This window comes from Nonomuraea fuscirosea, from assembly GCF_003001935.1.
Classification (GTDB): Bacteria; Actinomycetota; Actinomycetes; order Streptosporangiales; family Streptosporangiaceae; genus Nonomuraea; species Nonomuraea fuscirosea.
Genome location: NZ_PVNG01000006.1, coordinates 324,775 through 376,823, shown reverse-complemented (window position 1 = coordinate 376,823; position 52,049 = coordinate 324,775). Strand labels below are relative to the sequence as shown.

63 protein-coding genes (1 of these 63 running past the window's edge) are annotated in these 52,049 nt (G+C 73.0%); 33 read left to right on the top strand and 30 right to left on the bottom strand.

Annotation, left to right across the window (positions count from 1 at the left end; all coding sequences use genetic code 11):
- From B0I32_RS17050 to B0I32_RS17035, 4 genes are all read left to right on the top strand, one after another.
- Positions 1 to 409 carry the 3' portion of a TetR/AcrR family transcriptional regulator gene (locus B0I32_RS17050; protein ID WP_106240004.1) on the top strand. 230 nt of this gene lie to the left of the window's left edge, so only the last 409 of its 639 coding nucleotides appear in the window; its start codon lies off the left edge, out of view; the stop codon is at positions 407 to 409.
- A gap of 4 nt (positions 410 to 413) precedes the next feature.
- Entirely contained in the window at positions 414 to 707 is a 294-nt protein-coding gene (locus tag B0I32_RS17045) for a DUF6204 family protein (protein ID WP_106240002.1), read from the top strand.
- Positions 708 to 944: 237 nt separating this feature from the next.
- Positions 945 to 1,565 (top strand): RNA polymerase sigma factor, encoded by a 621-nt coding sequence (locus B0I32_RS17040; RefSeq protein ID WP_245955862.1) that lies wholly within the window; start codon positions 945 to 947, stop codon positions 1,563 to 1,565.
- A complete protein-coding gene (locus B0I32_RS17035) occupies positions 1,562 to 2,683 on the top strand; it encodes a CU044_5270 family protein (RefSeq protein WP_106240000.1) in 1,122 nt (373 codons plus the stop codon). Before B0I32_RS17040 ends, B0I32_RS17035 begins: the two co-directional genes overlap by 4 nt.
- Positions 2,684 to 2,752: 69 nt before the next feature.
- Here B0I32_RS17035 and B0I32_RS57720 read toward each other — a convergent pair whose 3' ends face one another.
- The gene (locus B0I32_RS57720; protein WP_181307472.1) at positions 2,753 to 3,700 is read right to left on the bottom strand and encodes a MurR/RpiR family transcriptional regulator; all 948 of its coding nucleotides are present in this window, start codon (positions 3,698 to 3,700) and stop codon (positions 2,753 to 2,755) included.
- Positions 3,701 to 3,765: 65 nt separating this feature from the next.
- Here B0I32_RS57720 and thrC point away from each other — a divergent pair, with 65 nt between their 5' ends.
- Positions 3,766 to 4,830, top strand: a complete 1,065-nt coding sequence (thrC, locus tag B0I32_RS17025; RefSeq protein WP_106239998.1) for a threonine synthase — start codon at positions 3,766 to 3,768, stop codon at positions 4,828 to 4,830.
- A 133-nt stretch (positions 4,831 to 4,963) separates the two neighbouring features.
- Entirely contained in the window at positions 4,964 to 5,179 is a 216-nt protein-coding gene (locus B0I32_RS17020) for an SRPBCC family protein (protein ID WP_181307469.1), read from the top strand.
- A gap of 76 nt (positions 5,180 to 5,255) precedes the next feature.
- Here the strand turns inward: B0I32_RS17020 and B0I32_RS17015 are convergent, their stop codons facing one another.
- On the bottom strand, positions 5,256 to 5,927 hold the full coding sequence (locus B0I32_RS17015; RefSeq protein ID WP_106239996.1) for a class I SAM-dependent methyltransferase: 672 nt from the start codon (positions 5,925 to 5,927) through the stop codon (positions 5,256 to 5,258).
- A gap of 155 nt (positions 5,928 to 6,082) precedes the next feature.
- Between B0I32_RS17015 and B0I32_RS17010 the strand changes: the two genes are divergently transcribed.
- The 7 genes from B0I32_RS17010 to B0I32_RS59870 are packed head-to-tail and all read left to right on the top strand — an operon-like array spanning position 6,083 to position 11,956.
- Complete coding sequence (locus B0I32_RS17010; protein WP_106239994.1) at positions 6,083 to 6,688, top strand: biotin transporter BioY; 606 nt, start codon at positions 6,083 to 6,085, stop codon at positions 6,686 to 6,688.
- Positions 6,689 to 6,695: 7 nt separating this feature from the next.
- Positions 6,696 to 8,081, top strand: a complete 1,386-nt coding sequence (locus B0I32_RS17005) for a class I adenylate-forming enzyme family protein (RefSeq protein ID WP_106239992.1) — start codon at positions 6,696 to 6,698, stop codon at positions 8,079 to 8,081.
- 1 nt (position 8,082) lies between these two features.
- A complete protein-coding gene (locus B0I32_RS17000) occupies positions 8,083 to 9,213 on the top strand; it encodes a thiolase family protein (RefSeq protein ID WP_106239990.1) in 1,131 nt (376 codons plus the stop codon).
- A gap of 48 nt (positions 9,214 to 9,261) precedes the next feature.
- On the top strand, positions 9,262 to 9,939 hold the full coding sequence (locus tag B0I32_RS16995) for an energy-coupling factor ABC transporter ATP-binding protein (RefSeq protein WP_106239988.1): 678 nt from the start codon (positions 9,262 to 9,264) through the stop codon (positions 9,937 to 9,939).
- Complete coding sequence (locus tag B0I32_RS16990) at positions 9,936 to 10,541, top strand: energy-coupling factor transporter transmembrane component T family protein (protein WP_106239986.1); 606 nt, start codon at positions 9,936 to 9,938, stop codon at positions 10,539 to 10,541. Before B0I32_RS16995 ends, B0I32_RS16990 begins: the two co-directional genes overlap by 4 nt.
- A gap of 39 nt (positions 10,542 to 10,580) precedes the next feature.
- Positions 10,581 to 10,931, top strand: coding sequence for an ArsR/SmtB family transcription factor (locus B0I32_RS16985; protein WP_106239984.1), 351 nt, complete (start codon positions 10,581 to 10,583; stop codon positions 10,929 to 10,931).
- The gene (locus B0I32_RS59870) at positions 10,928 to 11,956 is read left to right on the top strand and encodes a VOC family protein (RefSeq protein WP_146178200.1); all 1,029 of its coding nucleotides are present in this window, start codon (positions 10,928 to 10,930) and stop codon (positions 11,954 to 11,956) included. Before B0I32_RS16985 ends, B0I32_RS59870 begins: the two co-directional genes overlap by 4 nt.
- A gap of 35 nt (positions 11,957 to 11,991) precedes the next feature.
- On the opposite strand, the gene B0I32_RS16970 is transcribed toward B0I32_RS59870, so the two are convergent.
- Positions 11,992 to 12,774, bottom strand: a complete 783-nt coding sequence (locus B0I32_RS16970) for an SDR family oxidoreductase (RefSeq protein WP_106239982.1) — start codon at positions 12,772 to 12,774, stop codon at positions 11,992 to 11,994.
- 88 nt (positions 12,775 to 12,862) lie between these two features.
- Between B0I32_RS16970 and B0I32_RS16965 the strand changes: the two genes are divergently transcribed.
- Together B0I32_RS16965 and B0I32_RS16960 are read left to right on the top strand one after the other, a co-directional pair.
- A complete protein-coding gene (locus B0I32_RS16965) occupies positions 12,863 to 13,456 on the top strand; it encodes a TetR/AcrR family transcriptional regulator (RefSeq protein WP_106239979.1) in 594 nt (197 codons plus the stop codon).
- A gap of 52 nt (positions 13,457 to 13,508) precedes the next feature.
- Positions 13,509 to 13,646, top strand: coding sequence for a hypothetical protein (locus B0I32_RS16960; RefSeq protein WP_181307467.1), 138 nt, complete (start codon positions 13,509 to 13,511; stop codon positions 13,644 to 13,646).
- A 4-nt stretch (positions 13,647 to 13,650) separates the two neighbouring features.
- On the opposite strand, the gene B0I32_RS16955 is transcribed toward B0I32_RS16960, so the two are convergent.
- The 7 genes from B0I32_RS16955 to B0I32_RS16930 all read right to left on the bottom strand — a co-directional run bounded on the left by B0I32_RS16955 (position 13,651) and on the right by B0I32_RS16930 (position 18,466).
- Positions 13,651 to 14,232 (bottom strand): alpha/beta fold hydrolase, encoded by a 582-nt coding sequence (locus tag B0I32_RS16955; protein ID WP_106239977.1) that lies wholly within the window; start codon positions 14,230 to 14,232, stop codon positions 13,651 to 13,653.
- Between the two features lie 85 nt (positions 14,233 to 14,317).
- Positions 14,318 to 14,635: a hypothetical protein gene (locus tag B0I32_RS16950; RefSeq protein WP_106239975.1), complete on the bottom strand. Its 318-nt coding sequence runs from the start codon at positions 14,633 to 14,635 to the stop codon at positions 14,318 to 14,320.
- A 79-nt stretch (positions 14,636 to 14,714) separates the two neighbouring features.
- Positions 14,715 to 15,437, bottom strand: coding sequence for an aspartate/glutamate racemase family protein (locus B0I32_RS16945; protein ID WP_106239973.1), 723 nt, complete (start codon positions 15,435 to 15,437; stop codon positions 14,715 to 14,717).
- Positions 15,438 to 15,477: 40 nt separating this feature from the next.
- Positions 15,478 to 16,005: a glutamate ligase domain-containing protein gene (locus tag B0I32_RS59865; RefSeq protein WP_245955861.1), complete on the bottom strand. Its 528-nt coding sequence runs from the start codon at positions 16,003 to 16,005 to the stop codon at positions 15,478 to 15,480.
- Complete coding sequence (locus tag B0I32_RS59860; RefSeq protein ID WP_245955871.1) at positions 15,930 to 16,805, bottom strand: UDP-N-acetylmuramoyl-tripeptide--D-alanyl-D-alanine ligase; 876 nt, start codon at positions 16,803 to 16,805, stop codon at positions 15,930 to 15,932. Before B0I32_RS59860 ends, B0I32_RS59865 begins: the two co-directional genes overlap by 76 nt.
- Before the next feature lie 5 nt (positions 16,806 to 16,810).
- Positions 16,811 to 17,767 carry a D-alanine--D-alanine ligase family protein gene (locus B0I32_RS16935; protein ID WP_106239971.1) on the bottom strand — a complete coding sequence of 319 codons (957 nt, stop codon included), beginning with the start codon at positions 17,765 to 17,767 and terminating at the stop codon, positions 16,811 to 16,813.
- 114 nt (positions 17,768 to 17,881) lie between these two features.
- Positions 17,882 to 18,466 carry a TetR/AcrR family transcriptional regulator gene (locus tag B0I32_RS16930; protein ID WP_106239969.1) on the bottom strand — a complete coding sequence of 195 codons (585 nt, stop codon included), beginning with the start codon at positions 18,464 to 18,466 and terminating at the stop codon, positions 17,882 to 17,884.
- Positions 18,467 to 18,549: 83 nt separating this feature from the next.
- On the opposite strand from B0I32_RS16930, the gene B0I32_RS16925 reads away from it, so the two are divergent.
- On the top strand, positions 18,550 to 19,323 hold the full coding sequence (locus B0I32_RS16925) for an oxidoreductase (protein ID WP_106239966.1): 774 nt from the start codon (positions 18,550 to 18,552) through the stop codon (positions 19,321 to 19,323).
- A gap of 33 nt (positions 19,324 to 19,356) precedes the next feature.
- Positions 19,357 to 19,704, top strand: coding sequence for a VOC family protein (locus tag B0I32_RS16920; RefSeq protein ID WP_106239964.1), 348 nt, complete (start codon positions 19,357 to 19,359; stop codon positions 19,702 to 19,704).
- A 9-nt stretch (positions 19,705 to 19,713) separates the two neighbouring features.
- Here the strand turns inward: B0I32_RS16920 and B0I32_RS16915 are convergent, their stop codons facing one another.
- Positions 19,714 to 20,310, bottom strand: a complete 597-nt coding sequence (locus B0I32_RS16915; protein WP_106239962.1) for a TetR/AcrR family transcriptional regulator — start codon at positions 20,308 to 20,310, stop codon at positions 19,714 to 19,716.
- A gap of 109 nt (positions 20,311 to 20,419) precedes the next feature.
- Between B0I32_RS16915 and B0I32_RS16910 the strand changes: the two genes are divergently transcribed.
- Entirely contained in the window at positions 20,420 to 21,235 is an 816-nt protein-coding gene (locus B0I32_RS16910; protein WP_106239959.1) for an SDR family NAD(P)-dependent oxidoreductase, read from the top strand.
- Positions 21,236 to 21,258: 23 nt separating this feature from the next.
- Here the strand turns inward: B0I32_RS16910 and B0I32_RS16905 are convergent, their stop codons facing one another.
- The 3 genes from B0I32_RS16905 to B0I32_RS16895 form a co-directional block, all read right to left on the bottom strand.
- Entirely contained in the window at positions 21,259 to 21,993 is a 735-nt protein-coding gene (locus B0I32_RS16905; RefSeq protein ID WP_106239957.1) for a phosphotransferase enzyme family protein, read from the bottom strand.
- Between the two features lie 46 nt (positions 21,994 to 22,039).
- Positions 22,040 to 22,876: a M55 family metallopeptidase gene (locus B0I32_RS16900; RefSeq protein WP_106240203.1), complete on the bottom strand. Its 837-nt coding sequence runs from the start codon at positions 22,874 to 22,876 to the stop codon at positions 22,040 to 22,042.
- 111 nt (positions 22,877 to 22,987) lie between these two features.
- Positions 22,988 to 23,560: a TetR/AcrR family transcriptional regulator gene (locus B0I32_RS16895; RefSeq protein WP_106239955.1), complete on the bottom strand. Its 573-nt coding sequence runs from the start codon at positions 23,558 to 23,560 to the stop codon at positions 22,988 to 22,990.
- A 144-nt stretch (positions 23,561 to 23,704) separates the two neighbouring features.
- Between B0I32_RS16895 and B0I32_RS16890 the strand changes: the two genes are divergently transcribed.
- On the top strand, positions 23,705 to 24,442 hold the full coding sequence (locus tag B0I32_RS16890) for an SDR family oxidoreductase (RefSeq protein WP_106239953.1): 738 nt from the start codon (positions 23,705 to 23,707) through the stop codon (positions 24,440 to 24,442).
- 234 nt (positions 24,443 to 24,676) lie between these two features.
- Here B0I32_RS16890 and B0I32_RS16885 read toward each other — a convergent pair whose 3' ends face one another.
- Both B0I32_RS16885 and B0I32_RS16880 read right to left on the bottom strand, forming a co-directional pair.
- On the bottom strand, positions 24,677 to 25,567 hold the full coding sequence (locus B0I32_RS16885; protein WP_181307465.1) for a TauD/TfdA family dioxygenase: 891 nt from the start codon (positions 25,565 to 25,567) through the stop codon (positions 24,677 to 24,679).
- A gap of 193 nt (positions 25,568 to 25,760) precedes the next feature.
- Entirely contained in the window at positions 25,761 to 26,495 is a 735-nt protein-coding gene (locus B0I32_RS16880; RefSeq protein WP_106240201.1) for a Clp protease N-terminal domain-containing protein, read from the bottom strand.
- Positions 26,496 to 26,745: 250 nt separating this feature from the next.
- On the opposite strand from B0I32_RS16880, the gene B0I32_RS16875 reads away from it, so the two are divergent.
- Positions 26,746 to 27,057 (top strand): HflX-like GTP-binding protein, encoded by a 312-nt coding sequence (locus B0I32_RS16875; RefSeq protein ID WP_146178199.1) that lies wholly within the window; start codon positions 26,746 to 26,748, stop codon positions 27,055 to 27,057.
- A gap of 14 nt (positions 27,058 to 27,071) precedes the next feature.
- Here the strand turns inward: B0I32_RS16875 and B0I32_RS16870 are convergent, their stop codons facing one another.
- The gene (locus tag B0I32_RS16870) at positions 27,072 to 27,524 is read right to left on the bottom strand and encodes a hypothetical protein (protein ID WP_106239948.1); all 453 of its coding nucleotides are present in this window, start codon (positions 27,522 to 27,524) and stop codon (positions 27,072 to 27,074) included.
- 246 nt (positions 27,525 to 27,770) lie between these two features.
- Between B0I32_RS16870 and B0I32_RS16865 the strand changes: the two genes are divergently transcribed.
- Positions 27,771 to 29,054: an MFS transporter gene (locus tag B0I32_RS16865; protein WP_219911846.1), complete on the top strand. Its 1,284-nt coding sequence runs from the start codon at positions 27,771 to 27,773 to the stop codon at positions 29,052 to 29,054.
- A gap of 16 nt (positions 29,055 to 29,070) precedes the next feature.
- Here B0I32_RS16865 and B0I32_RS16860 read toward each other — a convergent pair whose 3' ends face one another.
- Both B0I32_RS16860 and B0I32_RS16855 read right to left on the bottom strand, forming a co-directional pair.
- Positions 29,071 to 29,460, bottom strand: coding sequence for a VOC family protein (locus B0I32_RS16860; RefSeq protein ID WP_106239942.1), 390 nt, complete (start codon positions 29,458 to 29,460; stop codon positions 29,071 to 29,073).
- A gap of 336 nt (positions 29,461 to 29,796) precedes the next feature.
- Positions 29,797 to 30,594, bottom strand: coding sequence for an arsenate reductase/protein-tyrosine-phosphatase family protein (locus B0I32_RS16855; protein WP_106239940.1), 798 nt, complete (start codon positions 30,592 to 30,594; stop codon positions 29,797 to 29,799).
- Positions 30,595 to 30,766: 172 nt separating this feature from the next.
- On the opposite strand from B0I32_RS16855, the gene B0I32_RS16850 reads away from it, so the two are divergent.
- A complete protein-coding gene (locus tag B0I32_RS16850) occupies positions 30,767 to 31,699 on the top strand; it encodes a M56 family metallopeptidase (RefSeq protein WP_106239938.1) in 933 nt (310 codons plus the stop codon).
- 12 nt (positions 31,700 to 31,711) lie between these two features.
- On the opposite strand, the gene efeB is transcribed toward B0I32_RS16850, so the two are convergent.
- The 3 genes from efeB to efeU are packed head-to-tail and all read right to left on the bottom strand — an operon-like array spanning position 31,712 to position 34,907.
- The gene (gene efeB / locus B0I32_RS16845) at positions 31,712 to 32,938 is read right to left on the bottom strand and encodes an iron uptake transporter deferrochelatase/peroxidase subunit (RefSeq protein ID WP_106239936.1); all 1,227 of its coding nucleotides are present in this window, start codon (positions 32,936 to 32,938) and stop codon (positions 31,712 to 31,714) included.
- Positions 32,935 to 34,071 (bottom strand): iron uptake system protein EfeO, encoded by a 1,137-nt coding sequence (gene efeO, locus B0I32_RS16840; RefSeq protein WP_106239933.1) that lies wholly within the window; start codon positions 34,069 to 34,071, stop codon positions 32,935 to 32,937. The genes efeB and efeO overlap by 4 nt, the downstream gene beginning before the upstream one ends.
- An 11-nt stretch (positions 34,072 to 34,082) precedes the next feature.
- The gene (gene efeU / locus B0I32_RS16835; protein ID WP_106239932.1) at positions 34,083 to 34,907 is read right to left on the bottom strand and encodes an iron uptake transporter permease EfeU; all 825 of its coding nucleotides are present in this window, start codon (positions 34,905 to 34,907) and stop codon (positions 34,083 to 34,085) included.
- A gap of 111 nt (positions 34,908 to 35,018) precedes the next feature.
- Between efeU and B0I32_RS16830 the strand changes: the two genes are divergently transcribed.
- A complete protein-coding gene (locus B0I32_RS16830) occupies positions 35,019 to 35,411 on the top strand; it encodes a BlaI/MecI/CopY family transcriptional regulator (RefSeq protein ID WP_106240197.1) in 393 nt (130 codons plus the stop codon).
- A gap of 10 nt (positions 35,412 to 35,421) precedes the next feature.
- Positions 35,422 to 36,849, top strand: a complete 1,428-nt coding sequence (pdxR, locus tag B0I32_RS16825) for a MocR-like pyridoxine biosynthesis transcription factor PdxR (RefSeq protein WP_106239930.1) — start codon at positions 35,422 to 35,424, stop codon at positions 36,847 to 36,849.
- Positions 36,850 to 36,883: 34 nt separating this feature from the next.
- Here pdxR and B0I32_RS16820 read toward each other — a convergent pair whose 3' ends face one another.
- Complete coding sequence (locus B0I32_RS16820) at positions 36,884 to 38,248, bottom strand: FAD-binding oxidoreductase (protein ID WP_106239928.1); 1,365 nt, start codon at positions 38,246 to 38,248, stop codon at positions 36,884 to 36,886.
- A 181-nt stretch (positions 38,249 to 38,429) separates the two neighbouring features.
- On the opposite strand from B0I32_RS16820, the gene B0I32_RS16815 reads away from it, so the two are divergent.
- Together B0I32_RS16815 and B0I32_RS16810 are read left to right on the top strand one after the other, a co-directional pair.
- Positions 38,430 to 39,242: a MarR family winged helix-turn-helix transcriptional regulator gene (locus tag B0I32_RS16815; RefSeq protein WP_219911845.1), complete on the top strand. Its 813-nt coding sequence runs from the start codon at positions 38,430 to 38,432 to the stop codon at positions 39,240 to 39,242.
- 76 nt (positions 39,243 to 39,318) lie between these two features.
- On the top strand, positions 39,319 to 39,957 hold the full coding sequence (locus tag B0I32_RS16810) for an NAD(P)-dependent oxidoreductase (RefSeq protein WP_106239925.1): 639 nt from the start codon (positions 39,319 to 39,321) through the stop codon (positions 39,955 to 39,957).
- 79 nt (positions 39,958 to 40,036) lie between these two features.
- Here the strand turns inward: B0I32_RS16810 and B0I32_RS16805 are convergent, their stop codons facing one another.
- Complete coding sequence (locus B0I32_RS16805) at positions 40,037 to 41,167, bottom strand: SWIM zinc finger family protein (protein ID WP_106239924.1); 1,131 nt, start codon at positions 41,165 to 41,167, stop codon at positions 40,037 to 40,039.
- 20 nt (positions 41,168 to 41,187) lie between these two features.
- Positions 41,188 to 43,920, bottom strand: coding sequence for a DEAD/DEAH box helicase (locus B0I32_RS16800; RefSeq protein ID WP_219911844.1), 2,733 nt, complete (start codon positions 43,918 to 43,920; stop codon positions 41,188 to 41,190).
- 102 nt (positions 43,921 to 44,022) lie between these two features.
- Here B0I32_RS16800 and B0I32_RS16795 point away from each other — a divergent pair, with 102 nt between their 5' ends.
- From B0I32_RS16795 to B0I32_RS16785, 3 genes are read left to right on the top strand one after another with little or no spacing between them, the layout of a single operon-like run.
- Positions 44,023 to 44,640 carry a DedA family protein gene (locus B0I32_RS16795; protein ID WP_106239921.1) on the top strand — a complete coding sequence of 206 codons (618 nt, stop codon included), beginning with the start codon at positions 44,023 to 44,025 and terminating at the stop codon, positions 44,638 to 44,640.
- The gene (locus tag B0I32_RS16790) at positions 44,624 to 45,751 is read left to right on the top strand and encodes a sensor histidine kinase (RefSeq protein ID WP_106239919.1); all 1,128 of its coding nucleotides are present in this window, start codon (positions 44,624 to 44,626) and stop codon (positions 45,749 to 45,751) included. Before B0I32_RS16795 ends, B0I32_RS16790 begins: the two co-directional genes overlap by 17 nt.
- Entirely contained in the window at positions 45,742 to 46,386 is a 645-nt protein-coding gene (locus tag B0I32_RS16785; RefSeq protein WP_106239917.1) for a response regulator, read from the top strand. The genes B0I32_RS16790 and B0I32_RS16785 overlap by 10 nt, the downstream gene beginning before the upstream one ends.
- 29 nt (positions 46,387 to 46,415) lie before the next feature.
- Here B0I32_RS16785 and B0I32_RS16780 read toward each other — a convergent pair whose 3' ends face one another.
- Positions 46,416 to 46,799: a PPOX class F420-dependent oxidoreductase gene (locus B0I32_RS16780; RefSeq protein ID WP_106239915.1), complete on the bottom strand. Its 384-nt coding sequence runs from the start codon at positions 46,797 to 46,799 to the stop codon at positions 46,416 to 46,418.
- 77 nt (positions 46,800 to 46,876) lie between these two features.
- Positions 46,877 to 47,773 carry a sigma-70 family RNA polymerase sigma factor gene (locus B0I32_RS16775; protein WP_106239913.1) on the bottom strand — a complete coding sequence of 299 codons (897 nt, stop codon included), beginning with the start codon at positions 47,771 to 47,773 and terminating at the stop codon, positions 46,877 to 46,879.
- A gap of 141 nt (positions 47,774 to 47,914) precedes the next feature.
- On the opposite strand from B0I32_RS16775, the gene B0I32_RS16770 reads away from it, so the two are divergent.
- Positions 47,915 to 48,376, top strand: coding sequence for a DoxX family protein (locus tag B0I32_RS16770; RefSeq protein ID WP_106239911.1), 462 nt, complete (start codon positions 47,915 to 47,917; stop codon positions 48,374 to 48,376).
- Here the strand turns inward: B0I32_RS16770 and B0I32_RS16765 are convergent.
- Positions 48,341 to 49,210, bottom strand: a complete 870-nt coding sequence (locus B0I32_RS16765; RefSeq protein WP_106239908.1) for a GNAT family N-acetyltransferase — start codon at positions 49,208 to 49,210, stop codon at positions 48,341 to 48,343. The two genes, B0I32_RS16770 and B0I32_RS16765, sit on opposite strands and share 36 nt — an antisense overlap.
- A gap of 66 nt (positions 49,211 to 49,276) precedes the next feature.
- A complete protein-coding gene (locus tag B0I32_RS16760; protein WP_106240189.1) occupies positions 49,277 to 49,990 on the bottom strand; it encodes an SDR family oxidoreductase in 714 nt (237 codons plus the stop codon).
- A gap of 156 nt (positions 49,991 to 50,146) precedes the next feature.
- On the opposite strand from B0I32_RS16760, the gene B0I32_RS16755 reads away from it, so the two are divergent.
- Genes B0I32_RS16755 through B0I32_RS16745 form a run of 3 tightly spaced genes read left to right on the top strand, consistent with a single transcriptional unit; the run spans position 50,147 to position 51,591 of the window.
- A complete protein-coding gene (locus B0I32_RS16755; RefSeq protein WP_106239907.1) occupies positions 50,147 to 50,746 on the top strand; it encodes a TetR/AcrR family transcriptional regulator in 600 nt (199 codons plus the stop codon).
- Positions 50,747 to 50,773: 27 nt separating this feature from the next.
- Positions 50,774 to 51,154 (top strand): hypothetical protein, encoded by a 381-nt coding sequence (locus B0I32_RS16750; protein WP_106239904.1) that lies wholly within the window; start codon positions 50,774 to 50,776, stop codon positions 51,152 to 51,154.
- The gene (locus B0I32_RS16745) at positions 51,151 to 51,591 is read left to right on the top strand and encodes a MarR family winged helix-turn-helix transcriptional regulator (RefSeq protein ID WP_106239903.1); all 441 of its coding nucleotides are present in this window, start codon (positions 51,151 to 51,153) and stop codon (positions 51,589 to 51,591) included. The genes B0I32_RS16750 and B0I32_RS16745 overlap by 4 nt, the downstream gene beginning before the upstream one ends.
- Before the next feature lie 18 nt (positions 51,592 to 51,609).
- Here the strand turns inward: B0I32_RS16745 and B0I32_RS16740 are convergent, their stop codons facing one another.
- Positions 51,610 to 51,981, bottom strand: coding sequence for a YybH family protein (locus B0I32_RS16740; RefSeq protein WP_106239900.1), 372 nt, complete (start codon positions 51,979 to 51,981; stop codon positions 51,610 to 51,612).
- Positions 51,982 to 52,049 lie beyond the last annotated feature (68 nt).

The window sequence follows — 52,049 nt, the reverse complement described above, 5'->3', positions numbered from 1 at the left end:
GCGCGCCCCCGGCGAGTCGGCGGCCGGGGCGGTGCTGGCGCGGTTGCGCCGGGAGGTTCGCGGGCGCGAGCGGCAGGTCGGTCTGAGCGCGGGCTTCGGCCGGTTCCTGGAGATGATGCGGGCGGCTCCGGCACTGAGCGCCCGGCTGGAGGACCTCGCCCACCGGATGACCGACGCGCTGGCCGACGTCCTGGCCGAGGAGACCGGCGCGGCGCCGGGCGATCCGGTGCCGCGCGTGGTGGCCTGCCAGATCGCCGCCCTGCACGCGATGGTCCTGACCGAGATCGGCCGGCGCACGGCGGCCGGCCAGGATCCCGACGCGATCGCCGCCGCCGTGCTGGAACTGCTGGACGCCGCCGAGAGCATGCTCGGCGAGAAGCTGCTCGACTACGCGGTACGGAAGGACTGAGGTCGTGTTCAGAGTGACGATCAGGGGCAAGTTCAAGGAGCTCGACGACGCGGGCCGGGCCGCCGTGCTGGCCGCCGGGGGCGCCGCCTTCACCGAGGCGGGGACGTTCACCCACGACCAGGGCGTGTCGGTGTTCACGTTCCGCTGCCAGGTGCCGGCCGGCCCCGACGACGGGGAGGACGAGGCGACCCTCGGGGCGATGGTGGCGCTGGAGGCGCACGGACATCCGCACGAGATCCTCCGGATCGGGGTCACGGATTTGCGCGACGTCAAGATCCGCAACAGGAGGAGGGCTTAGGCGCGGCCCCTCTTCGGCGGGCAGGGTGCTGTCGGCCTGTGACCACCCGCGATCGTGGGCGAGTGCCGCGTAGATCGAGGCGACGCCATCGCCGCATCGATCAGGGAGGACGGTGCTGATCGCTCCGGTCTCGCCGGCGCGGCGGGATTCAGGGGAAGGCGAAGGCGGTCTGCGGACAACAACGGGGTGACCGTTGTCCCGCCGACTTCGAGGCCCTTGAATGAATGAGTCGTTCGCATGAATGAGCCGTACATGGCCGATCATCGGCACGTCGCCGCGCCGTCGCAGGACGACGCCGTCGTGATCGAACGGTCCTGGGACGAGCCCGAGCGTTTCGGCGCGGTCTTCGACGCGCACTACGCGGAGATCCACCGGTACGTCTCCCGCAGGCTCGGCCCGCAGGCCGGCGACGACGTCTCCGCCGAGACGTTCGCCCTCGCCTTCCGGCGGCGTCGCCACTACGACGTGAGCCGCCGCAGCGCCCGGCCCTGGCTGTACGGCATCGCCACCAACCTCATCAACCGGCACCGCCGCGACGAGGTGCGCCTGCTTCGTGCCGTGGACCGGCTGCGCCCGGAGGCGAACCCGGCCCAGGGGCACGAGGACGAGGTGACCGCGAAGGTGAGCGCGCAAGCGGTCAAGGGCGTGCTGGCCAGGGCCGTCGCCGCCCTGCCTGCGGATCAGCGGGACGTGGTGCTGCTCGTGGCGCTCTCCGGGCTGAGTTACGAGGAGGTGGCGCAGGCCCTGGGCGTGCCGTTCGGCACGGTGTCCTCGCGGCTGAACCGGGCCCGCAAGAAGTTGCGCAAGGCGCTGGGCGGAACCAATCCGCTGTTCGACGAGGGGGAGACAGGCCGATGAACGAGCTGCAGCGCGTACGCGAGCTGTACGACGACCCGGCCCCGCCCTCCGCGGAGACAGCGGCGGCCGCCCGTACCCGGATGCTGAGCCAGGACGGCCACGCGGGCCCCCGTCCGCGCCGTACGTGGCGCGTGCCGCTCGGCCTGCTGGCCGCCGCCACGGCCGCGGCGGTGGTGGCGGGTGTGACGCTCGTCCAGCACGATTCCGTACGGTCGCGGACAGGTGTGCAGGCCGTGCCCCGTGCTCCGTCGCCGCGCGACATGATGCTGGCCGCCGCCGCTCAGGCGGAGCTGCAGCCGCAGGGCCGCTACTGGTACACCCACCAGCGCCACGCCTTCGCGACGCGCGCGCTCGGCAGGACCGGCGGCTACGTGGTGGAGGAGCGGCACGAGTACTTCACCTGGACGGGGCGCGCCCGCGGCGACGGCGGCTCCTTCTACGGGCGCTTCTTCGCGGGCAGGCCCCAGACCGGCGCCGACACCGACGCCTGGCGCGCGGCGGGTTCCCCTTCGAGCTGGACGGTGGGCTCTTCGGGTGCGAGCAGGACCGTCAGGACGAAGTCCGGTGCCTGGCGCGAGGACTCTCCCGGTTACCGGAAGGGTGGCGCCTTCCTCATCAGCGGCGTCGGCCAGTTCACCTACCAGGAGCTGCAGGAGCTGCCTGCCGATCCAGGAGAGCTGCGTAGGCTGCTGTGCGAGGGCTCGGTGAAGTTCATCGGGGGTGGGTCCGGGGCGCCGAGGCGCTGCGACGATGCGGCACAGGTGCTCAGCAGGGCCTTCTTCGTGCTCGTGGACACGCCCGTGCCGCCCAAGGTGCGAGCCGGGCTCATGCGTCTGATCACGGACTATCCGGGCGTACGGCGGCTCGGCGCCGTCACGGATCCGCTCGGCCGGCCGGCGGTCAGCCTCGCGGCCTCGTTCGGGAGCGCCGACGGACGCGGCACGATCCAGCGGGAGGTGCTCTTCGATCGGCAGGCCGGCAAGGTCCTCGGCAGCCGGGATACCCAGCTCGTCCCGGGGCCTGACAGCGAGACGTGGCAGGTTCCCGGTCGGGTGCTGAACTATCGCGCGGTGCTGGATGTGGGCTGGAGCGATGCCAAGCCGGCCCTTCCCGACTAGGAGCAGCGGACCGGGCGGACTCGGGTCGTCGATGGTGGGGGCCCGTGCTGTCTCCGACCGGCGTCCCGGTCACAACGTCTGGGTGAGATCGTCGAGGGCGGCGAGGCGGTCGGCGGCGCGGCCGGCCGGGGCCAGGTGGGCGGCGGTGGCGACGAGCAGGAGTTCGGTGACGGCGATCTCGTGGGCCAGTGGCGCGATCGGTCCGGCGGCCTCGCGCGGCAACCTGATGAGCACCTCCGCCTCGGCCGCCAGCGGGGATCCCCAGGCGTCGGTGACGAGCACCAGCCGGGCCCCCCTGGCTCGCGCGGCGTGCACGAAACGGGCGGTGCCGGGGGAGTAGCGGCGGAAGTCGTACGCCACGATCACGTCGGAGGCGGTGAGGTCGAGCACGGTACGCGCGCGACCGGGCGCGGAGCCGGGCACCCGCTCGGCCCGGGGGCGCAGGCCGGCCAGCTGGCGGATCAGGTAGTCGGCGGCCAGCTCGCTCAGCGGGCCGCCCAGCGCCCAGACGGATCCCGCCTCGGCCAGCAGTGCGGCGGCCCGGTGGTAGAGCGGTTCGGGTACGGCGGTCAGGGTGCCGTCGAGCCCGGCGCGCAGGTTCTCGGCGGCCTGCCGCCACGAGGAAGCGCCTGCCTCGCCGGCTGGAGGGGGCGGGGTCGGCTCGGGCCGGGTGTGGTCGAGTGCGGCTCCTGACACAGCCCCGGCCTGATCGCCGCTGGGATCGCCCGCCTGGTCGTTCGCCGGCGCCCGGCGGGTGACGAACTCCAGCAGCCGGGAGCGATCCCGTGCCCCGTCACGCACCGCCGCCTGGAAGTCGGCGAACCCGCCGTAGCCGAGCCGGTCGAACAGGCGCGACGCCGTGGGCGGGCTCACCCCGGCCCGCTCGGCCAGCGCGCGCAGCGAGCCCAGGGCGGCGAACGGATAGTCGTCGAGCAGCACCCGCACGACCGCCCGCTCCCCGGGTGGCAGCTCCGGATAGACAGCCGAGAGGCGGCCCGCGATCGGATCGTTCTCCATGATGACGAATGTTACATCAGAGCCGTCTTGACGATATATACGAAACAGTTGTTACGGTGTGGGACATGACTACCTGGCATGGTTTGATCGACAGCGGCTACCGGCGCTGGCTGCCGGTGACCCCTGAGACCCCGTCGATCTCGCTCAACGAGGGCAACACCCCGCTGCTGCGCTCGGAGCACCTGTCCGCCCGCACCGGATGCGAGGTCTGGCTGAAGGTCGAGGGGGCGAACCCGACCGGCTCGTTCAAGGACCGCGGCATGACGGTGGCGATCAGCCGGGCGGCCGAAGCCGGCGCCGAGGCCGTCATCTGCGCCTCCACCGGCAACACCAGCGCCTCGGCCGCCGCCTACGCCGCCCGCGCCGGGGTGGCGGCCGCCGTGCTGGTGCCCAGGGGCGGCGTGGCGCTGGGCAAGCTGAGCCAGGCCGTACGGTACGGCGCCGAGATCGTCGAGATCGACGGCACCTTCGACGACTGCCTGCGGGTGGCCCGCGACCTGGCCGCCCACCACCCGATCGCACTGGTCAACTCGGTCGGCAACGAGCCGCGCCTGGCGGGCCAGCGCACGGTGGCGTACGAGATCGTGGACGCCCTGGGCGGCGCGCCCGACGTGCACTGCCTGCCGGTCGGCAACGGCGGCAACATCACCGCGACCTGGGGCGGCTACCGTACGTACCGGGAGGCCGGTCTGTCGGACGGGCTGCCGCGCATGTGGGGCTTCCAGGCGGCCGGCGCCGCCCCGCTCGTGCACGGCGCGCCCGTCGCCGAGCCCCGTACGGTGGCCGGCGCCATCAGCATCGGCCACCCCGCCACCTGGGACGGCGCGATCGCCGCCCGCGACGATTCCGGCGGCCTGATCGGCGCGGTGAGTGACGACCAGATCCTGGCCGCGTACCGGCTGCTCGCCCGCCGCGACGGTGTTTTCGCCGAGCCGGCCTCGGCGGCGGGCGTGGCGGGGCTGCTCGACCGGCACGCCAGGGGCGAACTGGAGCCGGGCCTGCGCGTCGTGATCACGCTCAGTGGCAACGGCCTGAAGGACCTCGACACCTCCATGCGCGACGGCTACACCGCCACGGAGACCTCCGCGGCCACCGCCGACGTGGCCCGCGCCCTGCGCCTGGCCGCCTGACCCCGGCGAAGACGAGGGATCAGCGCGGGCGCGCTCGACCTGCTGGTCCGCCTCGACAACAGCGAGCACGGCATCAGCATCGGCGAGCCGGCCCGCACCGCCGGGGTCACCTGCGCGAGATCGGAGCACAGCCTTGTCCCCCATCCGCCACGAGATCGTCATCGACGCGTCCCCCGAGCACATCTGGGACGTGCTGCGCGACGTCGGAGCCGTGCACGAGCGCCTGCTGCCGGGCCGGGTCGCCGGCACCCGGCTGGAGGGCGACCAGCGGTTCCTCACCTTTCCCGACGGGCACGTCCTCCGCGAGCTGATCGTCGCGATCGACGACGAATCCCGCCGCCTGGCCTAATCCGGGTCGAACACGGCGCACGGGAGATGAAGCAGGCGATCGAGGCGGCAACGCACGCCGGTCATGCCGCGCCTGGCTAGCCGGCGTCCCAGATCATGGCGTGCGGGCCCACGTTGTGGAAGCGGGCGGTGGGGAAGATCTCGCCGTAGCCGCGCTCGAACTGCTCGCGGTTGAGGTAGCGGTCGCTGACCCGGTGGTCCAGCCAGGCTCCGGTGGACAGGCGGAAGATCTCCCATGCCGGCGCCGGGCCGCGCCGGACGAGGTTGGGCAGGAGTTTGCGTACGGCGCCGCCGTAGAGCCACCAGCGCGGGTTGGCCGGGCGCGGCGAGACGGTGTCCACGAGCACGGCCCGCCCGCCGGGTGCGACCAGCGTCCTGATGTGCCGCAGCGCGGCCCGCAGGTCGGGTACGTGGTGCAGGGTCGCGACGCTGAGCACGAGGTCGTAACGCCCGGCGCCCTCGACGTCGAGGAGGTCCGCCTGCCGGTAGGCGATGTTGGGCCGGGGGCGTCTGGCCCGGGCCAGGTCGATCATCGGGCCGGAGAGGTCCACGGCGTCGACGTGCGCGAACCGCTCGGCGAGGGCCACCGCGTGCTTGCCGGTGCCGCAGCCCAGGTCCAGCGCCCGCCCGCCGCCGGCCGGCAGCGCTTCCGCGAGCCACGCCCCCAGGGAGTCGCCCTGCAACTCGTGCAGTCGCTCGTACTCCATGGCGACCCGGTCGAAGGACTGGGCGTCGGCGCGGATGGTCATCCGTGATCTCCTGTCGGCGTCCGGCACGGGGCAGGGAACTGCGGCAAGATGTCTCCGCGGGGCGGGGGCGGTATCGATCCTCGCAGATGATCGGCGGGAATGTTGTGGGATACCTCCATGCCCCCACGTGACCGTTCTGGTGTGGGATCGACCCCATGACGAATGCAGGAAAGCAGCGCCGGTTCCCGACGGGTGACCTGGCGCGGGTGGCGGTGTTCGCGGCGCTGATCGCGGTGCTCGGCCTGCCCGGCACGCTGAACGTCTTCGGCAACGTGGTCCCGATCACGCTGCAGACGCTCGGCGTGATGCTGGCGGGCGCGATCCTCGGCTCGTGGCGGGCGGCGCTGGCCGTGGTGGTGCTGCTGGTGCTGGTCGCGGCGGGGTTGCCGCTGCTGGCCGGCGGGCGGGGCGGGCTGGCGGTCTTCACCGCGCCGTCGGCGGGGTTCCTGTTCGGGTGGATCCCGGGGGCGGCGGTGACCGGCTGGCTGGTCGAGCGGGCGGGCCGCAGCCCCGGTCTCGTCCGGCTGCTCATGGCCTGCCTGGTGGGCGGCATGGGTGTGGTCTACCTGGTCGGCATTCCCGTGCAGGCGCTGGTCACCGGGGTGTCCCTGGCGAACGCGGCGCAGCTCACCCAGGTCTTCCTGCCCGGTGACCTGATCAAGGTGGTGCTGGCCGCCGTCGTGGTCAGAGGGGTGCAGCGGGCCTATCCGGACGCGGTGCCGGCCGTGCACCAGGAACGACTCCGCGCCGGGGGGCGTTGACCCTTCCATGCCCGTAGCGCACCATGTGATGTCGCACGCCGCCGAGCGCCCTGCCCGGCTCGCGGTGCGCGGCCCCCTGAGCGAGCTGACGTACGAAGAGCTCGCCGACAAGATCGAGGGCGCCGCCCGTCATCTGCTGGACCGGGGCGCGGGCCCCGGCACGCTCGTCGGCATCGGCCTGGCCGATCCGGTCGAGCTGCTCGTCGCCGTGCTGGCGGCCGACCTGGCGGGGGCCACGCCCCTGGTCGGCGACCACACGTGGGACGCCGCGAGATGGGCGGGCGTCGCGGGCGCTGAGGCTCCGGTCCTGGTGAACGAGCCATTGCCAGACGTGGCCGGCGCCCCCGTGCGGCATGATCCCCGGCCCGGGGACCGGGCGTGGGCGTGCTTCAGCTCCGGCAGCACCGGCCGGCCCCGCGCCGTCGTACGCAGCCGCGAATCGTGGACGGCCTCCTACCCGCACCTGAACGACCTGACCGGCATCGGACCGGATGACGTGGTACTGGTGCCGGGGCCGCTGCTGTCCTCCCTCTACTCCTTCGCCGCCCTGCACGCCCTGGCCACCGGCGCGACGGCGATGGTGCCCGGCCGCTGGCCCGGCGGGTCGCTGGACGCCCTGCTGGACGAGGCCACCGCCGTGCACCTGGTGCCGCACCGGCTGCCGGACGTGCTCGACCGGCCCGGCTCCCTGCGGACGGCCGTGGTCGGCGGCGCGGCGCTCGACCCGGACGTCCGGGGGCTGGCGGCGCGGGCCGGGGTGCGGGTGGTCGCGTACTACGGGGCGACCGAGTTGTCGTTCGTGGCGGTGGACGCCGACGGCGGCGGGCTGCGGCCCTTTCCCGGCGTGCAGATCGAGGTCCGTGCGATGGAGAGCCCGGCCGAGGGCTCGCTGGGTGAGGTCTGGGTGCGGTCGCCGTGGCTGGCCGAGGGTTACCTGGGCGGCGCGGCCGGCCCGTTGCGGCGTGACGGAGCCGGCTGGGTGAGCGTGGGCGACGTCGCGGAGCCGTACCGGGAAGGAGAGCCGCTGCGGCTGCGCGGGCGCGGCGGCGGCGCGATCCAGACCGGCGGCGCGACCGTCGTGCCCGAGGACGTCGAGGAGGTGCTGCGTAAAGTGCCGGGCGTGGGCGACATCGTGGTGGTCGGCTCGCCGCATCCGTCCCTGGGCGCCGTGGTGACGGCGATCATCGAGGCCGGGGCGCCGCCGTCACGCGCGCTGCTGGAGGCGACCGCCCGGGGACGGCTGGACGTGGCACAACGGCCCCGGCGCTGGTACGCGCTGCCGAGCCTGCCCCGCACCGGCACGGGCAAGCCGGCCAGGGCCCAGGTGGAGGCGCTGCTCGCGGCCCAGTTGGCGGGGCGGCCCGGCGATGCCGAGTTGCGGCGGCTGGTCTGACATGAGTGACACACCTGTGGTGGTGGCGGCCCGGCGCACGCCGATCGGCACGGCCGGGCACGCGTACCGGGAGCTGGGCGTCGACCGGCTGGCCGCACCGGTGATCGCGGCGGTGACCGCGGACGTGCCGGGGCGGCGAGTGGACGACGTCGTGCTCGGCAACTGCATGGGGCCCGGCGGCAACGTGGCCAGGATCTCGGCGCTGGCCGCCGGGCTGGGGGACGAGGTGCCGGGGCTCACCGTGGACCGGCAGTGCGGCTCCGGCCTGGCCGCGATCCTGGTGGCCGGGCAGGCCGTCCGCGCGGGGGAGGCGGACCTGGTGATCGCCGGCGGGGCGGAGAGCGCCTCGACCGCGCCGCGGCGCACGTTCAGGGGCGCGGCGGAGCCGTACGAGCGGGCGCCCTTCGCCCCCGAAGGCCGTCCCGACCCGGACATGGGCCCGGCGGCGGAGGCGCTGGCGGCGGCCCGCGGCGTCAGCAGGGAACGGCAGGACGCCTACGCCTGCCGCAGCCACGCCCGCGCCCTGGCCGCCCGCGCCGCCGGGCGGTTCGAACCGGAGATCGTCCCGATCGGCGGTCGGTCGGAGGACCAGCGCCCGCGCCCGCTGCGGGCGGCGTCGCTGGCCCGCCTGCCTGCGGCTTTCGTCGCGGGCGGTACAGTGACGGCCGGCAACTCCTCCCCGGTCAGCGACGGCGCCGCCGCCGTGGCCCTCGTGCCGGAACGGTCGCGCGGAGATCTGCCGGGGATGCGGCTGCTGGCCGGAGCCGTCGTCGGGTGCGATCCCGCGCTGCCCGGCTGGGGGCCGGTGCCCGCGGTCAGGCGGGTGCTGGAACGTACGGGGGTGGATGTGGAACGGGTCGTGGCGGTGGAGATCGTGGAGGCGTTCGCGGCGCAGGTGCTCGCGGTCACCGACGCGCTCGGGCTGGATCCGCTGGGCGCCGACGACGAGCGGGTGTGCGCCGACGGCGGTGCGCTGGCGCTCGGGCATCCGTGGGGTGCGACGGGCGCGGTCGTGGTGACCAGGCTGTTCTCCAGGCTCGTCCGGGCCGGCGCCCCGCCGGGAACGCTCGGCCTGGCGGCGGCCGCGGTCGGCGGCGGCCTGGGCGTGGCCGCCCTGTTCGAGGTGGTGTGAGGTGGGCACCACACCGGCGTCCGCCGGGTCCGTTCGAGGCGGTCTGAGATGAGCATCGACTTCTCCGACGTGCACGTACGCCTGGGCGAGCGCGACGTGCTGCGCGGCGTGACCGCCTCCCTGTCCGAGAGCCGCGTCGGCGTGGTCGGCGCCAACGGCTCGGGCAAGAGCACCCTGGCCCGCCTGATCAACGGCCTGGCCGTGCCGACGTCCGGCAGCGTCACCGTGCTCGGCCTGGACACCCGCCGCAAGGGCCCGCGGATCCGGCGCGACGTCGGGTTCGTCTTCACCGACCCCGACGCGCAGATCGTGATGCCGACCGTGGCCGAGGACGTGGCCTTCTCCCTGCGCCGCAGCAAGCTGCCGCGCGCGGAGGTGGAGCAACGCGTGACGGAGGTCCTCGGCCGTTACGGCCTGGCCGGCCACGCCGACCATCCCGCGCACCACCTCTCAGGTGGCCAGAAGCAGTTGCTGGCGCTGTGCTCGGTCATGGTGCTGGAGCCGCGGATCCTGGTCATGGACGAGCCGACCACACTGCTCGACCTGCGCCACTCCCGCCAGGTCGCCGCCCTGCTGCGCGAGATGACGCAGCAGGTGCTCGTGGTCACGCACGATCTGCCGCTGCTGGCGGGCTTCGACCGGGTGCTGGTGATCGACGACGGCCGCGTCGTCGCCGACGGCGCCCCCGACGAGGCCATCGCCTTCTACCGCAAGCTGATGGCATGAACGGTCTGCTCGGCGCCTACGTCCCCGGCTCCTCCCCGCTGCACCGCCTGCCGGCCGGCGTCAAGCTGGCCGGGCTGGCGGTGGCGTGCACGGTGCTGGTGCTGCTGGGTTCGCCGGCGGCGCTGGGGGTGGCCGCGGTCGTGGTGGCGGGCCTGTACGCGTTGTCGCGGGTGAGCCTGGCGGCGGCGTGGGCGCAGGTCAAGCCGGTGCGCTGGTTCGCCGTGGCGCTGTTCGGGATGCAGTGGCTGTTCGTCGATCTGCAGGGGGCGCTGTCCACGGTGCTGCGGGTGGTGCTGGCGGTGGCGCTGGCCGGGCTGGTGACGCTCACCACCCGCGCCTCGGCCATGATGGCGGCGCTGGAGCGCTGCCTGTCGCCGGCCAGGTTCGTGGGGCTGGACCCGTTCCGGGTGTCGTTGCTGCTGTCGCTGACCATTCGCAGCGTGCCGGTGGTGGCGGAGCTGGCCACGCGCGTCAGGGAGGCGCAGCGGGCCAGGGGTGTCGAGCGCAGCGTGCGGGCGTTCGCGGTGCCGCTGGTGGTGGGGTCGCTGCGGCACGCCGACGCGCTGGGGGAGGCGCTCAGCGCCCGTGGCCTCGATGACTAAGGATTGACTTATATAAGCGTGTACTGAAATACTCCGGTCGTGCACGCTTTCGACGTTCTCGGGGATCCGGTGCGTCGCCGGATCCTGGAGCTGCTCGCCGGCGGCGAGCAGAGCTCCGGCGAGGTGACCGCTGTCATCCAGCGCGAGTTCGGCATCTCCCAGCCTGCCGTCTCCCAGCACCTGCGGGTGCTGCGCGACAACGGGTTCGCCAGCGTACGGGCCGAGGGCACCCGGCGGCTCTACGCCGTCGAGCCGGGCCCGCTGCAGGAGGTCGATCTCTGGCTGGAACGCTTTCGCGGGTTCTGGAGCCAGCGCCTGGACGCCCTGGCGACGGAGCTGGCCCGCGGCAGGCGAGAACGCCACAGGAAAGACGATACGGAGGACACATGAGGAAGATCATCGACGAGCTCGCCGAAGCGCACAGGGAGCTGCTCGACGGCGAACGCAAGACCGTGGTGCTGCGGCGCCACTACGACGCCGAGATCGAGGACGTCTGGCAGGCGTGCACCGACGGCGACCGGCTCTCCCGCTGGTTCCTGCCCGTCAGCGGCGATCTGCGGCTGGGCGGCACGTACCAGCTGGAGGGCAACGCAGGTGGCGAGATCCTGCGATGTGAGCCGCCCAGCCTGTTGAAGGTCAGCTGGCTCTTCGGCCCCGACCCCGGCTTCTCCGAGGTCGAGGTGCGCCTGACCGGCAAGGACGGCGGCACCGAGCTCGAACTGCGCCACACCGCCGAGGTGCCGCCGGAGTTCTGGGGACAGTTCGGCCCCGGCTCGGTCGGCGTCGGCTGGGACCTGGCGCTGCTCGGCCTGGCTCTGCACCTGCGGGGCGGCGAGCGGGTCGACGAGGCCACCTTCCACCAGACCGACGAGGGCCGCGCCTACATCACCGGCGCCTGCCGGGCCTGGGGCGAGGCCCACCAGGCCGCGGGCGCGCCGGCCGACGAGGTCGCCGCCGCGGTCGCCAGGACCACCGCCTTCTACGCCCCCGAGGAGGAGGCGGCGCCGCCCGCGCCGCCGCTGCAGAAGGTGGCTCCCTTCCTCATGTTCCAGAAGGGCGACGCGGAGGAGGCCATGAACTTCTACGTGTCGCTGTTCGACGACGCCAAGGTCGTCCACGCCGACCGTTACGGCCCCGGCGAGCAGGGCAAGGAGGGCTCGATCAAGCTCGCCCGCTTCACCCTGGCGGGTCAGGAGCACCTGTGCAGCGACAGCTTCGTCAAGCACGGATTCGAGTTCACGCCGTCGATGTCGCTCTACGTCACGTGCGGCAGCGAGGAGGAGCTCGAACGGCTCTACGGCGCGCTCGTCGAGGGCGGGCAGGCGCTGATGCCGCTCGGCTCCTACGGCTTCAGCACCCGCTTCGGCTGGGTCAACGACCGCTTCGGCGTCTCCTGGCAGCTCAACCTGCCGTAAGGACGCGTGGCGGATCCGTCGGCGGCGGCAGGAGATCAGACCAGGCCCTGGCCGCCGTCGACGGTGAGCACCGTGCCCGTCATAAGGTTGTTCGCCATGAGGAACAGCGAGGCCGAGGCCGCCTCCTGCGCCGTGCCCAACCGGCCGATCAGCAATCCCTCTCCCGCGGCCGCCACCGCCGCGTCGTCGGCCAGCTCCATCGCCGTACGTGCCAGCGGCGTGTCGACCACTCCGTAGCGGACGGCGTTGACCCGCAGCCGCCGCGGCGCCAGCTCCACCGCCAGTGCCCTGGTCAGCCCTTCCACCGCGCCGATGCCGGCGATGCTCGCCGACGCTCCGGGGACGGGGCGCATCAGGTAGAGGCCCGAGGTGAAGGTGATCGAACCGCCGGCGGGCAGGCGGGGGGCGGCGGCGCGGGCGACGCCGTACGCACCCCAGATGCGTCCGTCCACCACCTCGCTGACCCGCTCGCGCGGCGTGTCGAGCAGCGCTCCGGCGGCGATGGTGCCCGCGGTCACGAGGACGTGGTCGACCTGGCCGGCCTGGTCGAGGGCTCGTTCCACCGCGCTCTCGTCGTTTCCGTCGGCGGCGATCCCGAGCGCGGAGGCGCCGGGCGTCGCGCGGACGTGGTCGAGAGCCGTCTCCAGGCGGGCCTTGTCGCGCCCCACGAGGACGACTCGGGCGCCGACCGAGGCCAGCAGCTCGCCGGCGGCCAGGCCGATGCCGGAGCTGCCGCCGATGATCATCACAGTGCGGTCTTCGAGCGCCGCGGGCAGGGGAGAGCCGGTCGGCATGGGGGCGAGCGTGGTCGTGGTCATGATGATCCCTCTCAGAAATAAACCATCTGGTTGGTTTAGACCTTGCCGCGATTGGGCGAGAAAGTCAACTGGATGGTTTAATTGCTGCATGAGATACGACGCGGAGGCGACCCGGCAGCGGCTCTTTCAGGCCGCCACCGCCGAGTTCGCCGAGCATGGGCTGGCCGGCGCCAGGATCGACCGCATCGCCGCCGCCGCGCAGGCCAACAAGCAGGCGATCTACCTCTACTACGGCGGCAAGGAGAAGCTGTTCGGCCTGGTCGTGCGGGCCAAGATGGACGAGATCTGCCACGCGGTGACCCTCGACCCGCGCACGCTGCCCGAGTCGGTGGGGCAGCTGTTCGACTGGTACCAGGAGCACCCGGAGCTGATCCGGCTGCTGCTGTGGGAGTCGCTGGAGACCACCGGCGACCGGATCGAGGGCGGGGAGGAACGCCTGCTGTCCTACCGCGGGCACGTGGACGGCCTGGTGGAGGCGGGCCTGGAGGGCCGGGAGACGGCCCAGGACTGGCTGTTCACCGTCCTGGGGCTGGTGGCGTGGAACTTCGCCGTGCCGCAACTGCGCCGCCTCATCCTGGACGAGCCGGACCAGGAGGCCGCCGTCGCGCGCCGCCGCGCCATCGTGGTGGACCTGGCCAGGACCCTGGCCGAACAGGCACAGGCCACCGCGGCCGGCCGCTGACAGCTGGCCGGCCGAACCGGTCACCGAGGAGCTGCTCGCTCATGACGTGGACGTGAGCTGGTGGGTGACGCCCGCCGCCTACGAGGCCGGCTTCTACGTCAAGCTCTACGACGCCCTGCGCCACTGGCTGGCGACCGAGTTCCCGTTCACGGCGCCCTACTACTCCAACAACGAGATACCGGGCTCCTGAGGGGTCAGCGGGACAAGCCGCCCACGAACGCCTCCATGGCCGCGGTCACCCGCACGAGAAACTCGGCCGATCCGATCGCGTCGCCTCTCAGCTCCAGGCCGTGGTCGGCGCCGGGCAGCTCCAGGTATTCCAGTCCGGTCCGATTCGCCGCCCCCGCGGGCCAGCTCGGGTCCGCCGTTCCGCCGATGAGCAGCGTGGGCGCGTCCGTCGCGGTGAGCGCGCTCGACACGTCCTCGATGTGGAGCAGCGGGGTGATCCAGACGGCGGGCAGGCCCCGTCCGGCGGCGAGGGGCGCGGCGAGGGTGCCGAGCGACTTGCCCACCAGCAACACGGTCGGCGCCTCCTCCGCGGCCAGCGCCAGCCGCGTCTGCTCCGCCACCCAGCCGGGGGCGGCGGCCTGGTCGAGCGTGCCGGGCACGTCCCACCAGATCTCCTGCACGGTCCAGTCATGGCTCAGCAGGACCTTGCGGGCCAGGTGGAGCAGCGGCCGGGCGGGGTTGTAACCGCGCCCAGGCAGCAGGAGCGCCGTACGCGCCGGGTCGCCGATGACCCGGGTGGAGGCGCCGTAGACCTTGTCCGGGAACATCCGCCCACATTATCGGAGCGACTCAGCGTCGGTGGCCCGCGAGGAGCAGCCGAGGGAGCCCCGCCAGTCGCCGAACATCCGCAGATCAGCGTGGGCGGCTGTGGGCGGCCTCGGCCAGGTCGGTCCACTGGCCCGCCGAGGTGTGCGGCACGACCACCCAGTCCTTCATCTCCCTGCCCTGCCCCGAAGGATCGAACAGGGACGCTCCGGCCAGCCGCAGCGCGGCCGCGTGTTCCGGGGTCTCCCTGACCAGCCGGAACACCATCGCCCCGTCGCGCTGGAGGCTCGCGAACACCTTCCCCGCCTGGTCCTTGAGCGCGGGACGGCCCATCATCCGGGAGATCCGTACCCCCAGGTCGGCCAGCTCCGCGCCGACCTGCTCGAAGTCCTCTTCCGCGCTCATCGTCAGTCGGCCCCCGAGCCTTCGTGGTGGCGGGGCGCGATCGCTCGGCCCCCGCCGTTCCGGCAGAACGGCGATCAGGCTAGTGGGCCGGACCCTGGTCGATCAAGGCGGGGCCGGCCAGCGCGAAGGCGGCCGCGGCCTCCGCGTGCAGGCGGGCGCTCGGCAGCACCGGGACGGCGGTGTCCTTCTCGCCGATCAGCAGCTCGATCTCCGTGCAGCCGAGGATGACGGCTTCGGCGCCGTCGTCGGCGAGATCGGCGACGATCCGGGCGTAGGCGTCCCTGGACGGCTCCCGCAGCACCCCGCGCACCAGCTCCTCGAAGATCACGCGATGGACGAGCTCGCGCTGCTCCCGCCCCGGTACGACCACCTCGAAGCCGTGGGCGGCCAGCCGCTCGCGGTAGAAGGGCTGCTCCATGGTGAAGCGCGTGCCCAGCAGCCCGACCTTGCGCATCCCCCTGGCGCGGACCTCGGCGCCCACGGCGTCGGCGATGTGCAGCACGGGCACGTTCGCGGCCCGCGCCACGTCGTCGCTCACCCGGCTGAACGTGTTGCTGCAGATGAGCAGGACCTCGGCGCCGAGCCGCTCCAGTTTCCCGCCCGCCTCGGTCAGCAGCGCGCTCACCTCGTCCCAGCGGTCGGCGAAGATGAGGTTCTCGACCGTGGTGTAGTCGACCGACCAGATGAGGCTGTCGGCGGAGTGGCTGCCGCCGAGCCGCTCGCGTACCCGCTGGTTGATGATCTGGTAATAGATCACCGTCGATTCCCAGCTCAACCCGCCGATGAGGCCGATGGCGCGCATGGAACTCCGTTTCGCTTCGATGTGCATGAAAGGCGGGTGGTCAGGCGCCGGCCAGCGCGCGGGCGCAGGCCCCGAGGCCGACCTCGCTGGAGGCCTTGACGAACACGACGTCTCCCGGCCGGAGCAGGGCGGTGGCCAGCGTGACGGCTGCGGGCACGTCCTCGACGGCGTGGACGGACACGTTCCGTCCTGAGGCGGCCGCTTCGCCCGCCATCGCGACCGGATCTCCGGGTCCGACCGCGATCAGCAGGTCGAAGCCGAGCTCGGCGACGAGCCGGCCGATCTCCGCGTGCCGGGCGCGCGAGGCGTCCGCCTGCTGTCCCATCGCGCCGAGCACGGCGACGGTACGCCGGTTCCCGGCCAGGGCCTTGGCCGCCCGCAGCCCGGCCCGCATGGATTCGGGGCTGGCGTTGTAGGCGTCGTCGACGACGGTGACGCCGTCGGCTCGTTCGACGATCTCCAGCCGGCCCGATGATCGCCGCCTGGCCGCGTTCAGCCCGGCGGCGATCTCGGCCGCGTCCAGCCCGAGCACGGTCGCGACGGCGGCGGCCGCGACGGCGTTGCCCACCTGGTGCTCGCCGATGAGGTCGAGCTCGACGGGGGCGCGGCCGGCCGCACGTCCCCGGCCCGCACCGGCGCCTCCGGCGACCGGCCGTAGCGCACGATCCGCGCCCCGGTGCGGCCCGCCATGCCCATGACGTACGGGTCGTCGGCGTTGAGCACGGCGAACCCGTCCGCGGGAAGGGCCGCGACCAGTTCGCCCTTGGCCTCGGCGATGTCGGCGGGCCCGGCTCCCATGCGCTCCACGTGCGCGCTGCCGACGTTGAGCACCAGCCCGACCTGGGGCGGCGCGATCCCGGTCAGGTACGTCAGGTCGCCCTTGCGGCCCGCGCCCATCTCCAGCACCAGGTAGCGGGTGCCGGCGTCGGCCCGCAGCACGGTGAGCGGCAGCCCGAGCTCGTTGTTGAACGACCGGTCGGTGGCGACCGTCGCCGCGTGCCGTTCGAGCACCTGGGCCAGCAGGTCCTTGGTGGTGGTCTTGCCCACGGAGCCGGTCAGGCCGATCACCGTGGGGCCGATGCGGCTGAGCACGTGCCTGGCCAGCAGGCCGAGCGCGACCTGGACGTCCTCGACCACGAGCGCGGGCACGCCCACGGGCCTGGAAGCGAGCACGGCGACGGCGCCGGCCGCGACGGCGACCCCCGCGTAGTCGTGCCCGTCCACGCGGGCGCCGGCCGTGGCGGCGAAGAGCCCGCCGGCGACCACCTCACGCGAGTCGACCGCCGCGGGCGCCGTCACCCGTGCCCGCGGATCCCGTACGTCGTGCGGCGTCGCGCCGACGACCTGGGCGATCTCGCCCAGCGTCATGGGGATCACGAGCCGCTCCTGGCGAACGCGAGGTCGATGAGGCGGCGCAGCAGCTCCGGGTACGGGACGCCGCTCGCGGCCCACGCCCTGGCGTAGACGGAACGGGCGGTGAAGCCGGGCATGGTGTTGATCTCCAGCAGGCACAGGCGTCCGGTGTCCTGCTCGTAGAGGAGGTCGGCCCGGGCCAGGCCGTAGCCGTCGATCGCCCGGAAGGCGCGCAGCGACAGCTCGCGCACGTCCTCGGCCACCCGTTCCGGCAGTTCGGCGGGGATGGTGGCGATCTCGGCCCGGCTGAGGTATTTGGCCTCGTAGTCCAGCCAGTCGCCGGGCACGATGAGCTCGCCGGGCACCGACGCCTGGGGCGTGTCGTGGTCGCCGAGCACGCCGCAGATGATCTCGCGGGCGCGTACCTCCTGCTCGACGACGACCTTCCGGTCGTGGGCGAGCGCCAGTTCCACGCCCGCGCGCAGCTCGTCCATGGTGGTGACCCGGGAGACGCCGATGGATGAGCCCAGGCCGGCCGGTTTGACGTACATCGGCCAGTCGAGCGACTTCACCAGACCCCAGGGGTCGGTGGTGGCGCGCCACTCGTGCTCGGTGAACCACACGTGCGGGGTGATCGGGATGCCCTCCGCGAGGAACGCGCGCCGCATCGCCACCTTGTTCATCGCCACGGCCGAGGCCAGGACGCCGCAGCCCACGTACGGGAGGCCCAGCGTCTCCAGGTGTCCCTGCACGACGCCGTCCTCGCCGTACGGGCCGTGCAGCACGGGGAAGACCACGTCCGCCTGGTCGCGGTCGAGCCGGGTCGGCCATCTGCCCTGCCGGTCGATGATGACGGCGACGGGCTCGTACAGGTCCCTCGGCAGAGCGTCCAGCACCGCCTGCGCCGACTGCAGCGACACCTCGTGCTCGGCGGACGGCCCGCCCGCCAGCACCGCCACGCGCACGCGTTCAGTCACGATCGATCAGCCTTCCTGTGGTACGAGAAGCCCCGGTCCCGTCATCCGGAACCGGGCCTCCACCACTGTCGGCCGTCTGTGTCCCCGCCCCGTCAGCGCCGTGTCATGGATGTGTCACGGGCGCGATCCCGCCGTGGACGCCGCCTCGTGGCGCAGGCCGTCGTACAGGATGGTGGCGATCCGGATCGCGTCCTCCTGCCAGCCGTTCGCGCGCATCGAGCAGATGCCGCCGAGGCCGCGCAGCACGACGCGCCCGCTGACGCCGTCGCGGATCAGGCCGGCCGCGGCGCCCGTGGCGAGGAGGTGGTCGAGCGCGCGGGCCATCTCGGTGCGCGCGTCGTCGAAGACCGGCGAGTCGGTCGCCATGATGCTCTCCAGCGCCTCGCCCATCCCCTTGCTCACCGCCGAGTGCTCCACGAGCAGCAGCAGGAAGGCGCGCAGGGCCTCGTCGGGGGAGTGCTGGGCGAGCAGCCGGGCGGGGGCCGCGCAGAGTTCGGCGACCTCCTGGCGGTACACCTCGGCGACGAGCGCCTCGCGTGTGTCGAAGTGGCGGTACAGCGTGCCGACGGCCACGCCGGCGCGGCGGGCGATCTCCTCCACGTGGGCGTCCTCGTCGGCGAGGAACGCCTCCCGCGCCGCTTCCAGGAGCGCTTCGCGGTTGCGGCGGGCGTCGGCACGCAGCGGACGTGGTGACGGCAACAGTCCTCCCTAAGGTGAGTCCGACTCCGTTTGGTGTGTACAGTTTCCGGAGTCAGGTTCACCTTATCGGAGGAGTCACCCTCATGACGATCGACCACGAAGAGCTGACCGGGCTGCGCGTGCTGGTGACCGGCGCGAGCCGCGGGCTCGGGCTGGCCACGGCGCGCCGTTTCGCCGCGGGCGGCGCCACCGTGCTGACGGCCTCGCGTACCGCGCCCCCTGACGACCTGGCCGCCACCTTCATCCCCGCCGACCTGCGCTCCGCGGAGGGGGCGGCCGAGCTCGGGCGGCGCGCGGTGGAGAGCGCCGGGGGCATCGACGTCCTGGTCGACAACGCCGGGGCCGAGTCCCGGCCGGCGCCGACCCTGGAGCGTTCCGACGCGTCATGGCTGGCCGACCTGGAGATGAACCTGCTCAGCGCGGTCCGGCTGGACCGGGCCCTCGTTCCCGGGATGGTCGAGCGCGGCTCCGGCGTCGTGGTGCACGTCTCCTCCATCGCCAGCCACATCCCCCAGCCCCATGAGGCGTCGTACGCGGCGTCGAAGGCGGCCCTCAACGCCTACAGCCGCGAGCTGGCGACGGCGGTGGGCACGCGCGGCGTACGCGTGGTGTGCGTCCTGCCGGGCTTCGTCGTCACCGAAGGAGCGGCCGAGCACCTGCAGCACCTGGCCGACGACCAGGGCGTGACCGTCGAGGAGGTGCAGCGGCGGCTGGTGGAGCGGCTGCAGGTCCCGATGGGGCGGCCGGGGCGGCCCGAGGACGTCGCGGAGCTGATCGTGTTCCTCGCCAGCGACCGCGGCCGATGGCTCACCGGCGCCCAGTACCGGGTGGACGGCGGCATCATCCCCGTCGTCTGAGTCGTGTTCCGTACCTGATCAAAGGAGGGCATCATGACCTTCAGTCTCACATCGCTCGTCGTGGACGCCGCGGACCTGGCGAGCGAGAGCTCGTTCTGGCACCGGCTGCTCGGCGGCACGATCACGAGGACGGCGGCGCACCACTTCCTGCGGATCGACGGCTTCCTCGTGATCGTGATCCAGCACGCTCCCGGGCAGACGCCGCCGCGCTGGCCGGGCGGCGCCTCCCAGCAACTGCACGTCGACCTCGCCACGGACGACGCGGCGGCCGCGGACGAGCGGGTGCGTGCCGCCGGCGGCACGCGGCTGAGCCCGGCCGGCGCCTCCGCGCGGGTGTACGCGAGCCCGGCCGGACATCCCTTCTGCGTCCGCCCGGCCTGAAGGGCCAGGTCAGGCCGGATTCATGGCCTTGAGGAAGGCTTCGACGAGGGCGTCGGCGTAGTCCGGGGTGAGCGGGCCGGTACGGAGCAGCCAGCGCTGGTAGAGGGGCGCGTACAGCAGCTCGAGGGCCAGGTCGAGGTCCGCGTCCGCGGCGAGTTGCCCGGCCCGCTGCGCGCTGCGCAGCCGGTCCTTCTTGGCCTCGTCCACCGGGCCGGCCAGCTTCTCGCGATACTGCGCGGCCAGCGCGGGATCGTTGATGATCTCGGCGTTGAGCGCGCGGATCGGCCCCTCGAACGCCGGGTCGGCGAACTCGGCCACCGTCGCCCGCATCACCGTCTTGAGGTCGGCCGCCACGTCGCCGGTGTCGGGCAGCGCCATGCTCCGCTCGGGCCCGGCCTCGCTGAGGGCGAGGAACGCGTCCAGCACGACCGCGCCCTTGGAGGGCCACCAGCGGTAGATGGTCTGCTTGCCGACGCCGGCCCGGGCCGCGATGGCCTCGATGGTCAGCTTGGCGTAGCCCACCTCGGAGACCAGCTCACGGGCCGCGTCGAGGATGGCCTGCCGGGAGCGCTCGCTGCGGCGGGCGGGGTTGGGCTGCTTCACCATGGCGGGGATCGTACCACACCATGAGACGAGACGTTCCGTCTTGACAGCATTGCGAGGCGAGACGTACCGTCTTGCCTCGTTGGGGACGTATCTACAGAAAGAGGGCCTCATGAGCCGGGTGTGGTTCATCACGGGCGCGTCGCGCGGACTGGGCCGCGCGTTCACGGAAGCGGCCCTGGAAGCGGGGGACCGCGTCATCGCGGCCGCGCGGAACGTCGAGCCACTCGACAGCCTCGCCGCAGAACATCCAGACCGTCTGGTACGGCTGCCGCTCGACGCCTCCGACCGGGCGGCCGTGTTCGAGGGCGTGGAGCGGGCGACGGCGGCCTTCGGCCGGCTCGACGTCGTGGTCAACAACGCCGGGACGATGCTGCTCGGCATGGTGGAGGAGGCCACGGAAGAGCAGATCAGGGCGCACTTCGCGGTCAACCTGTTCGGCGCGCTCTGGGTCACCCAGGCCGTGCTGCCGCACCTGCGCGCCCAGGGCGGCGGCCGCATCCTCCAGGTCACGACGATGGGCACCGGCGGCGGCTTCCCGATGACCGGCCTGTACGCGGCCGGCAAGTCGGCCCTCGACTCGATCTCCGAGGCGGTGGCCATGGAGGCGGAGCAGTTCGGCGTCAAACTCACCATCGTCCAGATGGGCGGCTACGACACCGGCCTGTTCACCGCGGGCACCACGATGACCGCCCCCGCCCCGCACTACCAGCGGCTGCGCGACCAGCTGATCGAGATGTGGGGCGACGACGCCGGTCCCGCCCCGAGCACGGCGGCGCCCGTGATCATGGAGCTGGCCGGCCTGCCCGAGCCGCCGCGGCGGCTCGTCGTGGGCGGCGCTTCCTATGACATGGTGCTGGCCGGCGTCGAGGAGCGGGCGGCGGCGTACCGTGCCTGGGAGCACCTCAGCCGCAAGGCTCCCGGGTGACTCGGCCCCTCTCAGACCGGCTCTCAGACGGGCCGGACCTCGGCCAGCCGCTTGACCGCGTACGCGTCGTCCCAGCAGACGGCCGCCTCCCACGCGGCCGACGCCTGCGCGGCGACGTCGTACGCGCCCTCCTCCAGACCGGCGGCGTTGCCGGGCAGCACCAGGTCGAGCTCGGGAACGTCGACGTGCGCCTCGTCCCAGTCGATCAGCGCGACCCGGTCCGCGGTCACCCGGACGTTGCCGAGGTTGTTGGAGTCGCCGTGGACGACACAGGTCTCCCGTCCGGCGAGCCGCGCCCACGCCGCCCGGCACCGGGCGACACCTTCAGGCGGCATCGCGCCGAGATCGACCTTCGTGCCGGTCTCGGCGTGCAGGAAGTCGGCCGACGAGCGCCAGCCCGGGCGCTGCGGCCAGCCCCGCGTCAACCGGTGCAGCTTGCGCAACTCGCCGGCCGCACGCCGCCAGTCGTCCTCCGTCTCGGGCGGGCCGCCCTCGACGTAGGTCATCACCACCAGACCGTCGGCGAACAGCCGGCCGTCCGTCGTCGGGATCGGCACCGGAACGGTCAGACCTTCGCGGTCGAGGTACCGGAGCAGCTCGGTCTCCCACGCGAGATCGGCGTCACTCCTGCCGCCGAGCCGCCCGACCGCGAGCCGCCCGCCGACCCGCACACTCCACACGTCGTTGGCGACCCCGCCGGTGAGCGGTTCGACGCGGGCGACGTCCGCACCCCACCGCTTGAGTGTCTCCCATCCCATGATCAGAGCTTACGGAAACCCCGGACGTGCTCGCCGCCTTGAAGGCTCACCGTCGGGCCGCCACCGTGGCGGTCGCGTGTGCCGACAGGTGCAGGCAGGCGGAGATCAGCCTGATCAGGTCCTCGGTGCTGCCGACCTCGCGGACCAGTCCCAGGCCGCCGAGCCGCCGCGCCTCAGGCACGTACATGGCGTAGTCGCAGGCCAGCGGGGTGGAGAACTCGATCTCGATGCGCAAGCTGTCCGGCACCGGCGGGCACTCCAGCCCGGCGTGGCCGGCCACGGCGTCGCGGGCCGCGGCCCTGATGCGCTCGGCGGCCACCGACGGGTGTGTGGAGGTCGCCGCATGGAAGCCCGCCGCCCGCTTCACCGGTACGGTCCGCACTCCGGGCAGCGCCTTGGCCGCCGCGGCGCAGACCAGGTCGTCGCCGGTGACCAGCCCCACGGGCACGCCCAGCGCCGCGGCGTGCAGGGCGTTGACCTCGAGTTCGCCGACCGGCGCGCCGTTCACCCGGATCTCGCGGAAGGTGCCGGAGAAGCTGTGCGCCAGCACGCCGCGCTCGCCCGCCGCCGCGTGGTAGCCGACCAGCAGGGCGACCGCGTCGCCCTCCGTGATGCCCTGCATCATGGCCAGCGGTTTGGGCGAGCCGGTCACCACCTGGGCGCGCGGGTCCAGTTCGGCGTGCAGGAGGTTGTCCATGCTGCCGTGGCTGTCGTTGACCACGACCTCCTCGGCGCCGGCGTCGAAGGCGCCCCTCACGGCGGCGTCGGCCTCGGCGGTCATCAGCCGCTGGGCTCGCGCGTAGCCGGTGCCGCCGCGTACGGCCTGGTCGAGGGTCGCGACGCCCGCGACACCTTCCATGTCGACCGAGATGAAGACTCGCATGCCCGCGATCTTAGTGTCGGCTCCGATCAAGGGCCGACCTCCTCGTCCGGCGGCGCAGGGGGCGTCCGGAGGGAGCGGCGTCTCACGCGCGGGAAAGGTCTTCTCGTGGCGTCACGTTCGAATCCTGAGGCCGTCCAGGGTGAGGTCGAGCAGGCGTTCGGCCTGCTCCCGCTGCTCGGGCGCGGCGGAGGTGAGGGCGATGCCCGCCAGGGCGGCGCCCAGGTCCGCCGGGCTGATGTCGGTGCGGATCAGATCGGCGGCCACGCAGGCGTCCATCAGGGCGGTGATGGCGTCCTGGATCATCTCCCGGCTGTGACCGTACGGGTTCTCGCCGGTGGCGGCGATGGCGCGCAGGGCGTCGGCCATGCCGAGCTTGGCGCTCACGTAGTCGAGGAAGAGGCGCGTCCAGGCGCGCAGGGCCTCGTCCGGCGCATGCTCCGCGAGCAGGTCCGGCACGGCGTCGCACAGCTGGGCCATCTCGTTGCGGTAGACCGCCTCGATCAGCGCCTCCCGGGTGGGGAAGTTGCGGTAGAGGGTGGCGGTGCCCACGCCCGCCTCCTTGGCGATGCGTTCCAGGTGGGCGTCCAGTCCGTGTTCGGCGAAGATGCCCGCCGCGGCCGTGATGATCTTGTCCCGGTTACGGCGCGCGTCGGCTCGCAACGGGCGCGGTGCGTGCTGGCTCATCGGCGGCCCGTCGTCCCCTCTCCGTCCTTCGAGTTGCTAAACGGAGGCGTGCCCACTTACGCTGCAAATAAGTGGTGGCGCCTCCACTTTCACTGTAGGCCATCGGCCGGCCGGCGCACATACCTCGGGGAAGGATTGCTGATCATGACAGGCATCGCGGGAAAGGTGGTGGCGATCACCGGCGCCAGCAGCGGCATCGGAGCGGCTACGGCGACGTACCTCGCCGAGAGGGGCGCCCGGCTCGTGCTCGGTGCGCGCAGAAAGGACCGGCTGCGCGAGGTGGTGGCGCAGATCGCCGCCCAAGGCGGTTCGGCCGTCGGGGAGGTCGTCGATGTGACGCGCCGCGAGGACATGATGCTGCTCACGGACACGGCGATCGATCGGTACGGCCGGCTCGACGTCCTCGTCTCCAACGCCGGCACGATGGCGGTGTCACCCTTCGACGACCTGCGCCAGGACGACTGGGACGCGATGGTCGCGACGCACGTCACCGGGCTGCTGAACGGCATCGGCGCGGCCCTGCCCGTCTTCCGGCGGCAACGCTCGGGCCAGTTCGTCAACGTCGCCTCCACCGCGGCGTACGTCGTGAAATCGCCGCAGGGCGTCTACGCGGCCACCAAGGCGGCGGTCAAGGTGCTGACCGAGGCGCTGCGCCAGGAGTCGGGGCCCGACCTGCGCGTCACCCTCGTCTCACCCGGGTTCACCAACACCGAGGGGGTGGGCAAGGGGGCGCCCCCCGAGGCGGCCGCGGCGATCGCCCGGCAGCGCGACGAGATCGCCATCCCGCCCTCGGCCATCGCGGCGGCGATCGGGTTCGCCATCGAGCAGCCGGGGGGCGTCGACATCAGCGAGGTCGTCGTCAGACCAACCGCCCAAGCCTGACAACCACTGGCGAAGATTGGTCCGGATCGCGCCACCGCCGGGGCCCGCCGCTCGCCTGCCGTTACCGGCTTTTCGGCCTTCGGGGCGACCGGCCGCCCTTCGCCGAGCCCCGCCGCTGTCTGCCGTCACCGGCTCCCCGGCCTCCTGGTGATCAGCCGCCCCGCCCGCCGAGCTCCCGCCGGGCCCGCGGAGCCCCACTGAGCACCCGTTGAGCGCCCGCTGGGCCGGCCGCCGCTATGTCGTCAGCCAGAGGCGCAGCAGGTGGCGGCGGAGGTCGGGCCGGGGGTGGTCGGTGTAGGCGGTGCGGCTGTGCAGGACGACATGGTTGTTGAGTAGCTGCAGGTCGCCGGCCCGCAGGTCCATGGTCAGCGCGAAGCGGGGGTCGCCCGTCAGCCGGTCGAGCAGCTCCATCACCTCCGTCTGGGCGGGGGTGAGCGGCGGCACGCCGGGGCCGCGCAGCGCCGAGCGGAGGTAGTCGGGCCCGTAGGCGATGGACACTCCGCCGCCCGGGCGCGGGGTGCACAGCGGCTTGGTGTAGAAGCTGTCGGGACCGTCCCCGGTGCGGCGGTCGTGCCACCACGGCTGGTAGAGCACCTGGGCCAGGTCGGGGCGGGTGCGTACGAGCTCGTTGTGCACGGCGACGGAGCTGACGATGGAGCTGAGCCCGCCGGATCGCGCCGGGCGCAGGCACAGCAGGGCGACGGCGTCATACGGGTCGCTGTGGTAACCCAGTTGCCCACTGTGCTGGTAGCTGCGGGTGACGGCGCCGGCCGGGTCGGCGCCGGTGTCGCGTACGTGTCTCAGCGGCGCCCCGTCCGGGCCCTGCGGGAGGATCTGCCCGACGTGCCCGGCCAGGCCCAGCGCGGCGGCCTCGCACTCCCGCTCGCTCAGCTCGCCCACCGGCACTCCCCGCAGCAGCACGAACCCGCGGCCGCGCACGAGCCGCTCACGCACATCCCGCAGGACGGGGCCGAGTGTCGGCAGCGGGAACCGTCCGTCGCCCGGCCCGGCTCTCACGGCGTCGATGATCTCCCGCTGGTGTCGCTCGCCGAGATATGTCTGCCAGTCATCGCTGTCGCGGACCTCCGCCGCCAGCCAGCCGGCCGGTCCACGCACCTCCGTCACCGCCATCGCGCTGATGCCCCCCTTCCGCCGCCCGGTGCCTCGCCTCCTCAACGATCGCCTCCGCATCCGCCGTACGGCACCCGTCATCGCCCACGGCGGAACGTCTTCGCCGAGAGCGCAAGGCCGACAGCGGGAAGGCCGGCAGCGCACGGTCGCGGCTCAAGGGGCCGGGGCGAAGGCGGCCGGCGCGGGATCACGCGTTCTTCGAGCGCAGCATCCGTTCGACCGCGGGTACGATCTCCGCCTCCGCGGACTGCTTGGCCACGCCGAGCCCGGCCAGCGTGCCTACCACCGGCGCGTCGTCCAGCGACAGGATGCCGAGCAGGAGGTGCTCGGTGCCGACGAAGTCGTGTTCGAGGCGCAGCGCCTCGCGCGCGGCCAGGTCCAGCGCCTTCCTGCCCTGCGCGGTGAACGGCGTCGGCTGGGAGCCCGGCCCGTCGCCGGGGCCGAGCTCGGCCGTGACGGCGTCCCTGACCGCGTCCAGGGAGGCGCCGAGCGCCACCATGGTCGTGGCGGCCAGCCCCTCGGGCTCGCGCAGCAGGCCCAGCACCAGGTGCCCGGCCTCGATGTGGGCGTGGCCACCCGTACGGGCCTCCTCCTGTGCCTTGACGAGGACGCTGCGCGCCTTGTCGGTGAAGCGGGAGAAGGTACGCAGATCGTCCTGGAGGGGCCGGGAGTTTCCGCTGCTCTTGGGCACGAAGCGCTTCTGCACGGCCTGCTTGCTGACGCCCATGCTGTGGCCGATGTCGGTCCACGAGGCGCCGGAGCGCCTGGCCTGGTCGACGAAGTGGCCGATGAGGTGGTCGGCGATCTCGCCGATGTGCTCGGCCAGGGTGACGGCGTCGGACAGCTCGCCGAGGGGGTCGCCGTCCGGGTGGCGGTCCTTGATCGTGGTGATGAGGTCGTCGAGTCGTACGTTGCTCTGCATGCCGTCAACCATAGGTTGACGCACTGGAATCGTCAACCCTTGGTTGACGCAGGGGGTCTTCCGAGGCGGTGGTTCGACCTGGTTCGACTCTCCCGGCGCCCGTATCTAAGCTGCTGAGGTGCGTGGTGAGCGGAAGCGCCGGAAGGCTGGGCGACCATCTCCTGTACGTGCCCCCAAGGACGTCATCGAGGGCGGTGATGTCCTTCTCGCAGGTCTTTTCTCCGCCAGGCGGAAGGATCACCTGGCGTGTATGGATGCTCTGGCGGGAGAGGTGGCCGCTCTGGGCGGCCGGGTCGTCGGGTGCTTCGTCCAGCGGCGGGGGATCTCGGGTGGGAAGAAGGGACGGGCTCCCGGGGGGAGGGACAACATGGACCGGCCGTACTCCTCCAGGACGCTCATGAGCACGGGGAAGGTCCGCGAGATCGCTCAGGAACGCGCGGAGGCGGATGCCCTGGCGGTGGTGTTCTTCAATCCGCTGACCGGCAGGCAGCGCACCGTTCTCGGCGAACTCCTCGGCTGCCCGGTGTTCACCCGCGCGGATCTCCAGCCGCCTGGGGCATGAGCTCCCGGGCCGGATCACGCCGGGACGGGCCTCGTGGCTCTCACGTACGACCTGATCATCTCCAGGGACACGGCGATCGCGACGGTCCCGAGGAGTCCGTGATACCACCGCCAGCCCACGCCGATGCCGACGAAGCCGTCCACGATCATGATGCCGCCCCCGCCCACGACGGCCAGCGTCATCCCGGCCAGGACGAGCAGCATCAACGCGCGCGGCACGCCGCGGCCGGCCGTCGTGACCGTGGCCATGGCGACGCATGCGCCCAGCACGCCGGTCGCGGCGGCGAGCCACTGCGCGGTGGCCGGCTCGAGGAAGTAGCCGGCGGCCTCGGCGGCCGACACGGGCGGTCCGCCCGGGAACCCGAGCCGGGCCTGCGCGGCGAAGACGGCCTTCCCGGCGGCGTAGCCGAGGAACAGCGCCGCCATCAGGTACGCCGGCCAGCGCCGCGGACGATGGAGATCACTCATGGGCCCGATCGTAGGAAGCGCGCACCGGGCCTCGCCTCCCCGCGAAGGGGTGGGCCCCTCCCCCCAGCGGGGGATGAGGCGCGCGGGCGCAGGTCCGGCCGATCCGCCGGGACGGACCCGGAACCCTTGACGGACAGATGGTCCATCCTCCTGGAGCCGGCTCGCGCGGAAGCCCAGGTGAAACCCGGACTTCTCATGCTAGGAAATAGGGCTCATCATCGGACGGGACCAGGGTGGTGCATCGGCGTGGCGCGGGCGGCGGAAGACGAGGACATCGAGCGGCGACGCCGAAGGCGCTGGCCACTGCTGACGGCGGTGGCGATCGACTCCCTGGGCACGGGCCTGTATCTCCCGCTGTCCCTGCTGTACTTCCTCAAGGTCACCGACCTGGACCTGGCGACCATCGGGCTGCTGGTCAGCGTGACCACGGCGCTGACCCTGCCGGTGCCGATCGTCGTCGGGCGGCTGGCCGACCGGTTCGGGCCGCGGCTGGTGGTCGCCGGCGGCCAGGCGCTGCAAGGGCTCGGCTTCCTGCTCTACCTGACGGTCTCCGGGGCGGGGTCGCTGGTGGTCGCCGTCCTCGTGACGACGGTGGGGTTGCGGGTCTACTGGTCCTCGATCTTCACGCTCATCGCCGACCACGCCGACCACGCCCATCAGGTGGACGCCGAGGCGGCGGAGGCGAAGGATCACTGGTACGCGCGCACGGGGATGATCAGGGAGGCGGGCGCCGGCGGCGGAGCGCTGCTGGCCGGCGCGATGCTCGCCTTCGACTCCACGCGCGTCTACGACGGGCTGATCCTGGGCAGCGCGCTGGCGTTCCTGGCCGCCGCGCTCATGGTCGTGCTCACGGTGCCGGCGCTGCCCCATCAGCCGCCGCCGGCGGACCGTCCTTCCGGGCACCGGGCGCTGCTGCGTGACCGGCCCTACCTCGCGCTGATCGGGACGTGCACGATCTTCGCCCTGTGCAGCACGTTCCTCGCCCTGTCCCTGCCCGTCTACGTCGTCCAGGGACTGTCCGGCCCCGACTGGGCGCCCGGCCCCCTCCTGGCCATGAACACGCTGCTGCTCGCCACCTGCACGGCCGCCCTGACCCGGTTCGTCCGCCGCCGCTGGACCCGCGCCCGCGCCTTGACCTGGGCCGGCGCGTTGTGGGCGCTGTGGTGCCTCGCGTCGGCGGTCGCCGTGCTGCTGCCGGCGCAGGTGCTGGTGCCGTACCTGGTGGCGGTGGTGCTGTGTTACACCGTCGCGGAGATGATCTCCGGGCCGGCGACGAACGCGCTGGCGGCGGACGCGGCGCCGGCCGGGTCGCGGGGCACGTACCTGGCGTCGTTCCAGTACTCCTTCGCCATCGCGAACATCCTCGCCCCCGGCCTGTTCGGCCTGCTCTTCAACCAGAACCGGCTGCTCCCGTGGCTGGTCGTCGGCCTCCTCGCGGCGCTGGGCGCCGTCCTCATGCTGCGCCTGGAGCGCCGGCTGCCGCAGGAACGCCCGCCGGCCAGGAGCGGCCTGCCGGAAAGCGCGGGCTGATGCCGGCCGGGCCGGATCAAGCCTGGGCGGGCTGGAACAGTTCGACCAGGTTGCCCGCCGGGTCGGTGAGCAGGATCTGGCGTCCGCCGGGGCCGGCGACCACGTCGCTGGAGAAGGACGACAGCCCGGCGGCGCGGAGGCGGGCGATCTCGGCGTCGAGGTCGCCGACGATGAGGTGGATGCGGTTGCCCCCTGCGGTGAGGCCCGTGGGGGTGGCGCGGGCGCCGGAACTGGCCGGTCCGGACAGCAGCAGCCGCAGCGGTCCGCGGACGACGTCGGCGAAGGCGGGCGCGGCGTCGAGGCGCAGGGTGAAGCCCAGATGGGTGGTGTAGAAGTCGACGGCGGCGGCCACGTCGTCGACGAGATAGCGCACGCCGGCGAGCTGTTCCTGTGCTGGTGCGGTCATCAGGTACCTCCGAGGAAACCCCCGCCTTCAGGCGGGGGAGGAATCGGACCCCTGCGGAGCAGGACAGGGGCAGCCTGTTCGCCGGCAGGCGAACCGGCGTCAAAACGCCGCGCGACACGGCACGACTCGTTGATCTGTTCGGCGGTGGCGATAACCAAGCCGCCGGACGAACAATCAGGAACACCCTCGCCGCCGGGCTGGCGGAGAGGAAAAACGCCTGTGGAGCTGGTGTAAGACCTCAACGAGGATTTCCTTTCTCGGGCGGGCGACCGGCAGTGAAGCAGGAAGCCTCACGGGCGACCGTGGGAATCCCCCTCCTTCAGGAGGGGGAGGATGTCAAGACGAGACCTCCTGTGACGTGAGGACGGGCAGCAGGTGGCGGATGCGGATGTCGATCTCCGCCACGACGCGGTCGAACGCGAGGTGACGGGCCTCCTCGTCCCGCCCGGCTCCGCTGCCGCCGGAAGCGGAGGAGCCGGGCGCGGCGGGGTCGGGGATGCTCCAGTGCACCGTGCGGGAACGGGGCCCGAAGCTGGGGCAGACCTCGCGGACCTTGTCGCACAGGCTGATCACGTAGTCGAAGCGGCGGCCGGCCAGGCTGTCCAGATGCCGTGGACGCTGGTCGCTCACGTCGATGCCGTGACGTTCGCGCAGGACGCGCACGGCGTCCGGGTGCAGCCGCTCCCTGGGGTGGCTGCCCGCGCTGGCCGCCTCGGCCAGGCCGGCTGCGTGGTGGCGCAGCAGGGCCTCGGCGATCGGGGAGCGGGCGCTGTTGCCGGTGCAGGCGAACAGCACCACGGGCGGGCGGACGGACGCCGCTGAAGATGGAGGCGGGAGCGGGGAGAGGCGGAGCGCGGGGTGCAGGAGGGCGCCGGTGTCGGCCAGCGCCGCGGCACAACGTTCCAGGTCGAGGTGGTAGTAGCTGTCGCGGGCGTCGAACGTGCTGCGGCGGGCGGTGACCAGCCCGCCCCTACGCAGCTCCCGCAGGTGGTAGGAGACCAGGTTCTGCGGCTCGGCGACCAGGTCGACCAGCTCGCGGACCCGGTGGTCACCCGTGGCCAGCTCGGTCAGCAGCCGCCACCGGATGGGATGGGCGGCCAGCCGGACGAAGGCCGGGGTGGGCGAGCTCACCATGACCCCGACAATACATCAAACCAGTTTGATGTATAAGCCCCATGACCCCGGCCGGAAGCGGACGCCGCCGTCCACCGTCCCTTCCTTCCGCCCTTCAGCGACGTTAGGTTAGCTTTGCCTAAGGACCGCTCGGGGAAGCGGTCGCCGGTGACGCGTCCGCGGGAGCACCACCTTGTTCGATCATTTCGTCTGGTCCGTCGTGGCGGCCCCGGTGGCGTTGGTCGTCGTCATCGCGCTGCTCGCCGACCGGCTGCCCCCGGCGCCCGCGGCCAGGGTCCTGGCCTGGTCGGCGGCCGGGACCGCGCTGGCGAGCGTGCTCAATGTGGCGGCGTTCGCCGTCAAGGCCGCCGCCGAGGTTCCCGCGGTCGCCGGATATTTCGGGTGGTCCTATCAGACGGTGATCGCCGACACGGGAAATGTGCGCTGGGCGCCGTGGCTGTGCGTGGGCCTGCTGGTGTGGGCGGCGGTGGCCGCCGGCCGGGTGGTGCGGCGTCATCGCGGCGGGCGCGCCCTCGCGGCGCGATGGGCCGGGGCCGCGGCCCATGACGGGGTCGTCGTGGTTAGGAGCCCGCGGGTGGAGGCGTTCGCCGTCCCGGGCAGGCCCGGCCACGTCGTGGTCACGACCGGGATGCGGAAGATCCTCACCGATCAGCAGTACGAGGCTCTGCTCGCCCACGAACGGGCGCATCTCACCCAGGGCCATCCCGCGCTGATGGTGCTGAGCGACCTGGCCGGCGCGCTGCACCCCGCGCTGTGGTGGGTCTCCGACCGGGTCGGCTACCTGACCGAACGGGCCGCCGACGAGCACGCGGCAGCGGCGGTCGGCGACCGCACGGTCGTGGCCAGGGCGATCGGCACGGCGGCGCTCGCCGCGCACGGCCGGCCTTCGCCGCAGGCCGGCAGGTTCGCCTCCTTCGCCAGGCCGAGGCGCCCAGGCGCGATACCGCGCCGGGTCGCCGCGCTGCTCGGCCACCAGAACGCCGGCGGCCGGGCCTGGCCGGCCGCCATTCCCGCGGTGCTGGCGGCGAGTTCGCTCATCTGGACCGGAGAGGCCCTCTACGATCTGGTCGAACTGCTCGTTCTCGCCCACGGCGCCCTGCACTGAGGCGGGGATCGTTCATCCGAACAGGGCGCGTCCCCAGTAGTCCCCGGCGTCCCTGACGCCGGGCGGGCAGGCGAACACGCCGCTCGACACGTGCTTGATGTACTCGTTGAGCCGATCGGCCTTGGCCAGGCCCATCTGCACCGGCACGAACTGCTTCCGCGGATCACGCTGGTAGGCGATGAAGAACAGCCCCGCGTCCAGCCGGCCGAGCCCGTCGGAGCCGTCGACGTAGTTGTAGCCGCGCCGCAGCAGATGCGCGCCGCCGTGGCTGCTGGGATGCGCCAGCCGTACGTGGGCGTCGGGTTTCATGGCCGCGAGGTCGACCGGGTCGAACTCGTTCTTCCGGCCCACGGGCGCGCCCTCGCCCTTGCTGCGGCCGAAGATCTCCTCCTGCTCACGCAGCGAGGTGCGGTCCCACGTCTCGACGATCATGCGGATCTTCCTGGTCACCAGGTAGCTGCCGCCCGCCATCCAGCCGGTGCCGTCCTCCGCCCTGGCCCAGAGCTGGTCGCGCAGCAGGGCCGCGTCCTCCAGCTTCATGTTGTTGGTGCCGTCCTTGAAGCCCATCAGGTTGCGCGGGGTCACCTGGGCGCGCGAGGTGGAGGACGTACGGCCGAAGCCGAGTTGTGACCAGCGCACCGACACCTTGCCGAAGCCGATCCTGGTCAGGTTGCGGATGGCGTGCACGGCGACCTGCGGATCGTGCGCGCACGCCTGCACGCACAGGTCGCCCCCCGAGATCTCCGGCACCAGTTGCTCGCCGGGGAACTTCGGCAGGTCGGCCAGGGCCGCGGGGCGTCTGGCGGCCAGCCCGAAGCGGCGGTCGAACAGGGACGGGCCGAACCCGATCGTCAGCGTCAGCCCCGAGGCGGGCAGGCCGAGCGCCTCACCGGTGTCGTCCGGCGCGGCCTCGGGCGAGCCGCCGGCCGCGCCGAGGGCGCCGGCCTCCTGCCCCTGGGTGAGCCGGGCGGCGGCGGCCGTCCACTCCTGCAGCAGGTCCACCAGCTCGGCCCGCTTGTCGGTGACGACGTCGAAGGCGACGAAGTGCAGCCGGTCCTGGGCGGGCGTGACGATGCCCGCCTGGTGCTCGCCGTAGAAGGGAAAGGGGTCGGCGGTGGTGGCGTGCGCGGCGGCCGGCTCCTGGAGGAGCGAACGGGACGCGATCGCGCCGGCGCCGGCTGCGGCGACTCCCGCCGCGCCGAGGCCGAACACCTTCCTGCGACTCAGCCGTTCGTTCATCGCGCCACGATCGGTGCGATCTCGCTGATCGGCTCGGCCAGCGCGTTGATCACGTCGGACAGGCGCTTGAGCTCGGCCTTGGACAGCTCGTCGTGCAGCCGCCAGCCGTCACCCTTGCGATGCTCGCCCAGCTCGGTCTCGGCGGCGGCGAACTTCTCGTCCAGGGTCTTGACCAGGTCGGGCGCCCGCTCCTCCAGCACCGGGCGCAGCGCCTGCACCGCGGCCTTGGAGCCCTGGAGGTTGGCGTCGAAGTCCCACAGGTCGGTGTGCGACCAGGTGTCCTCCTCACCGGTGATCTTCCCGGTGGCCACCTCGTCGAGCAGTTCCTTGGCGCCGTTGGCCAGGTTGAGCGGGGTGAGCTCGGCGGCGTTGGCCTTGGTCACGATGGTCTTGACGTCGGCGATGAGCTTGTCGGCGACGGGCCCGTCCTTGCTCACGTCCTTGGTGATCCACAGATCCTTCTCGATCTTGTGGAAGCCGGTCCACTCCTCGCCGTCGGCCAGGTCCGCCTCGCGGGCGTCGATCGCCGGGTCGAGGTCGCCGAAGATCTCCGCCACCGGCTCGATGCGCTCCCAGTACGTACGCGAGACAGAGAAGAGCTCCTTGGCCTTGCCGATGTCGCCCGCCTTGACCGCGTCCACGAACTCCTGTGTCTTGACCAGCAGCGTGTCGCTCTGCGACTTGACGTAGCGCTGGTAGCTCCGCGTGGCCTCGGCGAGCTTGGCGTCGGCGGTCAGCGGCTTGTGCTCGCCGGTCACTTTGAGCGGGTTGCGGATGCCCTTGCCGACCATGCCGGGCTTGCACGCCGTCTCGTAGGTTCCGGCGGGCAGCTCGGCGATCAGCTCGCGGGTCAGCCCGGGGACGATGTTCTCCACCTCGGCCAGCACGCGGTCGCCCGGCGCGTACACGTAGAACTCGGTCACCTTGCTGCCGCCGTTCGTGATCGCGAACGTGCTGGTGCCGGCCGCGACCTCCGAGACGGCGACCTTGCACTCGGTGTCGCTCGCGTTCACGGTGACCTTGCCCGGCTTCGGCGCCGCGCCCGGGGCGGGGGCCTCCGCCGCGCAGGCGGTCAGCGCGGTCAGCCCGGCCAGGGCGAGAGCGCCGGCGGTGAGACGGATGGTGGCGGACATGGTGCTCCTGTTCAGACCGCGGGCGCGGGAGAAGGCTGGGTGCGCGCGGGGCGCAGGAAGAGGAAGAGCGTGGGGATCAGGTAGGCGGCCCAGGCGATGGTCTCCGCGACGCTGGGCTGCGGGGTGATGTTGAGCATTCCGGCCAGCAGGGCGCCGTACCAGGAGTCGGCGGGCAGGACGGCGCTGAGGTCGAAGGCGTAGGTGCTCAGGCCGGGCAGGACGTTCGCCTCCTGCAGGTCGTGCACGCCGTACTTGAAGATGCCCGCCGCGACCAGGATCAGCAGCAGGCCGGTCCAGGTGAAGAACTTGGTCAGGTTGATCCGGACGGCCGACTTGTACAGGCCGTAGCCGAGCACCACCGCGGCGAGCAGGCCGAGGCTGATGCCGATGAGCGGCTGGGCCGAGGTGGTCGCGCCCTGCACGGAGGCGAAGAACAGCAGGGTGGTCTCCAGCCCTTCGCGCGCCACGGCCAGGAAGGCCATGACGACGACGGCCGCCGGCCCGAGCTCCAGCGCGCCGGCGAGCTTGCCGCGCAGCTCGCCGGAGAGCGCGCGGGCGGCCCGGCGCATCCAGAAGATCATCCAGGTGACGAAGACGACGGCCAGCAGCGAGGTGATCGCGTCGAAGAGCTCCTGACCGGTGTGGCCGAGCCTGGCGGCGGTGAAGGTCAGGATCGCGCCGAAGCCGACCGAGAGCGCCACGGCGGCCAGCACGCCGGTCCAGACGTGCGGCAGCCGGTCCGAGCGGTCGCTCTTGACCAGGAAGGCGACCAGCACGGAGACGACGAGAGCCGCCTCCAGTCCTTCGCGCAGGCCGATGAGAAAGCTGGCGAACACCGATTTGCTCCAATGCTTGGGCGAGCGGGCCAACGCTCAGCCCTGCTACACGCTTGTAGAAGTTAACATAGGCTCACCTAACTAGCCAGGCGGGCCGGTAGGGTGGGCGTGATGAACGAAGATCCGGCGGACGGTTCTCCCGATCAAGGCCGGCGCCGCCGGCCCGGCGAACTGGAGGCGGCGATCCTCGCCACTCTGCGCGACGCGGGGCGCTCGCTCACGCCCGGTCAGGTCCGCGATCTCGTCGATCCCGAGGGCGGGCTGTCCTACAGCGCCGTCGTCACCACGCTGGTCCGCCTGCACAGGAGGAAGGCGGTCGCCCGCCGCCGCGAAGGGCGCGCCTACCGCTACGGCGCTCTCACCGACGCCGCCGGGCTGGTCGCGCAGCGGATGAGCGCCCTGCTCGACGCCGAGGACGACCGCGCGACCGTCCTGCGGCGGTTCGTCGGCGAGCTGCATCCGGGCGACGAGGAACTCCTGCGCCGGCTGCTGGCCGACGAGTAGGGTCCGTTCCGTGGGGCGATCGAGGACCGGTTCCGGGCCGGCCGAGGACCTGCTCATCGAGCTGGACCGCGACGCCGGAGTGCCGCTGCACCGGCAGATCGAGGCGTCCATCCGCACGAGCATCCGGGCCGGCCGGTTGCGCGCCGGCGCGTCGCTGCCGCCCACCCGCACCCTCGCCTCGGGGCTCGGGGTTTCCCGCGGGGTGGTCGTGGAGGCCTACCAGCAGCTCGTGGCCGAGGGCTACCTGGCCAGCCGCTCGGGCGGCTACACCCAGGTCGCGGCGTCGATGCCGCCGGCCGCCGCCGGCGCGGACCCCGCACAGGCGACGGCGCCGGGCCCCGGTTTCAAGGTCGACTTCGGGTACGGGCGCACCGACGTGTCGCAGTTCCCCCGGGCCGCCTGGCTGCGCTCGGTCCGCAGTGTGCTCACCACCACGCCCAACGACCGGTTCGCCTACCTCGACGGGCGCGGGGTGCCCGAACTGCGCCAGGCCCTGTGCGACTACCTCAACCGGGTGCGCGGCACCCTGGCCGTCCCCGGCAACGTGGTCGTCTGCAACGGCTACGCCCAGGGCATCTCGCTGCTGATCCAGGTGCTCGCGGCACGCGGCGTCGAGCGGATCGCCATGGAGGACCCCTCGTCCGCCGACGACGCCCGGGTGCTGGCCGTGGACGCGGGACTCGACGTGACCGGCATCCCGGTGGGCCCGGACGGCGTCCGGACCGACGCGCTCGACCGGGCCGACGCCGACGCGCTGATCCTCACGCCGTCGCACCAGTGGCCGACCGGCGGGGTGCTGCCGGCGGCGGCCAGGGCCGAGGTGATCCGCTGGGCCAGGCGCCGCGGCGCGATCGTGATCGAGGACGACTACGACGCCGAATACCGCTACGACCGCTCTCCCGTGGGCGCCATGCAGGGCCTGGCCCCCGACCACGTCGTCTACTGCGGCACGGCCAGCAAGACGCTCGCGCCGGGGCTGCGGCTCGGCTGGATGGTGCTGCCCGCCCACCTGGTCGCCGACGTCGCCGCGGCGAAGCTGCTCGCCGATCGCGGTTCACCGGTCATCGACCAGCTGACGTTCGCCGACTTCCTCGGCCGCGGCGAGTTCGACCGTCACCTGCGCCGGATGCGCCCGGTGTACCGGCGGCGCCGCGACGTCCTGCTCGGCGCGCTGCGTACCCGTCTGCCTGAGCTGCGACCGGCCGGGATCGCCGCCGGGCAGCACGTGGTCGCCTGGCTTCCGCCCGATCTCGACGAGGCGGCCGTGGTGGCGGCCGCCGCCCGGCACGGGCTCGGCGTTCAGGGCGTCGGGCCGTACCGGATCGCCGCCGCCGGGCCCGGCGGCCTGATCTTCGGTTACGCCATCCTCGGCGAGAGCGCCATCACCGAAGGGGTCGCGCTGCTGGCGACGGCCATCCGGGAGGTACGGAGCTCCTGACGCGGCCGGTCACGATGCTCGCCGCCAAGGCCGGTCACCGTGCTGATCGCGCCGGGCGGATGTTCTGGTTCAGGTGGAACACGTTCGCCGGGTCGTACGCGGTCTTCACCGCGGTCAGCCTGGCCAGCTTCGCGTCCGAGTACGCCCGCCGCACACCGCGCCGCTCATCGGCCAGTTCGTCGGCCGTCAACGAGTTGACGTAGATCCCGCCGGCGTACGGTTCGAGCGCGGCCCCGGCGGCGCGGGCGGCACCCATCCTGGCGTCGTCCTCGGCCGGGTCGCTCCAGCGGGAGCCGGCGCCGAACTCGAACATCGTGTCGCGGTGGCTGAACGCCGCATCCGCCTCCGGGACGTCGGCGATGGCGCCGCCGTGCGCCTGGAGGCCGACGCCCGGCAGGCCCGGATCGGCGCTCAGGTCGGAGCCGCCGCGCAGCAGAAACGCCTCGATGGCCGCGGTGGGAAAGCTTCGCAGGTAGTGCCCCTTGGCGTAGCGGCGGTACGCGTGGCCGCCGGTGGAGTCCTCGCGGCGCTGCAGTTCGACGTACGACGGCGTGGTGACGCGGGTGGCGACGGGACGCCCGAGCGCCCGCATCGCGGGCAGCAGCCGACGGCCCTCGGCCGGGTCGCCGACCCACACGAACCCCAGCGTGGCGATCGGGCCGGAGGGAGTACTGCCGACACCGGCGGTGAACGTCGCCTGCCGGGGCGCGACCGCGTTCAGGTCGCGCCAGCCCTCGATGACCGGGACGGCGTCCTCGGCGCGGAAGTCGAACTCGGCGACCAGGGTCCGCGTGCCGGTGTGGTGCAACCGGAACACGAACTCGGTGACGACGCCGAAGTTGCCGCCACCGCCGCGCAGGCCCCAGAACAGGTCGGGGTGCTCGGTACGGCTCGCGGTCACCACGTCGCCCTCGGCGGTGACCACCGTGTAGGAGACGACGTTGTCGCAGGCCAGGCCGTACTGGCGGGCCAGCCAGCCCATGCCGCCACCGAGGGTGAGCCCGCCGACGCCGGTGTGGGAGACGTTGCCGGCGGTGGTGGCCAGGCCGTACGCCTGGGAGGCCCGGTCCAGCGCGCCGAGCAGCGCGCCGCCCTGCACCCGGGCCAGGCGGCGGGCCGGGTCGATCCGCACGCCGCCCATGGGCGTCAGGTCGATCATGAGACCGTCGTCGGGCACGGCGAAGCCGGCGGCGTTGTGGCCGCCGCAGCGCACGCCGATCTCCAGGTCCTGTTCGCGGGCCAGTCGCACCGCGGCCACCACGTCGGCGACGGATGTCGCGCGGACGATCATGCGTGGACGCCGGTCGATCATGGCGTTCCAGACGGTACGGGCGCTGTCGTAGCCGGTGTCGCCAGGCGTGAGCACCTGGCCCTCGAAGCGGGTCGCTGTCGTCGTCATGTCCTCAGCCTGGCAGGAATCGGTACCCTCGATAAGGTCCGATCCGACCAGCTGTCAGAGGACCAATTCAGTCGGCGGAAAATCTTCGGCCCGAGTCGTCGAATCCGGGCCGCGTCGTTCGTAGCCAGGGTGAAGGGCCGCCCACGAGGGGCGCCGTCACGACCGAAAGAGACGCCGACCGATGCTGACGCACCCACAGGCCAAGATCCGCCGCATGTTCGAGCTCATCGAGCCGATCGCCACCATCGCCTTCTCCGAGGCGGTGAACGAGGCGTTCCTGGCGCTCGGCATGCGCAACTACTGGGACGGATACTTCGCGGGCCGCGCCGCGCCGCTGGGACTCGCGCCGGCCGGGGTGGTGCACGCGGTGTTCTACAACTTCGCCGAGGGCGAGGTGGCCCGCCACATCCCCTGGGTCTGGGGGAAGATCACCCCGGAGGAGGCGATCGCCGTACGCGAGCGCGCCAGCGCCGCCGCGCTGCGGCAGCGGATCGGGGAGCTCGCCGACCAGCCCGGCCTGGAGCGGGCCGCCGACCTCGCCCTCCGGGCGGCCCGCAGCGCGCCGGCCGAGGGCCGGGCGCTGTACGCCGGGCTGCGGGAGCTCGCCGTGCCCGAGGAGCCGGTGGCCAGGCTGTGGCACGCGGCGACGCTGCTGCGCGAGCACCGGGGGGACGGCCACAACGCCGTCCTGCTCGCCCACGGCATCGGCGGCACCGAGGCCCACGTCCTGCTGGCCCTCTCGCTCGGGATGCGGGCGGAGGACTTCGGCCGGATCCACCATCTGCCCAAGGCGCGGCTGGCCGCCGTCGTCGACGGGCTGCGCGCTCGCGGCCTGGTGGACGCCGCCGGCGGGTTCACCGACGCCGGCCGGGAGACCAAGGAGCGGATCGAGGCGCGCACCGACGAGCTGGCCGCGCCGGCGTACGACGTGCTCGGCGCGGACGAGCTCGACGCGTTGATCGCGGGGCTGGAGCCGATCGCCGCCGCGCTCTAGGACGAGCGGGCACGCGGGGCGCTATGGTGGGTGTGAGTGGACACTTACTCACCCCAGGGAGAAGGAGCGGATCGGTATGAGGCTCACCGTCTTCGGAGCGACCGGCGGCACCGGGCTGGAGCTCCTGCGTCAGGGGCTGGAGCGGGCCCACGAGATGACGGCCGTCGTCCGCGACGCCTCCCGGCTCCCCGCCGACCTGCGGGACCGCCTCGACGTCGTGGAGGCCGACGTCATGGACCCGGACGCCGTCGCGCCGGCGGTCAAGGGCCGCGACGCCGTGCTGAGCGCGATGGGCACGCGCGAGCGCGGCCCCACCACGGTCCATTCCGGCAGCATCACCTCCATCATGGCCGCCATGCGCCGCACCGGTTCGCGCCGCCTGCTGATGGTCAGCGCCTCCGGCATGGTGGCCGGCCCCGACGACGGTCCCCTCGTCCGGTACGTGCTCAAGCCCCTCGTCGTCCAGCGCCTGTTCCGCCACTCGTACGCCGACCTGGCCAGGGCGGAGGAGCTGCTGCGAGCCGGCGACCTCGACTGGACAATCGTGCGCCCGTCCCGCCTGACCGACGCCGGCCGTACCGGCGCCTACCGCACGGCCATGGACCGCAACCTGCGTGGCGGCATGAACACCACCCGCGCCGACCTGGCCGCGTGCCTGCTGGAGCTGATCGGCGACGCCGCCTCGGTGGGTCACGTCGTCTCGGTGGCCACCTGACCCGCGCCCGCGCCCAAGAGCCGCGTTCGAGACGCCGTGTTCGGGAGCCGCGTCCAAAAGCAGCGTTCAGGAGCCGCGTTCAGGACAGCAGGGCCGCCGGGTCGCGCTCGGGCGGCCCGGCGGGCCACCAGTCGCCTTCGCGCAGCGTGAAGGGGTACCAGCGGCCGTCGCGGCCGTAACGCAGTTGCAGGGAGCCGAGCGTCCAGCGGTTGCGCCAGATCCGCACCTCCGGCCGGGTCTCGTCCTCCCAGGCGGCCTCCAGCAGCGCCTGGGCCCTGGCCACGTCGCGGCGCGGCGGCGTCCAGGCGTTCTCCAGCGCGTCCAGGCCGTCCGCGCCGCCGTACCGCCAGGCCTGCACGGCGGCGTCCGGGAGCCCGCCGAGGCCGAGGTCGTGCTCGGCGGCCAGCCTGACGTGGTCCTGATGCTCGGTCAGCTCCGGCAGGCGGCCGCGCAGCAGCAGCTCGCGGGCCCGCGCGGCGGCGGAGGCGGCCAGCCCGGCCAGGGCGGCCACGTCAACGCCCGGGGCCGGCGCCCAGGTGGGGAGCGTGCGGGGGACGTCGGCGGGCGGCGGTTCGGGCAGCGCGGGCACCCCTGCCGCGTACGCCGGCGCGACCGGCACCCCTGCCGGAGCCGCCCGGGTGGAGGGGGCCGGGGCGTCGCGTCCCTGCAGGGCCTCGACGAGGTCGCGCTCGCCGCGGCCGCGCAGGAGCAGCAGCACGAACGGGTCGGCGTCCAGCAGCCAGGACGCCTGGTAGCACAGGGCGGCGGCGTGCTTGCACGGGTGACCCCAGTCGGGGCAGCCGCACTCGGGCTCCAGGTCGCCGACGGCGGGCAGCAGCGGCACGGCCGCGTCCGCGGCGGCCTCGACCAGGTCGTGCGGCATGTCGCCGTCGAGCAGGGCGGCGATGTGCCCGGACTTGGCGGCCACCTGGTCCAGGAAGCGTTCCCAGGCGGCGTCGCCGAGCTGCTCGACGCGGACGACGGTGTCGTACTCGCTCTCGGCGACGGCGGCCAGCCGGCCGGGGCTGACGGTGATGGGGCCGAGCTGGCCGGTCTTGGCGTACGCGCGCCCCTTGCGCAGCAGCTTGTGATCCAGGGAGGTGTCCTCCATGGCCTGGACCCAGGCGCGCCCCCACCAGGTGGTGGCGAAACGGGCGCCCGCGCGCTGCGGCGGGAAGGCGGGGAAGCCGCGGGCGGCGCTGGCGGTCATCGGGGCTCCAAGTGCGGGGGTCATCTGAGCTCCACGAGGGCGGCGAGCTCGGCGTCGGTCAGCTCGGTGAAGGCGGCCTCGCCGGAGGAGAGCACGGCGTCGGCGAGCGAGCGCTTGGCGGTGAGCATCTGGGCGATGCGGTCCTCGATCGTGCCTTCGGCGATGAGGCGGTGCACCTGGACGGGCTTGGTCTGGCCGATGCGGTAGGCGCGGTCGGTGGCCTGGTCCTCGACGGCGGGGTTCCACCAGCGGTCGTAGTGGATGACGTGGTCGGCGCGGGTGAGGTTGAGCCCGGTGCCGGCGGCCTTGAGCGAGAGCAGGAACACCGGGGCGCTGCCGTCCTGGAAGCGCTGGACCATCTCCTCGCGGCGGGCCACGGGGGTGCCGCCGTGCAGCAGCTGGGTGGCCACCCCGCGGCCGGTCAGGTGGCGGTCCAGCAGGCGGGCCATGGCGACGTACTGGGTGAAGACGAGGACGGCGCCGTCCTCGGCGACGATGGTGTCGACCAGCTCGTCGAGCAGTTCCAGCTTGCCGGAGCGGCCGGGCAGGCGCGGGTCGGCCTCGTGCAGGTAATGGGCGGGGTGGTTGCAGATCTGCTTGAGCCCGGTGAGCAGCTTGACGATGAGGCCGCGCCGGGCCATGCCCTCGGCCTCGGCGATGCCGGCCATGATCTCGCGGACGACCGCCTCGTACAGGCCGGCCTGCTCGGTGGTGAGGGCGACGGGCCGGTCGGTCTCGGTCTTGGGCGGCAGCTCGGGGGCGATGCCGGGGTCGCTCTTGCGGCGGCGCAGCAGGAACGGCCCGACGAGCCGGGAGAGCCGCTCGGCGGTCTCGCCGTCGCCGGACTCGACGGGTTTGGCCCAGCGGGCCCTGAACGTGGCGAGCGGGCCGAGCAGGCCGGGCGTGCTCCAGTCGAGGATGGCCCACAGCTCCGACAGGTTGTTCTCCACGGGGGTGCCGGTCAGGGCGACGCGGGCGGCGGCGGGGATCTCGCGCAGCGCCTTGGCGGTGCCGGAGGCGGGGTTCTTGACGTGCTGGGCCTCGTCGGCGACGAGCAGGCCCCAGGGGTGGGCGGCCAGCGCGGCGGCGTCCAGGCGCATGGTGGCGTACGTGGTCAGCACGAAACCCTCGTCCGCGAGCGTGCGTCCCGGACCGTGGTAGCGGCGGACGGGAACGCCCGGCGCGAACCTGGAGATCTCGCGCTCCCAGGTGCCCAGCAGCGAGGCGGGGCAGACCACGAGCGTGGGACCGGCGCTCCCGTCCTGGTCACGGTGCAGGTGCAGCGCGATGAGGGTGATCGTCTTGCCCAGGCCCATGTCGTCGGCCAGGCAGGCGCCCAGGCCGAGCGAGGTCATCCTGGCCAGCCAGCGCAGCCCGGCGAGCTGGTAGTCGCGCAGGGTGGCGGCCAGGCCGTCGGGCCGGACGGCGTCGGCGGGCTCGGACAGGCGTTCGCGCAGCTCGTTCAGCCAGGCGGTGGGCTCGACGGGCACCTGCTCGCCCTCGACCTCGACCGTGCCGGTCAGGGCGGCGCCGAGCGCCTCGATGCCGGTCAGCGGCTTGAGGTCGCGCTGGCGGGCCCGGCGGGCGAGCTCGGGGTCGATGAGCACCCACTGGTCGCGCAGCCGTACGACGGGGCGGTGGGCCTCGGCCAGGCGGTCCATCTCGGCGGCGCTCAGGCGTTCGCCGCCGAGGGCGAGCTGCCAGTCGAAGCTGGTCAGGTGGTGGCCGCCGAGGAAGGAGGGCATGTCGGAGGGCGCGGGGTCGCGGTCGCCGATGACGGCGCGGGCGCTGAGGCCGCGGACCAGGGACTTGGGCCAGTGCACGTCCACGCCGGCCGCGGCCAGGCGGTCGGCTGCGCCGGCCAGCAGCTGCTCGACGTCGCCGTCGGTCAGGATGAGCTCGTCGGGCACGGCGCTGTCGAGCAGCCGCTCCAGCCGGGGCCAGGCGCGGGCGGCGCGGCGGACGGCGAGGGTGGCCTCGATCTTGGCGCGCGGCCCGAAGCCGGGGTCGGCGCCCTGCCACAGGTCGGCGGCGTCCACGACGAGGGACGGGTCGGCCAGGCTGTGCAGCTGGGCGACGGCCCGGAATTCGGCGGCGAACTCGGCGGCGGACAGGTCGTCGGCCTCGATGCGCAGCGACAGCCGCAGGCCGGCGTCCAGCCCGGCCGAGACCTCCTCCGCCCAACCGCGCAGGTGCGGGACCTTCACCGGCTTGACCGCGGCGTAGGCGGCGGCGCCGGTGGCGCGGACGGCGCCGGGCGAGCGCGGCATGGCGTCGGCGACGGCGTCGAGGAAGGCGCGCAGGAGGGGTTCGGCGTCCGGCAGCAGCAGCTCGCCGGCGCCGTCCACCGGGACGGCGCGGGCGGCGGCGGGCATGGCGGCGGCCAGCTCGCGGACGCGCTGCAGGTCGTCGGCGTCCAGCGGGCCGGCGCGCCAGGAGTCGTGGTCGCCGGGGGAGAGGCCGGGCAGGATGCGTCCGCGGGTGAGCAGTTGCAGCGCGATGAGCGCGGCGCCGCCCCAGAAGCGGGCGGCCGGGTGGGCGCCGGGGTCCTTGCGGGCCCTTGCCAGGGTAGCCACCGCCGTGCCGACGGGGACGAGGGTGGCCGGGACGGTCCTGATGCCCGGCTCTTCAGCGTCGGCGATGGTGATCAGGTCATCGCCGCCGGGGTCGAGGAAGGCCACGTGCCCCGATCGTGGCGGGTCGCCGGGCTGGAAGATCGCCGCGTGCCGGGCCAGGTCCGTGGAAGAGCTCACGGCCGTACAGTGTACGGGGCGAATGGGGTGGGGTTTACCCCAGTGTCATACGGGCAGCGGCCTCATTCCGCACGTTCCCCGATTTTTCATAGCCTTGATCTCATGACTGACTGGCTGGTTGGACTGATGGAGAGCCTGGGCGCCCCCGGCGCCGGGATCGCCATCGCCCTGGAGAACCTGTTCCCGCCCCTTCCTAGTGAGGTGATCCTGCCACTGTCGGGCTTCACCGCCAGCAAGGGCGAGATGGATCTCCTCGACGTCCTGGTGTGCACGACGCTCGGCTCGGTGATCGGCGCGCTCGCGCTGTACGCGGTCGGAGCGCTGCTGGGCCGTGAGCGCACCCTGGCCATCGCCGGAAAACTTCCCCTGGTCAAGACCTCCGACATCGAGAAGACCGAGGCGTGGTTCCAGCGCCACGGCCGCAAGACCGTCTTCTTCGGGCGGATGATCCCCATCTTCCGCAGCCTCATCTCCATTCCGGCCGGCGTGGAGCGGATGCCGATCCTGACGTTCACACTGCTGACCACCGCGGGCAGCGCCATCTGGAACACCATCTTCGTGATGGCCGGCTACTGGTTGGGCGAGCAGTGGGAGCTGGTGGAGTCCTACGTCGGCATCGGCACCTACGTGGTGATCGGCCTCGTGGTGCTGGCGATCGTCGTCTTCGTCGGCGTCCGGCTGACCGAGCGGCGCAAGGGGAGGCATGCGAACCGCCCGTGACGGGTTGCGCCGGGCCGGCGCGGCCGGCGGCATCACGGTCGGATCGGTGGCGCTGGGTGCGCTCACCGCTCTGGCCGAGCTGGTGTTCCTGGTGCTGACGCTGCCGTTCCTGGGCAATCCCAACGTGCGGACGTCGGCGCGGCGGCTGGCCCGACTGGAGGCGTGGCGCCTGCGCCTGGACCCGTCCGCGCTGGACGCGCTGCACGATCGTGAGAGTGGCCGGGCGACGGGTTATCTGGCCGCGCGGGTGCCGGCCGGGGTGCTGGGCGGGCTGGTGCTCTTCGTGCTGGCCTTCGGGGCCGTGACCGCCGTCCGGATGGCGGCGGCGTGGGGCCGGGGCGAGCCGTTCGACCGGATGCTGCCCACGACGCCGCTGGTGGCGTACCTGTCGCTGGCCGGGTTCGTGGCGCTGTTCCTGGTGCTGTCGGGCCTGGCCGGGGTGCACGCGCTGGAGCGCCGCCTGGCGCTGCGCCTGCTGGGCCCCGACCCGACCGAGGTGCTGGAGCGGCGCATCGCCGAGCTGGCCGAGAGCCGGGCGGGCATCGTGGCGGCGGTGGACGCCGAACGCCGCAGGATCGAACGTGACCTGCACGACGGCCTCCAGCAGCGGCTAGTGGGGCTGTCGATGCTCATCGGCCGCTCGCTGCGCGGCCGCCCCGAGCTGCTCCAGCAGGCCCACCAGGAGGCGCAGCAGGCGCTGGCCGAACTGCGCGAGGTGGCCTGGCGGGCCTACCCGAGCGGGCTGGACTCGCTCGGGCTCGGCGAGGCCCTGGCCGGGGTGGCCGAGCGCTCCAGCGTGCCGGTCACGGTAGATTGCCGGCTGGACGAGCGGCCGCCCATGGCGGTGGAGACGGCGGCGTACTTCGTGGTGTGCGAGGCGGTGACGAACGCGGCCAAGCACGCCGGGGCCGCGCTCATCACGGTCGAGGTCGAACGGGAGGACGGGGCGGTGGCCGTACGCGTGCGCGACGACGGCGCCGGAGGCGCGCGGACGTCCGGCGGCGGCCTGTCGGGGCTGGCCAGGCGGGTGGCGGCGCTGGACGGCCGGTTCGAGGTCAGCAGCCCGGCGGGCGGGCCGACCGTGGTCACGGCGGTGCTCCCGTGCGGGTGATCCTGGCCGAGGACTCGACGCTGCTGCGTGAGGGCCTGATCCGGCTGCTGCTGGAGGAGGGCCACGAGGTGCCGGCCGCCGTCGGCGACGGGCAGGCGCTGGTGACGGCGGTGGCGGAGCACCGGCCGGACATCGTGGTGGTGGACGTTCGCATGCCGCCCACCCACACCGACGAGGGGCTGCGGGCCGCGCTGGAGATCAGGCGGCGCTGGCCGGCGATCAAGGTGCTGGTGCTGTCGCAGTACGTGGAGAAGCGCTACGCCACCGAGCTGATGAGCTCCGACGTCGAGGGCGTCGGCTACCTGCTGAAGGACCGGGTGGGCCAGGTGGGCGACTTCCTGGACGCCCTGGACCGGGTCGGCGCGGGCGGCGCGGCGTTCGACCCCGAGGTGGTGCGGCAGTTGCTGGCGCGTACCACGCAGGTGGATCCGCTGGCCCGGCTGACGGCGCGCGAGCGCGAGGTGCTGGAGCGGATGGCGCAGGGGCTGACCAACGCCTCGATCGCCCAGTCCCTGCACGTGTCGCAGAGCGCGGTGGAGAAGCACGTCAACTCGCTGTTCGACAAGCTCGGCCTGTCGCACACGACCGGCTACAGCCGCCGGGTGCTGGCGGTGCTGCACTTCCTGGAGTCGTGAGCGCGGCGGGGCGCGCCGGGGCCCGCCGTTCAGGCCGCGGCGAGCTGCCGGTCCGGCTCGATGACGGCGACGACCCGCTCCTCCTCGCGGGTGTAGGGGCCGCCGATGTACTTCGCCGCGATCCGGTCGATGATCTCCCAGGCGGCCTCGCCCTCGACCCACTCGACGACCCGGCCGCGCACGATCACCGGCTGGAACGGGTTGCCGGCCGCCGTCAGGGAGAGCGCCACGCGCGGGTCGCGGCGCAGGTTGCGGGCCTTGCGGCTGCCGGGTCCCGTGAGGATCACGATGTGGTCGCCGTGCGTGCCGACCCAGACGGGGACGGAGTGGGGAGCGCCGTCGGGCAGGACGGTGGCGAGGTGGGCGATCGAGGTGCCGTCGAGGGCCGCGCGGACGTCGGTGTCGAGCTTCATGGTGGGCTCCTGGCGCTGGTGAGTACGGACTGGAGTCTGCTCTGGAGTTCCTTGAGGAGACTCCATTAGATTACCACCTAACGTTCCCTTAGGGAACCCCGATTAGTCCTGTCGTCTTTGGCGCCGCCGAGAAGGACGATGTCGTGGCCGCGGATCCGGTCGGGGTCGGTGTCGACGGTGATGCTGGTGATCTTGCCGTCGGCGACGGTGAACGAGAAGACGGCCTTCGGCCGGTTGCGGTGTGCCCAGACGGCCGCGGGCACGCCGTCCACGAGGGCGAGCCGGGCGGCCTCGGCCCGGCCGGAGAAGAAGGAGGCCACCGCGTCGGCGCCGCGGAGCTCGGACGCCACGACGTCCGGATCGAGCAGTTCGAGCAGGGCGTCGAAGTCACCGTCGCGGGAGGCGGCCAGGAACGCCGCGATCAGGTCCCGCCTGGCCGGCTGCGCGGCGCCGGAGACCGCCGCCGTTCCCCGCACGCGGCGCCGGGCCCGGCTGGCCAGTTGCCTGGCCGCCGCCGGGGACCGGTCGATGACGGGCCCGATCTCGGCGAACGACACGGCGAAGACGTCGTGCAGGACGAACGCGAGCCGTTCCGCGGGGGTCAGCGTGTCCAGGACCACCATCAGCGCGACACCGAGCGAATCGGCCAGCAGCGCCTCGTCCTCCGGTCCGGCCTGACCGTGCGGATGGATGCCGGGCTGCGGCACGGCCGGCTCGGGCGGCAGCGCCCCCGCCGCGTCCTCGCGCCGGGCCCGGCGCGATTCGAGCAGGTTCAGGCAGACCCGGGCGACGACCGTGGTCAGCCAGCCGGCCGGGTTCTCCACCTGGCTGGTGTCGGCGCGGCTGACCCGTGCCCACGCCTCCTGCACCGCGTCCTCGGCCTCACCGGATGAGCCGAGCATCCGGTAGTCCACCGCGCGCAAACGCTCCTGGTGCTCGGCGAAGCGCTCGCTCACCCAGTCCTGCTCGATCATCTGTCACATTCCTTCGTCTCGGCCTTTCATACGAAGTGACCGGCGCCCGGACGCCGATGTGACATCCGGCGTCCGGCCTGCTGTTTCAGGCGGCGCCGAGCCCACCCACGAAGAGACCCCTACTGATCGAAAGAGACGGGAATGTCGAAGCACATCAAGACCGGTCTGTACTGGTTCCTGGCCCTGCAGTTCGCCCTGGGAGCCGTGACCAAGTACTGGCCGGGTGACACGATCTTCAGCACCGCGTACGCCGTGAAGTTCGCCGACTGGGGCTATCCGCCCTACATGCGCTTCGTGGTCGGCGCCCTGGAAGGAATCGCCGCCATCCTGCTCGTGATCCCGCGGCGGCGTACCCGCTTCCTGGGGGCCGTGACGCTGATGTTCGTGCTCACCGGAGCCGTCACCACCCACATCGTCAACCACGATCCGGCGGTGGAGAGCTGGGCCGCGCCGGCGCACCTCGTCGTCATGACCGTCATCGCGCTGGCCCACTGGCCGGCCGACTGGCGGCACCTCCTGCCGGGGGCCGGGCCCGACGCCCTCCCTCGCCTCGGCCCCGGGGGCACGTCACGGAGCGGCGCGGTACAGGTCCCGCCGTTCTGACACGCGTCTCAGGCCGGCCGAGAGGTAGGTGGCGACCGCGCCGGTGTTGGTGCTCGGGGTGTACACGACCACGCTGGACGAGCCCAGGTCCCGCAGGGCGCGGGCCGCGGCGAACGTGATCGCCCGGCCGTAGCCGTGGCCGCGGTGGTCGCGGTGCACCCCCATCGGCTCGATCAGGCCGAGCCTGCCCTGGCCGGCCGACCACACCGCCACGGCCGCCACCGCCCGTCCCCGCTCGTCGCGGGCGAGCAGGCAGCGGGCGTCCGCGTACGGCGCGCCCGCCGCCATCGCGTGCCAGCGCTCGCCGGTGAACGTCGACTTCTCGAACGACGCGTGCACGACCTCGGCCCATTCGTGCGCCTGCTCCGGCCCGATCACCTCGACGTGCACGCCGGGATCGGGAACGGGTGCGCCGAGGTCGCGCCAGAGCAGTGTCCACAGGTCGCCGTCGCGCCAGCCGTCCTCGGCCAGCAGGTCCCGGACCAGGGCCTCGGCCGGCGCCTCGACGTAGACCTGGCCCGCGGGCAGAGCGCCGCGCCCTGGCGCCGAGGCGTCCGCGGCCACCTGCCGCGCGAGGTCCCCGTCCCGCAGTGTTCCCGGCGCGAACGCCAGCCGCAGCAGGTCGGGACCGTCCAGCAGCCCGACCGCGAGGAGCTGCCCGGCCCGGCTCCAGGTCCGCGTGGCGCGCGCCGTACGCTCCGCGCCGAACCGCCAGAACCACCCCACGTCGCCCGGATGCAGTTGCACGGGCACCTCGTCGTCCTGCCACCCCGCCAGGACCCGCGTCACGTCGCCGAGCCGGCCGGCCTCGGGCGTGCCCATCTCGATCGTCATGCCCTCGATCAGACACCAGGCCCCAGGCCCGCCGCATCCGGATATTCCGCCGGCGCCGCGGCCAGGTCAGTTGGGCTGCCCGATCGGCCGGACGGTCACGGTGTTGACGTCGACGCCCGCCGGCTGGTCGAGCGCGTAGCAGATGGCCGCGGCGACGGGCTCGGGCGACAGGGAGTAGGCGGGGAGGGCGTTGTCCTGCCAGAAGGGGGTGTCGATCATGCCGGGGTTGACGAGGGTGACGCCGACGCCGCGGGTGGTGGCGTACATGCGCAGGTTCTCGGCGAGCCCGGTGACGGCCCACTTGGTGGCCGAGTAGAGGTTGGCCGGGCTGTTCTTCACCCCGACGACGCTGCCGACGAGCACCAGCCGCCCGCCGGCGGCCTCGAGGTGCGGCAGGGCGGCCCTGGCCAGCAGGGCCGGGCCGAGGACGTTGGTGAGGATCATCGGCGGCCACAGCGCCGGGTCGCCGTCGAAGATGGTCGAGCCCGGGCTGCGCAGGTGGTCGACGGAGGTGAACCCGGCGTTGGCCACCGCGGCGTCCAGTCCGCCGAAGCGCTCCACGGTGCGGGCCACGGCGGACTCGGTGGCCTCCCAGTCGGCCGCGTCGGAGATGAGGCCGAGCAGCCGGTCGGGGTGGCCGGTCTCGTCCAGGAAGGCCTTGAGCTTGCCTTCGTCCCGGCCGGTGACGGTCACGCGGTGGCCACGGTCGAGCAGCGACCGGGCGGCGCTCGCGCCGACGCCACTGGTCGCGCCGGTGATCAGTACGGTCTTGCCAGTCATGGTCATGCTCCCGAGAGATGGGGACGTTCGGATCGTCCGTAGGGCGCCGGAGCCGGCGCCGTCCGCGCCTCAGAAAAACTCCAACGCTCGTGTTGCTGTTTCCACTGTAACTCCGGTTGATTCCAACTGCAACGTTGGTGTTGGTACGATGTCCGCATGGCTTGGGACGTCGAGGGAACGAAGCGCCGCATCCACCAGGCGGCGCTGGCCGAGTTCGCCCAGCACGGCCAGGAGGGCACGACCGTCGACCGGATCGCCAAGCGCGCCCAGGTCAATCGCGAGCGGGTCTACAACTACTTCGGCGACAAGGCGAAGCTGTTCTCGGCGGTGATCCGTGGCGAGCTGGACCGGATCGCCACCGCCGTGCCGCTGGTCATCACCTGCCCCGCGGACGTCGGCGAGTTCGCCGGCCGGACCTTCGACTACCAGCGGGCCCATCCCGACCTGGCCCGGCTGGTGCTGTGGGAGGGACTGTCGGACACCGGCGGCATCCCCGACGAACTCGCCCGTACCGAGCTCTACGCCGGCAAGGCCGAGGCCGTGGCGGCGGCGCAGCGGGCCGGGCTGATCGACGACGCGATCGAGCCGGCCCACCTGGTCTTCCTCATCATCTCCCTGTCGAGCTACTGGTCGGCGGCGCCGCAGATCGCCCGGATGTTGTCCGGCGGCGACGCCGGCGACGACGCGGAAGCCGCCCACCGCCGCGCCGCCGTGGTCGAGGCCGCCCGGCGGATCGCCACCCCTCCCGCCCCTTGATGTATGCGTTTCGCATACACTTCGGGGATGGAACCGGCAGTGGAAGCAGCCATCGGCGAGTGGCACGCGAGCGTGAACGAAGCTGACCTGGAACGTGCGGCGAGGGCGGTCGGCGACGCGATCGTCGTCCTGGGCCCGAAGGGCGCTGGGACGATCACGCCCGCGCAGTTCGCGGAGTGGGTGGAACGCTCGGGCATCACCTTGCGCCCGCGATCGTGGCATCCGGTCGGCGACCGCCTCATGGTCGTGGAGGAGGACGCCACCTGGCCGGGTTCCCCGGCCCCGGCCCGGGTGGCGACGGTGTTCCGGGTGAGCGGCGGAAAGGTGACCGCCGCCCTGCGGCTGCCGGATCTCAGGCAGGCACTGGAGCTGGCGCACATCTGCGACGCGATGGCGGCCACCGCGTGAGCGGCGGCGGGCCGGGGCAGGCGCTGTTCGCGTTCGTCCGGTACTGGTCGCGCCGGCCCCCGGCCGGGGACGGCGAGATGGCCGAACGCGGCCGGCTCGTGCTCGTCGCCGAGGCCGTCCACGCGCTGGCCCGCCGGGGGAGCGCGGCGACGGTCAACGCCGTGGCCCAGGAGATCGGCATCGACCAGAGCGGCGCGTCGCGCCTGGTCAAGGCCGCGACGCAGGCCGGATACCTGGCCATGCGGCCATCGGACGCGGACGGACGGCAGCGTCAGGCGACGCTCACCTCGTCCGGCCATGCCCTGCTGGATCAGGCTCATGACTGGCAGGAGCGGGTCTTCGACCAGTTGACCGAGGGCTGGAGCGAACGGCGGCGGCGCGACTTCCAGCGGGCCATGACGGAGCTGATCGAACGGTCCGGCGCGCTGCGCGGCTGACCCCCCGCCGCTTCGTGCTCAGCCGAGCCGGGAGACCTGGTAGTGGGCGATGAGCCAGTCCTGGCCGATCCGCCGTACCAGCACGCTGAGGTTGACCTGGATCGTCGGCCGGTCCGGGAAGGAGAAGTCGACGGCCAGGTAGCCGAGGACGAGGCCGGCGGCCGGGGCCCGGGTCTCCAGGATGCGGTACGCGGCCGTCAGGCCGGGCGGCTGGGAGTCGTAGTAGGCGGCGACGCCCGGCCGCCCGACGCTGTAGGGGCGCAGGCCCTGGAAGACGGCGTCCTCGGTGAACAGGGCCGCGACGCGCTCGGGTTCGTGCGCGTCGACGCCGGCCTTCCATCGGTCGAGGACGTCGCGCAGGATCGTCTCCCGGTCGTGGTCGCTGGTCATGGGTCATCTCCTGTCGCTGGAACGGAACGCGCACGACGCGGATCGGCGAGCGGCTCTCGGCGCGGCGG

Bases quoted from the DNA above. Each gene is read 5' to 3' on its own strand.
- B0I32_RS17040 (WP_245955862.1), top strand. From the start codon at position 945: ATGAATGAGCCGTACATGGCCGATCATCGGCACGTCGCCGCGCCGTCG.
- B0I32_RS17035 (WP_106240000.1), top strand. From the start codon at position 1,562: ATGAACGAGCTGCAGCGCGTACGCGAGCTGTACGACGACCCGGCCCCG.
- B0I32_RS57720 (WP_181307472.1), bottom strand. From the start codon at position 3,700: ATGGAGAACGATCCGATCGCGGGCCGCCTCTCGGCTGTCTATCCGGAG.
- thrC (WP_106239998.1), top strand. From the start codon at position 3,766: ATGACTACCTGGCATGGTTTGATCGACAGCGGCTACCGGCGCTGGCTG.
- B0I32_RS17015 (WP_106239996.1), bottom strand. From the start codon at position 5,927: ATGACCATCCGCGCCGACGCCCAGTCCTTCGACCGGGTCGCCATGGAG.
- B0I32_RS17010 (WP_106239994.1), top strand. From the start codon at position 6,083: ATGACGAATGCAGGAAAGCAGCGCCGGTTCCCGACGGGTGACCTGGCG.
- B0I32_RS17005 (WP_106239992.1), top strand. From the start codon at position 6,696: ATGCCCGTAGCGCACCATGTGATGTCGCACGCCGCCGAGCGCCCTGCC.
- B0I32_RS17000 (WP_106239990.1), top strand. From the start codon at position 8,083: ATGAGTGACACACCTGTGGTGGTGGCGGCCCGGCGCACGCCGATCGGC.
- B0I32_RS16995 (WP_106239988.1), top strand. From the start codon at position 9,262: ATGAGCATCGACTTCTCCGACGTGCACGTACGCCTGGGCGAGCGCGAC.
- B0I32_RS16990 (WP_106239986.1), top strand. From the start codon at position 9,936: ATGAACGGTCTGCTCGGCGCCTACGTCCCCGGCTCCTCCCCGCTGCAC.
- B0I32_RS59870 (WP_146178200.1), top strand. From the start codon at position 10,928: ATGAGGAAGATCATCGACGAGCTCGCCGAAGCGCACAGGGAGCTGCTC.
- B0I32_RS16970 (WP_106239982.1), bottom strand. From the start codon at position 12,774: ATGACCACGACCACGCTCGCCCCCATGCCGACCGGCTCTCCCCTGCCC.
- B0I32_RS16965 (WP_106239979.1), top strand. From the start codon at position 12,863: ATGAGATACGACGCGGAGGCGACCCGGCAGCGGCTCTTTCAGGCCGCC.
- B0I32_RS16955 (WP_106239977.1), bottom strand. From the start codon at position 14,232: ATGTTCCCGGACAAGGTCTACGGCGCCTCCACCCGGGTCATCGGCGAC.
- B0I32_RS16950 (WP_106239975.1), bottom strand. From the start codon at position 14,635: ATGAGCGCGGAAGAGGACTTCGAGCAGGTCGGCGCGGAGCTGGCCGAC.
- B0I32_RS16945 (WP_106239973.1), bottom strand. From the start codon at position 15,437: ATGCGCGCCATCGGCCTCATCGGCGGGTTGAGCTGGGAATCGACGGTG.
- B0I32_RS59860 (WP_245955871.1), bottom strand. From the start codon at position 16,805: ATGACGCTGGGCGAGATCGCCCAGGTCGTCGGCGCGACGCCGCACGAC.
- B0I32_RS16925 (WP_106239966.1), top strand. From the start codon at position 18,550: ATGACGATCGACCACGAAGAGCTGACCGGGCTGCGCGTGCTGGTGACC.
- B0I32_RS16920 (WP_106239964.1), top strand. From the start codon at position 19,357: ATGACCTTCAGTCTCACATCGCTCGTCGTGGACGCCGCGGACCTGGCG.
- B0I32_RS16915 (WP_106239962.1), bottom strand. From the start codon at position 20,310: ATGGTGAAGCAGCCCAACCCCGCCCGCCGCAGCGAGCGCTCCCGGCAG.
- B0I32_RS16910 (WP_106239959.1), top strand. From the start codon at position 20,420: ATGAGCCGGGTGTGGTTCATCACGGGCGCGTCGCGCGGACTGGGCCGC.
- B0I32_RS16905 (WP_106239957.1), bottom strand. From the start codon at position 21,993: ATGGGATGGGAGACACTCAAGCGGTGGGGTGCGGACGTCGCCCGCGTC.
- B0I32_RS16900 (WP_106240203.1), bottom strand. From the start codon at position 22,876: ATGCGAGTCTTCATCTCGGTCGACATGGAAGGTGTCGCGGGCGTCGCG.
- B0I32_RS16895 (WP_106239955.1), bottom strand. From the start codon at position 23,560: ATGAGCCAGCACGCACCGCGCCCGTTGCGAGCCGACGCGCGCCGTAAC.
- B0I32_RS16890 (WP_106239953.1), top strand. From the start codon at position 23,705: ATGACAGGCATCGCGGGAAAGGTGGTGGCGATCACCGGCGCCAGCAGC.
- B0I32_RS16880 (WP_106240201.1), bottom strand. From the start codon at position 26,495: ATGCAGAGCAACGTACGACTCGACGACCTCATCACCACGATCAAGGAC.
- B0I32_RS16875 (WP_146178199.1), top strand. From the start codon at position 26,746: ATGGATGCTCTGGCGGGAGAGGTGGCCGCTCTGGGCGGCCGGGTCGTC.
- B0I32_RS16870 (WP_106239948.1), bottom strand. From the start codon at position 27,524: ATGAGTGATCTCCATCGTCCGCGGCGCTGGCCGGCGTACCTGATGGCG.
- B0I32_RS16860 (WP_106239942.1), bottom strand. From the start codon at position 29,460: ATGACCGCACCAGCACAGGAACAGCTCGCCGGCGTGCGCTATCTCGTC.
- B0I32_RS16855 (WP_106239940.1), bottom strand. From the start codon at position 30,594: ATGGTGAGCTCGCCCACCCCGGCCTTCGTCCGGCTGGCCGCCCATCCC.
- efeB (WP_106239936.1), bottom strand. From the start codon at position 32,938: ATGAACGAACGGCTGAGTCGCAGGAAGGTGTTCGGCCTCGGCGCGGCG.
- efeO (WP_106239933.1), bottom strand. From the start codon at position 34,071: ATGTCCGCCACCATCCGTCTCACCGCCGGCGCTCTCGCCCTGGCCGGG.
- B0I32_RS16830 (WP_106240197.1), top strand. From the start codon at position 35,019: ATGAACGAAGATCCGGCGGACGGTTCTCCCGATCAAGGCCGGCGCCGC.
- B0I32_RS16820 (WP_106239928.1), bottom strand. From the start codon at position 38,248: ATGACGACGACAGCGACCCGCTTCGAGGGCCAGGTGCTCACGCCTGGC.
- B0I32_RS16815 (WP_219911845.1), top strand. From the start codon at position 38,430: ATGCTGACGCACCCACAGGCCAAGATCCGCCGCATGTTCGAGCTCATC.
- B0I32_RS16810 (WP_106239925.1), top strand. From the start codon at position 39,319: ATGAGGCTCACCGTCTTCGGAGCGACCGGCGGCACCGGGCTGGAGCTC.
- B0I32_RS16805 (WP_106239924.1), bottom strand. From the start codon at position 41,167: ATGACCGCCAGCGCCGCCCGCGGCTTCCCCGCCTTCCCGCCGCAGCGC.
- B0I32_RS16795 (WP_106239921.1), top strand. From the start codon at position 44,023: ATGACTGACTGGCTGGTTGGACTGATGGAGAGCCTGGGCGCCCCCGGC.
- B0I32_RS16790 (WP_106239919.1), top strand. From the start codon at position 44,624: ATGCGAACCGCCCGTGACGGGTTGCGCCGGGCCGGCGCGGCCGGCGGC.
- B0I32_RS16780 (WP_106239915.1), bottom strand. From the start codon at position 46,799: ATGAAGCTCGACACCGACGTCCGCGCGGCCCTCGACGGCACCTCGATC.
- B0I32_RS16775 (WP_106239913.1), bottom strand. From the start codon at position 47,773: ATGATCGAGCAGGACTGGGTGAGCGAGCGCTTCGCCGAGCACCAGGAG.
- B0I32_RS16770 (WP_106239911.1), top strand. From the start codon at position 47,915: ATGTCGAAGCACATCAAGACCGGTCTGTACTGGTTCCTGGCCCTGCAG.
- B0I32_RS16765 (WP_106239908.1), bottom strand. From the start codon at position 49,210: ATGACGATCGAGATGGGCACGCCCGAGGCCGGCCGGCTCGGCGACGTG.
- B0I32_RS16760 (WP_106240189.1), bottom strand. From the start codon at position 49,990: ATGACTGGCAAGACCGTACTGATCACCGGCGCGACCAGTGGCGTCGGC.
- B0I32_RS16755 (WP_106239907.1), top strand. From the start codon at position 50,147: ATGGCTTGGGACGTCGAGGGAACGAAGCGCCGCATCCACCAGGCGGCG.
- B0I32_RS16750 (WP_106239904.1), top strand. From the start codon at position 50,774: ATGGAACCGGCAGTGGAAGCAGCCATCGGCGAGTGGCACGCGAGCGTG.
- B0I32_RS16740 (WP_106239900.1), bottom strand. From the start codon at position 51,981: ATGACCAGCGACCACGACCGGGAGACGATCCTGCGCGACGTCCTCGAC.